General features: G+C 62.6%; 45 protein-coding genes (1 of these 45 only partly in view). 32 read left to right on the top strand and 13 right to left on the bottom strand.

Annotated elements, in window-relative coordinates; translation table 11 throughout:
• The 7 genes from ACP7BV_RS21665 to ACP7BV_RS21635 form a co-directional block, all read left to right on the top strand.
• Positions 1–1674, top strand: the 3' portion of a protein-coding gene (locus ACP7BV_RS21665) for a TonB-dependent receptor (protein ID WP_426106735.1). It extends 624 nt beyond the left edge of the window; the window shows 1674 of its 2298 coding nt (coding positions 625–2298); its start codon lies beyond the left edge, outside the window; the stop codon is at positions 1672–1674.
• Between the two features lie 105 nt (positions 1675–1779).
• Entirely contained in the window at positions 1780–2652 is an 873-nt protein-coding gene (locus ACP7BV_RS21660) for an alpha/beta fold hydrolase (RefSeq protein ID WP_426106734.1), read from the top strand.
• Between the two features lie 49 nt (positions 2653–2701).
• Positions 2702–3898, top strand: a complete 1197-nt coding sequence (locus ACP7BV_RS21655) for a substrate-binding domain-containing protein (protein ID WP_426106732.1) — start codon at positions 2702–2704, stop codon at positions 3896–3898.
• 16 nt (positions 3899–3914) lie between these two features.
• Positions 3915–4676 carry an ABC transporter ATP-binding protein gene (locus ACP7BV_RS21650; protein WP_426106731.1) on the top strand — a complete coding sequence of 254 codons (762 nt, stop codon included), beginning with the start codon at positions 3915–3917 and terminating at the stop codon, positions 4674–4676.
• Complete coding sequence (locus ACP7BV_RS21645; protein ID WP_426106730.1) at positions 4669–5394, top strand: ABC transporter ATP-binding protein; 726 nt, start codon at positions 4669–4671, stop codon at positions 5392–5394. The genes ACP7BV_RS21650 and ACP7BV_RS21645 overlap by 8 nt, the downstream gene beginning before the upstream one ends.
• 38 nt (positions 5395–5432) lie before the next feature.
• The gene (locus tag ACP7BV_RS21640) at positions 5433–6479 is read left to right on the top strand and encodes a branched-chain amino acid ABC transporter permease (RefSeq protein WP_426106728.1); all 1047 of its coding nucleotides are present in this window, start codon (positions 5433–5435) and stop codon (positions 6477–6479) included.
• A 12-nt stretch (positions 6480–6491) separates the two neighbouring features.
• A complete protein-coding gene (locus ACP7BV_RS21635) occupies positions 6492–7571 on the top strand; it encodes a branched-chain amino acid ABC transporter permease (protein ID WP_426106727.1) in 1080 nt (359 codons plus the stop codon).
• A gap of 191 nt (positions 7572–7762) precedes the next feature.
• Here the strand turns inward: ACP7BV_RS21635 and ppa are convergent, their stop codons facing one another.
• The 5 genes from ppa to hemC form a co-directional block, all read right to left on the bottom strand.
• Positions 7763–8302: an inorganic diphosphatase gene (gene ppa, locus ACP7BV_RS21630; RefSeq protein WP_426106725.1), complete on the bottom strand. Its 540-nt coding sequence runs from the start codon at positions 8300–8302 to the stop codon at positions 7763–7765.
• A 90-nt stretch (positions 8303–8392) separates the two neighbouring features.
• The gene (locus tag ACP7BV_RS21625; RefSeq protein WP_426106723.1) at positions 8393–9589 is read right to left on the bottom strand and encodes a heme biosynthesis protein HemY; all 1197 of its coding nucleotides are present in this window, start codon (positions 9587–9589) and stop codon (positions 8393–8395) included.
• Between the two features lie 3 nt (positions 9590–9592).
• On the bottom strand, positions 9593–10780 hold the full coding sequence (locus ACP7BV_RS21620) for a uroporphyrinogen-III C-methyltransferase (protein WP_426106721.1): 1188 nt from the start codon (positions 10778–10780) through the stop codon (positions 9593–9595).
• Positions 10777–11547 (bottom strand): uroporphyrinogen-III synthase, encoded by a 771-nt coding sequence (locus tag ACP7BV_RS21615; RefSeq protein WP_426106749.1) that lies wholly within the window; start codon positions 11545–11547, stop codon positions 10777–10779. Before ACP7BV_RS21615 ends, ACP7BV_RS21620 begins: the two co-directional genes overlap by 4 nt.
• Entirely contained in the window at positions 11540–12556 is a 1017-nt protein-coding gene (gene hemC, locus ACP7BV_RS21610; RefSeq protein WP_426106748.1) for a hydroxymethylbilane synthase, read from the bottom strand. Before hemC ends, ACP7BV_RS21615 begins: the two co-directional genes overlap by 8 nt.
• 220 nt (positions 12557–12776) lie before the next feature.
• Here hemC and ppc point away from each other — a divergent pair, with 220 nt between their 5' ends.
• The 3 genes from ppc (at position 12777) to ACP7BV_RS21595 (ending at position 17549) form a co-directional block, all read left to right on the top strand.
• Positions 12777–15587 (top strand): phosphoenolpyruvate carboxylase, encoded by a 2811-nt coding sequence (ppc, locus tag ACP7BV_RS21605; protein ID WP_426106720.1) that lies wholly within the window; start codon positions 12777–12779, stop codon positions 15585–15587.
• 260 nt (positions 15588–15847) lie between these two features.
• On the top strand, positions 15848–16258 hold the full coding sequence (locus tag ACP7BV_RS21600; protein WP_426106718.1) for a hypothetical protein: 411 nt from the start codon (positions 15848–15850) through the stop codon (positions 16256–16258).
• A gap of 157 nt (positions 16259–16415) precedes the next feature.
• A complete protein-coding gene (locus tag ACP7BV_RS21595) occupies positions 16416–17549 on the top strand; it encodes a diguanylate cyclase (protein ID WP_426106717.1) in 1134 nt (377 codons plus the stop codon).
• 42 nt (positions 17550–17591) lie between these two features.
• On the opposite strand, the gene rpoD is transcribed toward ACP7BV_RS21595, so the two are convergent.
• Positions 17592–20078: an RNA polymerase sigma factor RpoD gene (rpoD, locus tag ACP7BV_RS21590; protein ID WP_426106716.1), complete on the bottom strand. Its 2487-nt coding sequence runs from the start codon at positions 20076–20078 to the stop codon at positions 17592–17594.
• A gap of 529 nt (positions 20079–20607) precedes the next feature.
• Here rpoD and ACP7BV_RS21585 point away from each other — a divergent pair.
• The 4 genes from ACP7BV_RS21585 to ACP7BV_RS21570 all read left to right on the top strand — a co-directional run bounded on the left by ACP7BV_RS21585 (position 20608) and on the right by ACP7BV_RS21570 (position 23766).
• On the top strand, positions 20608–21099 hold the full coding sequence (locus ACP7BV_RS21585; RefSeq protein WP_426106714.1) for a ProQ/FINO family protein: 492 nt from the start codon (positions 20608–20610) through the stop codon (positions 21097–21099).
• A 10-nt stretch (positions 21100–21109) separates the two neighbouring features.
• Complete coding sequence (locus tag ACP7BV_RS21580; RefSeq protein WP_426106713.1) at positions 21110–21706, top strand: 3'-5' exonuclease; 597 nt, start codon at positions 21110–21112, stop codon at positions 21704–21706.
• Between the two features lie 96 nt (positions 21707–21802).
• Entirely contained in the window at positions 21803–22495 is a 693-nt protein-coding gene (locus ACP7BV_RS21575) for a c-type cytochrome (protein WP_426106712.1), read from the top strand.
• Positions 22492–23766, top strand: coding sequence for a cytochrome c (locus ACP7BV_RS21570; RefSeq protein WP_426106711.1), 1275 nt, complete (start codon positions 22492–22494; stop codon positions 23764–23766). Before ACP7BV_RS21575 ends, ACP7BV_RS21570 begins: the two co-directional genes overlap by 4 nt.
• 32 nt (positions 23767–23798) lie before the next feature.
• Here ACP7BV_RS21570 and ACP7BV_RS21565 read toward each other — a convergent pair whose 3' ends face one another.
• Both ACP7BV_RS21565 and ACP7BV_RS21560 read right to left on the bottom strand, forming a co-directional pair.
• Complete coding sequence (locus ACP7BV_RS21565) at positions 23799–24953, bottom strand: type IV pilus twitching motility protein PilT (RefSeq protein WP_426106710.1); 1155 nt, start codon at positions 24951–24953, stop codon at positions 23799–23801.
• Between the two features lie 153 nt (positions 24954–25106).
• Positions 25107–25751, bottom strand: coding sequence for an SAM-dependent methyltransferase (locus ACP7BV_RS21560; protein ID WP_426106709.1), 645 nt, complete (start codon positions 25749–25751; stop codon positions 25107–25109).
• Between the two features lie 122 nt (positions 25752–25873).
• On the opposite strand from ACP7BV_RS21560, the gene ACP7BV_RS21555 reads away from it, so the two are divergent.
• From ACP7BV_RS21555 to ACP7BV_RS21545, 3 genes are all read left to right on the top strand, one after another.
• Positions 25874–26452: a TetR/AcrR family transcriptional regulator gene (locus ACP7BV_RS21555; RefSeq protein ID WP_426106707.1), complete on the top strand. Its 579-nt coding sequence runs from the start codon at positions 25874–25876 to the stop codon at positions 26450–26452.
• 3 nt (positions 26453–26455) lie between these two features.
• A complete protein-coding gene (locus ACP7BV_RS21550) occupies positions 26456–27385 on the top strand; it encodes an alpha/beta fold hydrolase (RefSeq protein ID WP_426106706.1) in 930 nt (309 codons plus the stop codon).
• Positions 27386–27484: 99 nt separating this feature from the next.
• Positions 27485–28270 (top strand): head GIN domain-containing protein, encoded by a 786-nt coding sequence (locus tag ACP7BV_RS21545; RefSeq protein ID WP_426106705.1) that lies wholly within the window; start codon positions 27485–27487, stop codon positions 28268–28270.
• Between the two features lie 84 nt (positions 28271–28354).
• On the opposite strand, the gene ACP7BV_RS21540 is transcribed toward ACP7BV_RS21545, so the two are convergent.
• The 3 genes from ACP7BV_RS21540 to purU are packed head-to-tail and all read right to left on the bottom strand — an operon-like array spanning position 28355 to position 30285.
• Positions 28355–28813, bottom strand: a complete 459-nt coding sequence (locus tag ACP7BV_RS21540) for a copper chaperone PCu(A)C (RefSeq protein WP_426106704.1) — start codon at positions 28811–28813, stop codon at positions 28355–28357.
• A gap of 14 nt (positions 28814–28827) precedes the next feature.
• Positions 28828–29370 carry a YaeQ family protein gene (locus ACP7BV_RS21535; RefSeq protein WP_426106702.1) on the bottom strand — a complete coding sequence of 181 codons (543 nt, stop codon included), beginning with the start codon at positions 29368–29370 and terminating at the stop codon, positions 28828–28830.
• Positions 29371–29415: 45 nt separating this feature from the next.
• Positions 29416–30285: a formyltetrahydrofolate deformylase gene (gene purU, locus ACP7BV_RS21530; protein ID WP_426106701.1), complete on the bottom strand. Its 870-nt coding sequence runs from the start codon at positions 30283–30285 to the stop codon at positions 29416–29418.
• A gap of 143 nt (positions 30286–30428) precedes the next feature.
• Between purU and ACP7BV_RS21525 the strand changes: the two genes are divergently transcribed.
• The 7 genes from ACP7BV_RS21525 to ACP7BV_RS21495 all read left to right on the top strand — a co-directional run bounded on the left by ACP7BV_RS21525 (position 30429) and on the right by ACP7BV_RS21495 (position 36038).
• The gene (locus ACP7BV_RS21525) at positions 30429–31460 is read left to right on the top strand and encodes an NADP-dependent oxidoreductase (protein ID WP_426106699.1); all 1032 of its coding nucleotides are present in this window, start codon (positions 30429–30431) and stop codon (positions 31458–31460) included.
• A gap of 220 nt (positions 31461–31680) precedes the next feature.
• Positions 31681–32142: a phasin family protein gene (locus tag ACP7BV_RS21520; RefSeq protein WP_426106698.1), complete on the top strand. Its 462-nt coding sequence runs from the start codon at positions 31681–31683 to the stop codon at positions 32140–32142.
• A gap of 23 nt (positions 32143–32165) precedes the next feature.
• On the top strand, positions 32166–32720 hold the full coding sequence (locus ACP7BV_RS21515) for a hemerythrin domain-containing protein (protein WP_426106697.1): 555 nt from the start codon (positions 32166–32168) through the stop codon (positions 32718–32720).
• A 98-nt stretch (positions 32721–32818) separates the two neighbouring features.
• Complete coding sequence (locus ACP7BV_RS21510; protein ID WP_426106695.1) at positions 32819–33184, top strand: KGG domain-containing protein; 366 nt, start codon at positions 32819–32821, stop codon at positions 33182–33184.
• Between the two features lie 393 nt (positions 33185–33577).
• Positions 33578–34681: a suppressor of fused domain protein gene (locus tag ACP7BV_RS21505; RefSeq protein WP_426106694.1), complete on the top strand. Its 1104-nt coding sequence runs from the start codon at positions 33578–33580 to the stop codon at positions 34679–34681.
• Between the two features lie 106 nt (positions 34682–34787).
• Entirely contained in the window at positions 34788–35459 is a 672-nt protein-coding gene (locus ACP7BV_RS21500; RefSeq protein WP_426106693.1) for an ion channel, read from the top strand.
• Between the two features lie 72 nt (positions 35460–35531).
• Positions 35532–36038, top strand: a complete 507-nt coding sequence (locus tag ACP7BV_RS21495; RefSeq protein ID WP_426106691.1) for a YgjP-like metallopeptidase domain-containing protein — start codon at positions 35532–35534, stop codon at positions 36036–36038.
• 21 nt (positions 36039–36059) lie between these two features.
• Here the strand turns inward: ACP7BV_RS21495 and ACP7BV_RS21490 are convergent, their stop codons facing one another.
• Together ACP7BV_RS21490 and ACP7BV_RS21485 are read right to left on the bottom strand one after the other, a co-directional pair.
• Positions 36060–38057 carry an LTA synthase family protein gene (locus tag ACP7BV_RS21490; RefSeq protein ID WP_426106690.1) on the bottom strand — a complete coding sequence of 666 codons (1998 nt, stop codon included), beginning with the start codon at positions 38055–38057 and terminating at the stop codon, positions 36060–36062.
• 120 nt (positions 38058–38177) lie between these two features.
• On the bottom strand, positions 38178–39551 hold the full coding sequence (locus tag ACP7BV_RS21485) for a family 43 glycosylhydrolase (RefSeq protein WP_426106689.1): 1374 nt from the start codon (positions 39549–39551) through the stop codon (positions 38178–38180).
• Positions 39552–39875: 324 nt separating this feature from the next.
• Here ACP7BV_RS21485 and ACP7BV_RS21480 point away from each other — a divergent pair, with 324 nt between their 5' ends.
• The 8 genes from ACP7BV_RS21480 to ACP7BV_RS21445 form a co-directional block, all read left to right on the top strand.
• On the top strand, positions 39876–41144 hold the full coding sequence (locus tag ACP7BV_RS21480) for a hypothetical protein (RefSeq protein WP_426106688.1): 1269 nt from the start codon (positions 39876–39878) through the stop codon (positions 41142–41144).
• Between the two features lie 11 nt (positions 41145–41155).
• Positions 41156–41590, top strand: coding sequence for a phosphate ABC transporter substrate-binding protein (locus ACP7BV_RS21475; protein ID WP_426106686.1), 435 nt, complete (start codon positions 41156–41158; stop codon positions 41588–41590).
• Between the two features lie 16 nt (positions 41591–41606).
• Entirely contained in the window at positions 41607–44381 is a 2775-nt protein-coding gene (locus tag ACP7BV_RS21470; RefSeq protein ID WP_426106684.1) for a bifunctional diguanylate cyclase/phosphodiesterase, read from the top strand.
• The gene (locus ACP7BV_RS21465) at positions 44371–45468 is read left to right on the top strand and encodes a diguanylate cyclase (protein ID WP_426106682.1); all 1098 of its coding nucleotides are present in this window, start codon (positions 44371–44373) and stop codon (positions 45466–45468) included. The genes ACP7BV_RS21470 and ACP7BV_RS21465 overlap by 11 nt, the downstream gene beginning before the upstream one ends.
• Before the next feature lie 402 nt (positions 45469–45870).
• Positions 45871–48072, top strand: a complete 2202-nt coding sequence (locus ACP7BV_RS21460) for a type I secretion system permease/ATPase (protein ID WP_426106681.1) — start codon at positions 45871–45873, stop codon at positions 48070–48072.
• A gap of 8 nt (positions 48073–48080) precedes the next feature.
• Entirely contained in the window at positions 48081–49487 is a 1407-nt protein-coding gene (locus ACP7BV_RS21455) for an HlyD family type I secretion periplasmic adaptor subunit (protein WP_426106680.1), read from the top strand.
• 1 nt (position 49488) lies between these two features.
• Positions 49489–50127, top strand: coding sequence for a LuxR C-terminal-related transcriptional regulator (locus ACP7BV_RS21450; protein ID WP_426106678.1), 639 nt, complete (start codon positions 49489–49491; stop codon positions 50125–50127).
• A 110-nt stretch (positions 50128–50237) separates the two neighbouring features.
• On the top strand, positions 50238–57671 hold a 7434-nt coding region (locus tag ACP7BV_RS21445; RefSeq protein ID WP_426106677.1), incomplete at its 3' end, for a retention module-containing protein.

The raw sequence follows: 57671 nt of genomic DNA, 5'->3' as shown, positions 1-57671 counted from the left end.
ACCCGCATCGGCGGCACGTTCGGCAAGTTTGACCGCGGCGGCTACGGCACCAACCTGTTCAATGGCCAGCCCAATTACGACAAGGACCTCGCCGCGCTGCGCCTGTCGGCAGAATTTACGCCGACCCCGGAACTGTTCATCCGCCTCTCCGGCGACGCCACCGAAGACAATTCGCATCCACGCAATGGCCACCGCCTGACCGTCGGGCGCACCAGCGGCGCGCCTGTCCTCGAAAACGTGTACGACACGCGCGCCAATCTGAACCTGGCCCTGGGCCACGAACAAAAGGTCAAGGCCCACGGCGTGGCCGCCCTGATCGAATACCGCATGAGCGACAAGCTCACGCTCAAGTCCGTGACCGCTTCGCGCAAGGACAGCTCCTACGCGCCGATCGACTTTGATTCCTTGTCCGTCACCGACTTCCACGTGCCTGCGTACTACACCAACAAGCAGCTGAGCCAGGAATTCCAAGCCACCTACACCGGCGACAAAATCCAGGGCGTGGCCGGCGTGTACTACATCGACGCCAATGCGTTCAATCAGTTCGACACCATCGTGGCGGGCGCCTCGGTGTTCACCGTGGGCGACATCGACACCAAGGCCTGGGCGGTATTTGCCGACGGCAGCTACAACATCAGCGACGCGCTCAGCGTCTCGGTCGGCGGACGCTACACGGTCGACGAGCGCAAGGCAGGCATCCTGCGCAAGGCCTATGCCGGCATGAACGGCTCGCCTGAAATGGGCGGCCCTGCCAATCCCTTTTTCCTGGTCCAGACCGACCTGAATCACGGTGAACTGGTCCGCGAAGACAAGAAGTTCACGCCTAAAGTAGGCCTCGCTTACAAGGCCTCGCCAAACCAGAACGTGTATGGCAGCTATGCGCGCGGCTTCAAGGGCGGCGGGTTCGATCCGCGCGTGAACGTCACCGGCTCCAAGCTGAACGTCGCAACGGTCAAGCGCGGCTTCCTGCCGGAGACCATCGACACGGTCGAACTGGGCCTCAAGTCGCAGTACAACGGCGGTCGCATCCTGACCAACATCGCCCTGTTCAAGAGCAAGTACAAGGATGTGCAGATTCCAAGCTCGGTGGCGATCGACACCAACGGCGACGGCGTCGACGACAGCTTTGCCGGCATAACCACCAATGCTGGCAAGGCCGACATCAAAGGCATTGAACTGGAAGCGAGCGCGCGCCTGACCAACGCCTTCAGCGTGTCCGGCATGTACAGCCATATCGATGCCGAGTACACCGAGTTCCTCGCGCTGCGGCCAGTCAATGGCGTCAACAAGCTGGTCAACATCGCCGGCGAAAGGGTGTTCCAGAACACGCCGAAGAATTCGGCCAACCTGCGCGCCAACTATGACTTTCCGCTGTCGCTGGGCGGTAACGCCGGCAAGGTCAGCCTGATCGGCAGTGCATCGTACAAGGCCAAGACCTACCAGTTCGAGACCCCTTCGGCGCTGGACCAGGATGCCTACAAGATCTACGACGCCAGCATCGTGTGGACCAGCGCGAACAACAAGCTGCGCTACAGCGTGCACGGGAAAAACCTGAACGACACGCACTACAAGACCGGCGGCTATCTGTTCCCGACCCTGGGTGCCGAGGGTACCCTGACCGCGTTCTACGGCGCGCCGCGCACCTGGTCGGCGTCGATGGAATACCGCTTCTAAGCGTTCCACAGCCTCAAACCGCGGATCTCGCAAGCAGCACCCGCAACCGGCTCTTAGCGCCGGTTGGGGGATGCTGCGTCCTCATTCACCTCGACGATGCCCGCCGTGTCCACTTATACTGACCTCAGCTTCATGAGCACCGACGGCCTGTCGCTGTATGCACGCGACTACGCCTCGCACGGGGGCCAAGCCAGGCTGCCCGTCATCTGCATCCATGGCTTGACGCGCAATTCGTCGGACTTCGATGAGCTGGCGCCCTGGATCGCCGGCCTTGGACGGCGCGTGATCGCCGTCGATGTGCGCGGCCGCGGCAAGTCCGCGCGCGACCCAGATCCCAGCCACTACAACCCCGCCACCTACGCCGGCGACGTCATCAAGCTGGCGCACGACCTTGGCATCGCCCGCGCCGTCTTCGTGGGCACCTCGATGGGTGGCCTGATCACCATGACGCTGGCGTTGCGCCGCCTTCCCCTGATTGCCGCCGCCGTCCTGAACGACGTTGGCCCCATCATCTCCCCCAAGGGCTTGTCGCGCATTGCAGGCTACGCGGGCAAAGCGTGCGCGCCCGCCTCGTGGGACGAGGCCACCGATTACATCCGCGCCATCAACCTGCCCGCCTTTCCCGGCAATGACGACCAGGAATGGCAAAAATGGGCGCGCCGCGCGTTTGCCGAAAACGAGCAGGGCCAGCTGGTCCTGAGGTACGATCCGAATATCGCAGTCGCTCTGCAGACCGGCAAGCTGAAAAGCACTTCCTGGGCTGGCCGCGTCGCGTTCCGGCGCCTGGCGCACAATCGCCCGACGCTGCTGGTGCGCGGCGCCTTGTCCGACCTGATGGAAGAGAAAGAAGCCGGCTACATGCGCCGTGCGGCGCCCACCATGCTGTATGCCGAGGTGCCGGGCGTGGGCCACGCGCCAATGCTCACCGAGCCGCCGGCGCGCGAAGCAATACAACAATTTTTGTCGCAAGTAGATTAGACGCTCAGACGCGCATTTAGACGAACAATAAGCATTCAAGGAGACACGCATGAACAAGAGGACCACCCTAGCCGCAGCCATCCTGGCCGCCTTCGCCAGCACGCTGGCCGTTCCCGCCCTGGCCGCCGGACCGGACTTGAAAGTTGCCCTCATCGCCGGCAAGACCGGCGCACTGGAGGTGTACGCCAAGGAGACCGAAACGGGCTTCATGATGGGCCTTGAGTACCTCACCGGCGGCAAGATGGAAATCAATGGCCGCAAGCTCAAAGTCATCGTCAAGGACGACCAGAGCAAACCGGACCTTGCGCGCACGCTGCTGGCCGAAGCCTACGGCGACGACAAGGCCGACATCGCGGTGGGCACCACCTCGTCCGGCTCGGCCATTTCGATGCTGCCGGTGGCCCAGGAATACAAGAAAATCCTGATCGTCGAGCCGGCCGTGGCCGACGCCATCACCGGCGACAAGTGGAACCGCTACATCTTTCGCACCGCGCGCAGCTCGATGCAGGACGCCCTGGCCGCGTCCAGCACCCTGAAAAGCGGCAGCATCGCCTTTTTGGCGCAGGACTACGCCTTCGGCAAGGACGCGATCAAGGCCGCGCGCGAAGCGCTCGCTGCCACCGGCAGCAAGGCCACCATCGTGCACGAGGAATACGCGCCGGCCACCACCACCGACTTTACCGCGCAAGCCCAGCGCATCTTCAATGCACTCAAAGACAAGCCGCAGCCGCGCATCTTGCAAGTGATCTGGGCCGGAGCGCATCCGCTCAACAAGTTGGCCGACATGAAGCCTGAACGCTACGGCATCATCCTTTCGCCAGGCGGGAATATCCTGCCCGTGATGAAGACCTGGAAAAATTACGCCGGCACCCAGGGCACCATCTATTACTACTATGATTTCCCGAAAAACAAAATGAACGACTGGCTGGTGGCCGAGCACACCAAGCGCTTCAAGGCGCCGCCCGACATGTTCACCGCTGGCGGTTTTGTGGCGGCCAGCGCCGTCTACAACGCGCTGCTCAAGGCCAATTCGACCGATACCGAAAAGCTGATCACGACCATGGAAGGCATGGACTTCGAGACGCCCAAGGGAAAAATGACGTTCCGCAAACAGGACCACCAGGCGCTGCAGGCCATGTACCACTTCAAGTTCAAGAAGGACCAGAAAAACGAATGGGACTTGCTCGAACTGGTGCGCGAAATTCCGGCCAGCGAACTGCCGCTGCCGGTCAAGAACAAGCGCTAACGGGTCAGTCAGAGCAATGAGCCAACCTTCCCTGTCCACGCGCGAGCTGACCATCCGCTTTGGCGGCCATGTGGCGGTCAACCAGGTCAGCGCCGATTTTTACCCCGGCACGCTGACCGTCATCGTCGGCCCCAACGGCGCCGGCAAGACCACCTACTTCAACCTGATGTCGGGCCAGCTGCCGCCCAGTTCCGGCAAGGTGTTCTTGAATGGCGTCGACGTCACCAGCCAGGGCGCCGCCAAGCGCACCCGGGCCGGCATCGGCCGCGCCTTCCAGCTCACCAACCTGTTCCCGCACCTGACGGTGATGGAAAACGTGCGCCTGGCCGTGCAAAGCCGCGCCGGCATCGGCCTGAACCTGTTCTCGGTATGGTTTGGCCACACCGAACTGATTGAACGCGCCCAGCACTACCTCGAGCGCGTGTCGCTGGCCGATCGGCGCGACGCGCGCGTGGCGGCCCTGTCGCACGGCGACAAGCGCAAGCTTGAAGTGGCGATCCTGCTCGCGCTCGAACCGTCGATCATGATGTTCGACGAACCGACCGCCGGCATGAGCGTGGACGAAGTGCCGGTGGTGCTGGACCTGATCCACGCCGTCAAGGCCGAAGGCAACAAGACCATCCTGCTGGTCGAACACAAGATGGACGTGGTGCGCTCGCTGGCCGACCGCATCATCGTCCTGCACAACGGCACCCTGGTCGCGGACGGCAATCCGGCCGCAGTGATGGCCTCGGCCATCGTCCAGGAAGCCTACCTGGGAACACCTGAACATGCCTGAACCGATACTCCAATTGTCCGGCGTGCACACGCACATCGGCGAATACCATATTTTGCAGGGCGTCGACCTGGTCGTGCCGCGCGGCGGCCTGTCGGTCCTGCTGGGCCGCAACGGCGCCGGCAAGACCACCACGCTGCGCACCATCATGGGCTTGTGGAAGGCTAGCGCTGGCAGCGTCAAGTTCGACGGGCGCGAGATCTCCGCCTTGAGCACGCCCGACATCGCGCAGGCCGGCATCGCTTACGTGCCCGAATCGATGGCCGTGTTCTCGGACTTGACCGTGCGCGAGAACCTGCTGATGGCCGCCCGCAGCGGCCCGCTTGACGACGCACGCGTGGAATGGATCTTCGGGTTCTTCCCCGCCTTGAAAAAATTCTGGCATTACCCGGCCGGCAATCTGTCGGGCGGCCAGAAGCAGATGGTGGCGATCGCCCGCGCCATCGTCGAGCCGCGCAAGCTGATTCTGATCGACGAGCCGACCAAGGGCCTGGCGCCGGCCATCATCCAGAGCCTGATCGCCGCGTTTCGCGAACTGAAGGAAACCGACACCACCATCTTGCTGGTCGAGCAGAATTTCAGCTTCGTCAAGTCGCTCGGCGACACCGTATCGGTGATGGATGACGGGCGCGTTGTGCACGCCGGATCGATGCACGAACTGGCCGGCGACCAGAACCTGCAACAGCGCCTGCTCGGGCTCGCGCTCGACTCGCACCAATAAGCGTATATATAAAGCGTAGAAAGACCGATGCCGTGACCATGCAAACTCCCCCTACCGTCGCGCGCGTGCTGCCGCCCACCGCCGCGCCCGCCGACACCGTCCTGGCCGCCGCCCCGCGCGACATTGCGCCGTTGCTGCTGGTGCCGATCCTGATGCTCGCCATGCTGCCGCTGGTGGGCAGCCTGCCCACCTGGATCACGCTCACCGTCGCCGGCCTGGCGATGGGCATGATGATCTTTATCATAGCCAGCGGCCTGACGCTGGTGTTTGGCCTGATGGACGTGCTCAATTTCGGCCACGGCGCCTTTGTCTCGGTCGGCGCCTATGCCGCGACCATGGTCCTGATCCCGATGCACGGGTGGATGGAGGCCGACTCGCTGCTGATGAACCTGGGCGTGCTGGCACTGGCCATCACTGTTGCGATGGTGGTCACGGCGCTCTTGGGATGGGCCTTCGAGCGCATCATCATCGAGCCGGTGTACGGCCAGCACTTGAAGCAGATCCTGATCACCATGGGCGGCATGATCGTTGCCGAACAGTTGATCAACGTGATCTGGGGCGCCGAACAGATTCCGCTGCCCTTGCCCACCGCGCTGCGTGGCGCGATCGTGCTGGGCGACGCGGCCATCGAAAAATACCGGCTGGTGGCGGTCGTCGTCGGTCTGGTGGTGTTTGCCGTGATGTTCCTGGTCCTGAACCGCACCAAGATTGGCCTGTTGATCCGCGCCGGCGTCGAGAACCGCGAAATGGTCGAAGCGATGGGCTACCGCATCCGGCGCCTGTTCATCGCCGTGTTTGCAGCAGGTTCCGCGTTGGCTGGTCTGGGCGGCGTGATGTGGGGCCTGTACAAGGAGTCGCTCACGGCCTCGATGGGCGGCGAAATGATGGTGATGATTTTTGTGGTAATCATCATCGGCGGCCTGGGGTCGGTGGGCGGCTGCTTCATTGGCGCGATGCTGATGGCGCTGGTGGCCAACTATGCCGGTTTTTTGGCGCCCAAATTTGCGCTGGTGTCCAACATCGCGCTGATGATCACGATTTTGCTCTGGCGTCCCGCCGGCATGTATTCCAACCTGCGCCGCTAAGAAAGATCGACCATGTTCAACCGCATCCTCTCAGGCGACATGCCGCGCAGCCGTACCTTGTCGGCGGCATTGCTGCTCATTTTTTTTGGACTGGCGCTTGCGCCCTTCATTACCAGCGGCGCGCGGCCGTTAAGCACGGCGGCCACCATCTGCGTCTACATCGTGCTGGTGGCCTCGTATGACCTGCTGCTGGGGTACACCGGCATCGTCTCGTTCGCCCATACGATGTTTTTCGGGATCGGCGCCTATGGCGTCGGGCTGGGCTTGTCGAGCGTGGAACAGCCGACGTGGACGGCGGTGTTTGTTGGCCTGCTCGCGGCGCTGGCCCTGGTGCTGGTCCTGGCGCTGGTGGTGGGCCTGTTTGCGCTGCGAGTCAAGGCGATCTTTTACGCCATGATCACGCTGGCTGTCGCCTCTTCCTTTGCGGTGCTCGCCTCGCAGCTGTCGGACTTTACGGGCGGCGAAGACGGCAAGACTTTCAGCGTGCCGGACTTGCTCTCGCCAAGTTTTCAGCTGATGGAGGGCGACCTGTTCGGCCGTGCGCTCGACGGCAAGCTGATCACCTATTACATCGTGTTCATCGGCTGCCTGCTGCTGTTCCTGTTCTTGCTAAGGCTGGTCAATTCGCCGTTCGGTCGCGTGCTGCAGGCGATCCGCGAAAATGAATTCCGGGCCGAGGCGCTGGGGTACAACACGGTGCTGTACCGGATCTGGGCCAACTGCCTGGCGGCGATCGTGGCGGCGCTGGCCGGGGCGCTGTTTGCGCTGTGGCTGCGCTATGTGGGGCCCAAGCCGATGCTGGGCTTTGAAGTGATGACCGATATTTTGCTGATCGTGGTCATTGGCGGGATGGGGACCATGTATGGCGCGGTGATCGGGGCGACGCTGTTCATCATCGCGCAAAATTACCTGAAGTCATTGATGGCCGAGGGCTCCAGTGCGCTGGAGGCCATTCCCATGCTGGCGCAGGCGTTTCATCCAGACCGCTGGATGCTGTGGCTGGGGGTGTTGTTTGTGCTGTCGATTTACTTCTTCCCGCTCGGGATTGTGGGCAAGCTGCGGATGCTCAAGAGCGCCAGCCGCAAGCGCTAGCGCCACCCCACACATCGTCCTCGCGAACGCGGGGCCCCATGGAACGGTGGAGCTGAGCAACCGTTCCATGGGTCCCCGGGCGCGAGGACGATGTAGTGGTACTGCGATGTGGTGGTGCCGCGGATAGAAATAGTTCAAAAAAAAGCTGGGCGCGCGAGCGGCCAGCTTTTTTTATCACGGCGCGTCGAAACTTACGCCGCTTCAGCCTTGTTGAAAGCCGCGACGCCATTCACGATTTCGGCCTTCGCCTCGTCCGGACCATACCAGCCGTCGATCTTGACCCATTTGCCCGGCTCCAGATCCTTGTAATGCTCAAAGAAATGCTGGATCCGCTGCAGGTGCAGGTCGTTGATGTCTTCCGGCTTTTGCCAGTGCTTGTAGATCGGCAGGATCTTGTCGACCGGGACCGCGAGAATCTTGGCGTCGCCGCCCGCTTCGTCTTCCATCTTCAAAATACCGATCACGCGGCAACGCACCACCACGCCAGGAATCAGCGGAAACGGGGTAATCACCAGTACGTCGCACGGGTCGCCATCGTCCGACAGCGTGTTCGGCACGTAGCCGTAGTTGCACGGATAGTGCATCGCCGTTGCCATGAAGCGGTCGACAAAAATCGCACCCGACTCTTTGTCCACTTCATACTTGATCGGATCGGCATTCATCGGAATTTCAATGATGACGTTGAAATCGTTTGGCACGTCGCGGCCGGATGAGACTTTATTCAAACTCATGGGTTGTCCTTGGATGCTAGATTGACAGATGGCGTGATTATAACGAATTTTCGTGAAAAATTGGTGCGCCGCAGCAACGCGGCCACCCGTTTACAGGATGCTGGCCAGCGCGCACTGGCGGAAGTGGGCATTCGCCTCCTCCTGCTGCCCCAGCGCTTCATGCATCTGCGCCAGCTTCAGATGCGCCTCGCGCACCATGCGCGGCTCGGTCGCGTCCGACAAGGCTTGCTCCAGGTAACGCTGGGCCTTGCCCCACAGTTTTTGTTTCAAGCATAAGGAACCGAGCGTCAATGCCAGTTCAGCGTCATTCGGGCGCTGGCGGATCCAGGTTTCGCAATGTTCAATCTGGGCCAGCAGCGAGGCCGAACCGGCCGCTCCGGCCGCATCACGGTAGGCCCGCACCACGCGGTCGTCCCATTCGGCGCGCAAGGCTTCTTCGGCGGTGGCGCGCGCTTCCTCGTGCAGACCGCGCGCATTCAGCGCGGCGGCGGCGCGCGCGGCGATGTAGGGTTTCACGCGGTCGGCCGTGGGCACGGTCGACCAGACGCGCTGGATCGATTCGGCGTCATGTGCGCCGTCCGACAGCATCGCCTCGTACGCCAGTTCGCGCAGGCGCGACGAGAGCGCCGGATGCAGCGCCTTGTGCTTGTCGAGCGAGCGCACCAGGCGCAGCACTTCGGGCCAGTTCTTGGCCTGCTGGTGCGCCTTCATCGACCATTGCAGCGCATGGATATGGCGCTGGCCGCTGGCGTTCAGTTCGGCCACCGCGTCAAGCGCCGCTTCCGGCTGATGGTCGTCCACCAGCAATTCGGTGGTGGTCATCAGGCGCGCCGTTTTGAGCGACGTGTCGTTGACCACCCCGGCCAGCCAGTTGTCGCGCCGGCTCGACTGGCGCATGCGGTGCGCGGCGCGCGCGCCGATCAGCGCGGCCAAGCCCGCGTTTTCGGGCAATTCCCGCGCCCGCATGGCCGCTTTTTCGGCATGCCCGAAGCGCCCTTCGAACAGCGCCTTCAAGGCGTCGCGCAAGCCCTTGTTGCCGTCGCGTTCGCGCTTGCGCTGGCGGTACGCGGCCACCTTGGTCGGCATGGCAAGCGTGGCGCGCACGGCGCGCAGCACGTAATAGAGCAGCATGAACAGCGCCGCCGTCAGCACCACGAACAAGTTGAGCGACATGTCGATCCGGTGCGGCGGATAAAACAGCACCACGTTGCCAGGATTGTATTCGGCCGTCACCGCCAGCGAGATCGCAGCGGCCATCAAGACCACCAACCAGATGAGTACACGCATGGCTTAGGGCTTCGACTTGTAGTTGCGGACAGCGTTCAGGCTGTCGGCCAGCGACGGCATATCGATCGCCACGTTGTTGGCCTCCGCCTGGCGCAGCATTGCCTGGGCCGACTGCGGGGCTGCGGCGCGCATGTCAAAATACCTGGTCAGCGCATCCTGGGCGGCCGCCATGTCGGTGCGAAAAGCCGCTTCATTGCGCGACATGAGCGCCAGGCGCGCGTTCAGCAAGCGCAGCTTGAGGTTTTCGCGCAGGAAGTAAGCTTGCTCGGGCGAGACCATCAGCGCTTCCGGATGATCCACCTTGCGCACCCTGATCAGCTGGCGCATTTCGGTCCACATTTCGTGCGTCCACGCCTGCCAGGTAGCTTGGGCGCGGCCAAAATACGTGTCGGTCGGCGCCGCCGCGACGGCCGGCGCAATCTCCTTGCCTTGCTTGTCGAATTTTTTCGGCTTGACGGCGGGCGCCGGCAAGGCCGGCTTTGCGTCCGACAGCATCGGCAGCGTGTCGACCTGCGCGATGACGGTGTCGATGCGCAGCGCCACGCCGATCAGGTCGAGCGAAGGGAGCGCCTTGAGCTTGTCGGTATCCTTGGCGATCGCGCGCCGGATCGTGATGAATTGCGGCTTGTCGGAACGGGCCAGCGAGCGGTCGGCGTTTTGCAGCGCGATCAAGGCGCCTTGCACGTTGCCGGCCAACTGCAGCTGCTGGCTCGCGGTCGAAAGCACCTGTTCGATTTCGGCCAGGGCCCAGTCGTCGCGGCTTTTCGACAGGTCCTGATACAGCTGTTCGAGCGCCAGTTGCTGGCTTTGCGCCTCGACCTGGCGGTTTTCCAGCAGCGTGACCTTGGCCTGCAAATCCTTGGCCAGTTCCTGCACCGAGCGTACCGTGGCCGCCGTTTCGGCATTCGCCACTTCGCCCTTTTGCAAGCTCTTGGCCATGTCCAGGCGCAGCCGCTGGAATTTGCTCTGGGTCGACCAGGCCAGCGCGGCGAGCAGGATGGCGAGCACGATCACCGTCATTTTCAGCGGGCTTTGCAAAATCTGGGACACCGTCAGTCCAACCTGGCCCGGCGGCGCAGGTGCGGCAGATGCAGCAGGCGCGGATAAACTTGGCGCCGCAGCGGCGAGACCGGCGGCATGGTCAGCGCCGCGCTCTGCGTCTGAGTGAGGTAAGGTAGGCAAATCGTTCATGGTCGTGATTGTAACGCGGCAAGCACACGTTCGTCGCCTGATCCACAGAGCGTAATGCGGGTCAGCCCCAGCATGGCGGCCGTTTCGGCAATCCGGGCGTGCGGAATGATCAAGTTCTGCTGTTGCATTTTTGACACAGCTAGCGGCGAGTCCAGCTCCCCGACCAGCGCCAGCAAGCCGCGCAGGGCTTCCGAGCTGGTGATGATCCAGTCATGCGGGCGCTCGAGCAAGTGCAGCAGGCGCGCGCGCAAGGGCGCGGTCAGCTGCGGCACGCTGCGGCGGTAGGCGGCCACGGTGGTGACGACGGCGCCGGCAGCGCGCAAGCCGTCGGCCATCAGCTCGCGCCCGCTCTCGCCGCGCACGATCAGCACCTGCCGACCCTTGAGCGCGGCCAGGTCGAGCGAGTGCAGCAGGTTTTCAGAGTCGCTGCGGGCCGGGTCGAGCGGGCTGACAATGGTGGCGTTGGCGTCGGTGAGGCCATGGCGCGCCAACGCGGCGCGGCTGCCCTCCCCCAGCACCGCCAGCGTCACCTGGGGCGGCCAATGGTCGATGTGGGCAAAGGCGGCGTCGATCGCGTTGGGCGAGACGAAGGCGACCATTGCATAGCGCGCCAGATCGGCCAGCGTGGCGACTAGCGTGGACTGGTCGGCCAGCGGAAAAATCTCCAGCAGCGGCAGCACTTCCACTTCGCGCCCCAATGCGGCCACCTGCTGCGCCAGCGCGTCGGCCTGCGCGCGCGGGCGGGTGATGACGACGGGATCAGGCATCGGCAGCATCGGCAGCATCGGCAGCATCGGCCTCGGCCTTGCACTGGGCCAGGATCGCATTCGCATCCTGGTCGGCCAACAGCTTCGATACTTGCTCGCCCAGGTATTCGGGCAGATTGGCCGGGCCGCTGCCTTCCGCGCTGGCCATCCGCGTGCCGTCGGGCGTGGCGACCATGGCGCGCAAACGCATGGTGTCGCCGTCGATGGTGGCAAAGGCGGCCAGCGGAATCTGGCAGCTGCCGCCGAACACCTTGGACACCTTGCGCTCGGCGGCCACCGCCTGCGCCGTGGCTAGGTGGTTCAGGGGCGCGAGCAGCGCGCGCAAGTCGATGCCGTCGCTGCGCTCAAGCGCGATTTCAATGGCCATGGCGCCCTGGCCGGCGGCCGGCAAACTGTCATGCGGGTCGAGCAGCGTGCGGATGCGCTCGGGCAGGCCCAGGCGCTTGAGGCCGGCGGCGGCGAGGATAATGGCCGCGTAGTCGCCGCGGTCGAGCTTGGCCAGGCGCGTGTCCAGGTTGCCGCGCAGCGGCTTGATCACTAGCTTGGGAAAGCGCACCGCGATCAGCGCCTGGCGGCGCAGGCTGCTGGTGCCGACAATGGCGCCGTCGGGCAGCTCGGCCAGGCTGGCGTAGTCGTTCGAGACGAATGCGTCGCGCGGATCTTCGCGTTCCAGCACGGCGGCCAGGGCAAAGCCGTCGGGCAGGTCCATCGGCACATCCTTGAGCGAATGGACCGCCAGGTCGGCGCGTCCTTCGGCCATCGCCACTTCGAGTTCCTTGACGAACAAGCCCTTGCCGCCCACCTTGGACAGGGCGCGGTCGAGGATCTGGTCACCCCGGGTTGTCATGCCGAGGATCTCAATTGTGCACTGAGGATATAATAGTGCTAAACGATCGCGCACATGCTCCGCCTGCCACATGGCAAGGCGGCTCTCGCGCGAGGCGATGACGAGCTTGGCGGGGTGAGCAGGGGTTGGGTGCGCTGTAGCGCGCTCCTGCGCAACGGGCATGCCCTGCGAGGCAGGCTTGCCTTGCTCGTTATCGTCGGGCTGCTGCGGTGGGATACCACTAGTTTCAGTTGCTTTCAAAACGGATTCTTTCACTGTCGTTAAACCGTAACTGCGGAAGCGATCGTTACCGGCGCCTGCATAAGATCACAAATTTTATCATGCGCCCCCTTTGCAGAACCTGGCCATAAGCCTTTGCACCAACATTTCACTCTGGTCCAACATGGTAAATCAAGCTGCTGCCCAAGAAACATCCCCGGTCCTGGACAAGGACGCCCCGCTCAAAGAAGATATCCGCCTGCTCGGGCGCCTGCTCGGCGACGTGCTGCGCGACCAGGAAGGTGAAGATGTCTTCAATGTCGTCGAAACGATCCGCCAGACCGCGGTGCGGTTCAGGCGCGAGTCCGACGCCCAGGCTGGCGAAGAGCTGACAGCGCTGCTGCACAAGCTCACGCGCAACCAGACCATTTCGGTAGTGCGCGCGTTCTCGTATTTTTCGCACCTGGCCAACATCGCCGAAGACCAGCACCACATCCGCCGCCGCCGCGCCCACCTGCTGGCAGGCTCCAAGCCGCAACAGGGCAGCGTCAGCTTCGCGCTCTCCAAACTCAAGCAGGCGGGCGTGAGCGGCGACACCGTGCGCACTTTCTTTGCCGATGCCCTGATCGCCCCGGTTCTGACGGCCCACCCGACCGAAGTGCAGCGCAAGTCCATTCTCGACGCCGAGCATGACATCGCGCGCCTGCTGGCCGAACGCGACCTGCCGCTCACTCCCAAGGAACGGGTGGCCAACACCGCGCTGCTGCACGCGCGCGTGTCCACGCTGTGGCAAACGCGCATGCTGCGCTACTCGAAGCTGACGGTGGCCGACGAAATCGACAACGCCCTGTCGTACTATCGCATTACGTTCCTGCGCGAGCTGCCCGGCCTGTATGACGACATCGAAGAAGAAATCGGCGCCCACTATCCGGGCGAAGCGACCAGCCTGGGCGACGCCGCCTATGTCCAGATGGGCAGCTGGATCGGCGGCGACCGTGACGGCAACCCCAACGTGAATGCCGGAACCATGAAGCACGCGCTGGTGCGCCAGGCCACGACGATCCTCGATTTTTACCTGGAAGAAGTGCACGCGCTGGGCGCCGAGCTGTCGATTTCGACCTTGATGGTCGGCGCCAGCCCTGCCCTGCAGGCGCTGGCCGACGCCTCGCCCGACCATTCGCCGCACCGAAGCGACGAGCCGTACCGGCGCGCCCTGATCGGCATTTATGCGCGCCTGGCCGCCACCACGCGCATGCTGGGCGCAACCAACATCTTGCGCAAGGAAGTGGGCAACGCCGCGCCCTATGCACAGGCCTCCGAGTTTTCGGCCGACCTGACAGTGCTGGCCGATTCGCTCGCCGCCAACCATGGCGCGCTGCTGGTCAAGCCGCGCCTGTCGACGATGCAGCGCGCGGCCGGCATTTTCGGCTTTCACTTAGCCTCGCTCGACATGCGCCAGACTTCCGACGTGCACGAGCGCGTTCTGGCCGAGCTGTTTGCCAGCGCCGGCGTGGAAGCGGACTACGGCAAGCTGTCCGAGGCCGACAAAGTCACGCTGCTCTTGGCCGAACTGGCGCAGCCACGCCTGCTGTATTCGCCATATGCCGAGTACAGCGACGAAGCCGATTCCGAACTCGCCATTTTGAGCTCCGCGCGCGAAATCCGCGACCGCTACGGCGCGCGCGCGATCCGCAACTACATCATCTCACACACCGAAGAAGTGTCCGACCTGCTGGAAGTGCTGCTGCTGCAAAAAGAGACGGGCCTGCTGCGCACCAAGTCGAATGACCTCGACGCGATGGTCATTCCACTGTTCGAAACCATCCCCGACCTGCAGCGCGCGGCCGGCATCATGGCCGAATGGATGGCGATTCCGCTGGTGAAGGAACTGATCGCCAAACAGGGGCAGCTGCAGGAAGTCATGCTGGGCTACTCGGACTCGAACAAGGACGGCGGCTTTTTAACGTCGAATTGGGAGCTGTACAAGGCCGAGATCCACCTGGTGAAAGTGTTCAAGGATGCGGGCGTGAAGATCCGCCTGTTCCATGGCCGCGGCGGCACCGTGGGCCGCGGCGGAGGACCGAGCTACGAGGCGATCCTGGCGCAGCCGCCGGGCACCGTCAACGGGCAGATCCGCCTGACCGAGCAGGGCGAAATCATCGCGTCCAAATTTTCGAATGCCGAGATCGGGCGCCGCAACCTCGAGCTGCTGGTCGCCGCCACGCTCGAAGCGTCGCTCACGCCGCTCGCCGGCGAAGGCAAAAAAGCCGAGCGCCTGGCCGGCTTCGAGGCCATCATGGCCGACCTGTCCGAGCGCGCCTACAAGGCCTATCGCAATCTGGTGTACGAGACGCCCGGCTTTACCGACTACTTTTTCTCGGCCACGCCGATTGCCGAAATCGCCGAACTCAATCTCGGTTCGCGTCCGGCGTCGCGCAAGTCGACCAAGCGCATCGAAGACTTGCGCGCCATTCCCTGGGGCTTTTCGTGGGGCCAGTGCCGTTTGCTGCTGCCGGGCTGGTACGGCTTTGGTTCGGCCATCAACGCGTGGCTGGAAGAAGGCGACCGCGAACAAAAAATCGCAACGCTGCAAGCCATGTTCAAGGGATGGCCATTCTTTGCCACGCTGCTGTCGAACATGGACATGGTGCTGGCCAAGACCGATCTGGCCATCGCTTCGCGCTACGCGGAACTGGTGGCCGATGTGGCGCTGCGCGAGCGTATTTTCAAGCGCATCGCGGCCGAGCACGGGAACACGCTCACCTGCCTGGAAACGATCACCGGCGCGCATGAGCGGCTGGCGGGTAATCCGCTGTTGGCGCGCTCCATCCAGAACCGGTTTGCCTATCTCGACCCGCTGAACCACCTGCAAGTTGAGCTGATTCACCGGCACCGCGCCGTGGCCGGAGACCCGGCGCAGATCGACGAGCGCGTCCATCGCGGCATTCATTTGTCGATCAATGGCGTGGCGGCGGGCTTGCGCAATACCGGTTAGACGTATGCATCGGAAATGTCTATTGTTGAAACAATTGGAGAGACTTCCCAACTTTTTTCTATGTAAAATGGACCTCGGATAGTAAACAGGGTGCGATACCCTCGCACCCCTCTCCTGACTAGCCTGTTGGCGCACCCGAAGCAATTTGGGTGCGCATTTTTTTGCCCCGACCGTTCTTCAGTCCAAGGAAATCCATGTCCGCATCCGCTCTCAGCGCAAAGGTCTTTGCCCTCTAGCTGTTCGTCCTCGGCGCGGGCCTGATGATGGCGCCCAACGTCTTGCTGTCAGTGTTTCGGATTGCGCCGACCACCGAGGTATGGATCCATGTCGTCGGTCTGATCGCGTTCATGCTGGGCGTGTATGCATGGGTACTGGCCACGCACGAAAGCAAGGCGTTTTTCGAAGCGTCGGTGTATGCGCGCGCGATCGTGTGCATGGCCTTCATTGTCTTCGCAGTCCTGCAACTGGGCCCACCGATCATTGTCCTGTTCGGCGTGGCAGATCTGCTGGGCGCCATTTGGACTTACTTCGCCCTGAAAGCCGACGCGCAGCCAGTACGACGCCTTACGGCGCCCAACCCTGACGACAATACTGCAAGCAAACCTCAACCGGGGTCAGTTCCCCCATCCCAACACGAGCTCGTCCGAACCACATTTTTTATTTCTTGGTGAATTCTGATCTGCCCGCTAAAACAGCCTTGCGGCAACCTTCGTTTGTAACGTCGACCATCCATTCTGATCAGGCCATACAGTGCAACAATCCACACTCGCAAGTCTTCCGAGTCCTGTGGCTTGTGCGGATAGCACTGCGGCGCGTCCGCATTGGGCCGTGTACACGAATTATCGCTTGCGGACCGCCTCCTTTGCGTTTTCTTTCGTGGCCCTTGGCATGCATGTGTGGGGCAAGGGGTATGGTGAGGTCGCCTGGGCCATGCTGGCACTCCAATTTCTGATCTACCCCCACCTGATGTTCCTGCGTTCCCGCCACGCCAACAATACGCAACAGGCCGAAATTAACAACCTGCTCATCGACACTGTGCTGATGTCGATCTGGACTTCATTTCTGCAATTTCCCGTGATGATTGCACTCATGCTGTGGAATGCCACATCGATCAATCTCACCTTCACCTGCGGGCTCGTCGGCATATCGATCGCACTGTTGGCGGTTGCAACCGGCATTGCGATGTCCTTTCTCGCCTTTGGCAGTCACTTTTCGCCGGCGACGGGGTCGCCCGTTGATCTGTTGTGCTGGGTCGGCATGTCATGCTATCTCCTTGCCATTGGTAACGCGGGCTACAGTCGCAATCTGCAATTGCGCACCACGCGAGAGCGTTTGCGCAGGGGCGAACAGACGCTGCATACCGCCAACGAGACGCTGAAGTGGCAACTTGAGGAAATCCGGGAACGGCAGGCAGAGTTGAAAGAGCAAGCCATTCGCGACCCGCTGACAGGTCTTTACAACCGGCGCTACCTGGAAACGATCTTGACGCGAGAGTTAGCGCGTTGCGATCGCGAGGGGGAAAAGTTGACGCTGATGATGATCGACGTCGACTATTTCAAGCGAGTCAACGACACTTATGGCCATCAGGGAGGCGACGAAGGCTTGAAGAAACTGGCGGCATTGTTATTGGAAAGCGTGCGCGCGACCGATGTGGCCTGCCGTTTTGGCGGTGAGGAATTCCTGGTGTTGCTGCCGGACATGCCCCTGGACATTGGCGCAGCGCGCGCCGATCAGTGGCACGCCGCATTCGCCGCGATCGCCATTCCTTTCGGTGGCGTAAGCATACAGGCAACGTTGTCCATCGGTATCGCCACCTACCCCGAGCATGGCGCCTCGCCGAACGACTTGATCGGGTGCGCGGACGTGGCGCTGTACCGTGCAAAAACAAGTGGCCGCAATCGCGTCGTGCCATTCGAGCACGATGCGCCATGCGCCATGCGCCATGCGCCATGCGGCCAATAACGATACAACGCGCTGGATAGGCCGCCGGGGTCGAGATGTTGCTTAGTGGTTGTGCAGGAAACTCTTGAGCTTGTCCGAACGCGATGGCTGGCGCAGCTTGCTCATCGCTTTCGCTTCGATCTGGCGAATCCGCTCGCGCGTGACGTCGAACTGCTTGCCCACTTCTTCCAGCGTGTGGTCGTTCGACATTTCTACGCCGTAACGCATGCGCAGCACTTTCGCTTCGCGCGGGGTCAGCGAATCGAGCACTTCCTTGATCACATTGCGCATCGAGGCGTGCAGCGCGGCATCCAGTGGCGCCAGCGTCGTGTTGTCTTCGATGAAGTCGCCCAGTTGCGAATCGCCATCTTCACCCATCGGCGTTTCCATCGAGATCGGCTCTTTGGCGATCTTCATGATTTCACGCACTTTGTTTTCCGGCATTTCCATCTTCAGCGCCAAGGTCGCCAAATCCGGCTCGCTGCCCGTTTCCTGCATGATCTGGCGCGAAATGCGGTTCATCTTGTTGATCGTCTCGATCATGTGCACCGGCACCCGGATGGTGCGCGCCATGTCGGCGATCGAACGCGTGATCGCCTGGCGGATCCACCACGTGGCGTAGGTCGAGAACTTGTAGCCGCGGCGATACTCAAACTTGTCAACCGCCTTGAGCAAACCAATGTTGCCTTCCTGGATCAGGTCCAGGAACTGCAAGCCGCGGTTGATGTATTTTTTCGCAATCGAAATTACCAGGCGCAAGTTAGCCACCGTCATTTCGCGCTTGGCGTGGCGCGCGCGCTTTTCGCCGGCAGCCATCTGCTTGTTAATCTTGCGCAGGTCAGCCAGCGGCAAGGCGACGCGCGCCTGCAGGTCGATCATTCGCTGTTGCAATTCCTTGACGGCCGGGACATTACGGGCCAACACGGTGCTGTATGCATAGGCGCAGTCTACTTCGCGGTCGACCCATCCCAGGTCCGTCTCGCTGCCCGGGAACACCTTGATGAAGTGGGCGCGCGGCATGCCGCAGCGGTCCACGCAAATGGCCAGCACGGCTTTTTCAATGTGGCGCACTTCGTCCATCTGGCCACGCAGCGTGTCGCACAACTTCTCCACGACCTTGGCCGTGAAGCGAATGCCCAGCAGTTCGTTGGAGATGACTTCCTGCGCCTTGACGTACTTGGCCGAACCATAACCTTCCTTGGTGAAGGCGGCAGCCATCTTGTCGAATTCCGATTCGATCAAGGCGAACTTTTCCAGCGCGCCTTTCTTGAGCTGGTTCAGCTGCTCGGCCGAAAAGCCCGCCGCGCCGCCGTTGGCGTCGCCGTCTTCTTCTTCGTGCTCTTCTTCGTCTTCCTCGTCGTCGTCGGAGGCGGCCACGTGCGGCGCCGGCGCCTGCGGCGTGGCCGATTCGTTCAGGTCGACGAAACCGTCGACCACTTCGTCCACTTTAATCGTGTCGGCGGCAATCTTGTGCGACAGCGCGATGATTTCGGCGATCGTCGTCGGGCAGGCGGAAATGGCCTGGACCATGTCCTTCAGGCCGCCTTCGATGCGCTTGGCAATTTCAATTTCGCCTTCGCGCGTGAGCAGCGCCACGGCGCCCATCTCGCGCATGTACATGCGCACCGGATCGGTGGTGCGGCCAAAATCGGAGTCGACCGTCGACAGCGCGGTGGCCGCGGCAGCTTCTACTTCATCGTCGCTGGTGGCAGTCGCTACCGTGTCGGTCAGCAGCATCATTTCAGCGTCAGGGGCGCGCTCGTAGACGGCGATGCCCATGTCGTTGAAGGTGGCAATGATGCCTTCGACCGCTTCTGGATCGATAATGTTTTCCGGCAGCTGGTCGTTGATTTCGGCATACGTCAGGTAACCGCGCTCTTTACCCATGTTGATCAGGTTTTTGATCTGGGTACGGCGCCGCTCCATGTCGGCTTCGGTTGCTTTCGGGTCGGCTGCGAGCACGACGCCGCCCTTGGCCTTGCGTTCCTTGGCCTTGGACACAGCTTTCAGTTCGGCACGCTCGACCGCGTTCAGGGCCGCGACTTCATCGTTTTCAGGCGTGAATTCGCTCGGCTTGCGCCCGCGCCGGCCCGGCACCTTGACCGACGGCAGCAGGTAGCCGGACGTATCGATCGACGCCAGCGTGGCCGCATCGGTAGTCTGGCTGACCGACTGGCCGGCAGTCTGGATCACGGTCGGCTCGACGTCGAGCAGTTTTTTGACGGCCCGCGCTTTGGGCGCAAGCTTGACCACCGGCTCGGAAGCCTCGGCCACGGATTCGTCGCGCACGGCGAGCCGGGAACGCTTGCGCACAACAACGGGCACCGCAACTTCTTCGTTTGCTGCTATATTGCCAATGTGCGTGGCAAGTTCGGGCGCATCGACATCGACTGCAGCGAGCAAGGAGCGCTTCTTGACGACCGTGACCTTCGCTGCCGCTTCCGTTTCAACAAAATAGGAAGTCGCCGTTTTCGGCACGGCCAGCGGGGCCGCGCTTTTGCGCGGTGCTTTGGTGGCGGTGAGCGTCAGGGTTTTGGCTTTGGTCGTCATTAAAACTCCAGTCAATAATTCACCCGGGTCCCGCGTGCGGACCCGATTGAACGGTGTTCAGGGTGGCCCGATGATAATGGGCCAGGGAAGCCTGCTTTTTAAAGCAAGCCCGTTGCGCAGGGCGCGGCAGACCGCGCCAATTCCTGCTCCACCCCTCGCTAGGGGCGGTGGTGGCCATGGCGGCCGCAGGGCCAGACAGAACGAAAAAAAGCCCGCTAGCTAAAACGGGCTTGAATCTATTACTTCGAAGAAGAAATAGAGGAGACAAGCCCATTATGCACTAACGCAAGATATCGCGATAATTGATATAAACAATACCAGATATAACGAACGCTTATAACTTGCGGGAGCTGGATTGCTCTCTTTCATCTAGCTGACACCTCTGCGCTGCCTCAATCCGTGCGCAAGGCAAGAGGCGGATCATACACCATTTTGGCGCTCGCGGCTCATCACGCCGGACCGCCTCAATGAATAAAATCCCCGCACTTGCGAATGTGCCCATGCTATCCTTCCGGTTCCAGCTCTTACAATGAAGTCAATGAATACAACTAGTCTAGTCGCCGAGTCGGCCGACACTGCGGCCCCGGCCACTCCGGCTGCGGCCACCCCGGCAGCAAGCGCCGTTCCTAGCGCGCGCACCCTGCTCAAACAGTTCCAGCAACAGTTCCCTGCCTTCCGCGATTGCCTGCCGCTGGCGATCGGCATCGACAAACAGATACTGGCGCGCATGCCAGATCTCGATCGCAAGACCATGCGTACGGCGCTCGGCATCCATACCGGTTCGCTGCGTTATCTGCGCGCCATGGAAAAAGCCACGATCCGTTTCGATCTCGATGGCGTCGCCGGCGCCGAAGTGACCGACGTGCACCGCGCCCACGCCAAAGAAACCTTGCAGCAGCGTTTCAAAAAAGAAGCGGATCGCAAGAAGGCCGAGCGCGACGCCGCCCAGCTGGCCGAGGCCGACCGCCTGCGCCAGGAAAAGCTGTTGCAGCTGGCCTCTAAATTTTCGCGCAACGGCTAATTCCCCGTTCATGACGCCGGATTCCGACGCATTGCTGCCGCCTTACGACGGCATCAAGATGGCTGACGTGCGCCTGGTGAAAACCGAGCGCGACGCAGCCGAGGCGCTTGCGGCGCTGTCGGCCATGGATGTGATCGGATTCGATACCGAGAGCAAACCGACTTTCCTCAAGGGGGAAGCATCGACCGGGCCGCACCTGGTGCAGTTGGCCACCGACGAGGCGGCCTACCTGTTCCAAATCGGCGCCGCCCCGGCGCTGGAAGTGCTCAAGGCGGTGCTTGAGTCGCGGGCGATTTTGAAGGTGGGCTTTGGCCTGCAGGATGATCTCAAGCGACTGCGTGCCAAGCTGGGCATTGACGCTTGCAACGTGCTCGATCTGTCGACTGCGCTGCGCAAGGGGGAACGCAATACGCTCGGGGCCAAGACGGCGGTGGCAAGGTTTTTCGGGCAAAAACTGCAAAAGTCCAAGAAGATCACGACCACCAACTGGGCCTTGCCGCGCTTGTCAGAAAAACAGCTCTTGTATGCAGCCGATGATGCTCACGTGGCGTTGAAGATTTACCGGCGCTGGCGGACCGATCAAGCTGCGGCGAACGCCCATTCATAAGCGCATCGCACGCGCGCCTTTTTTTGCGACGGCCGCATTCACAATGACGATATGGGCCGGTCAGCGCGCTTTGCCGTTGCATGCGACAATTCGTCCATGCCAAATCCTCTCCGTCTGACCCTGCTGGCCGCCTGTTTCTTCGCAGCTCCGGCCTTTGCCGACCGCCCCGCCGTCCTGCCCGACACCATGGCCCAACGCTTGGTCGCCTGCACATCCTGCCACGCGAAAAAAGACGTCAACGACCAGTATTTCCCGCGCATATCCGGCAAGCCGGCCGGCTACCTGTACAACCAGCTGACCAACTTTCGCGACGGCCGCCGCCAGTTTCCCCTGATGACCTATATGGTCGGCCACATGTCCGACGAGTACCTGCACGAAATCGCCGCCCACTTCGCCGCCGAACACCTGCCCTCGCCGCCATCCCAGCCGACCGGCGCCAGCGCCGCCGTTCTTGAACGGGGGCGCGTGCTGGTGATGCTGGGCGATCCCGCCATCAAGGTGCCGGCCTGCATTGCCTGCCACGGCCAGCAATTGACCGGCGTAACGCCCAGCATTCCTGGCCTGCTCGGGCTGCCGCGCGATTACGTCAACGCCCAGCTCGGCGCCTGGCGCAGCAAGACGCGCCGCGCCCACGCACCCGATTGCATGGGCGAGATTGCCAACCGCCTGACGCTGCCGGACGTGGCTGCCCTGTCAAGCTGGCTCGGCCTGCAGCCGGTGCCGCCCGAGGCGCGTCCGGCCAGCGCCGTTGCCCGCCCCTTGCCCCTCGATTGCGGGAGCGCGCCGTGAAAAAAACACTCCTAACCGCGCTCGCCGTCATCGCCGCCCTGGCGCTGCTGGCCATCATCATCGCCTGGCCGCGCGCCCACATGGTTGCGTCCAGCTCGCCGGCCGCCCATGCGCCCACCCCGGCCAATATTGCGCGCGGGGCTTACCTGGCCAAGGCTGGCGACTGCATGGCCTGCCACACGGTACGCGGCGGCGTGCCTTACGCCGGCGGGCGCGCCATCGCAACACCGTTCGGCCGCCTGCTCGCGCCCAACATCACGTCGGACCGCGACACGGGCATCGGCGCCTGGACGCCGGACGACTTCTGGAACGCGCTGCACAACGGCAAGTCGCGCGATGGCAGACTGCTGTATCCGGCCTTTCCGTACACGAGCTACACCAAGGTGACGCGCGACGACGCGGACGCCCTGTATGCCTACCTGCAGAGCGTGCCCGCATACAAGGCGCCCAGCGCGCCGCATGAATTGCGTTTCCCCTACAACCAGCAAGTCATGCTGGCCGCCTGGCGCTTGCTGTATTTCAAGCCCGAGCTCTACGTGGCAAGCGCAACCCGCAGCGCGCAGTGGAATCGCGGCGCTTACCTGGTCGAGGGCCTGGGACACTGCGTGGCGTGCCACAGCAGCCGCAATCAGCTAGGCGCCAGCCAAGGCGGCCTGTCCGGCGGCATGATCCAGACGCTGGGCTGGTACGCCCCGTCGCTGACCTCCAACGCGGAAGCCGGCCTTGGCGACTGGCAAGTGCCGCACATCGTCGCGCTGCTCCAGACTGGCGTCTCGCCACGCGCCACCGTATTTGGTCCCATGGCCGAGGTGGTCGAGAAAAGTTTGCAGCATTTGTCGGCGCAAGATGCAACCGCCATGGCCGTGTACTTGAAAGCTTTGCCCGCCGAGCCTGCGCCGCAGCTGGCAATGCCCAAGGGACCGAGCGTCGACAAGGTCATGCGGCAGGGCAAGGAACTGTATGAGAACAATTGCGTCAATTGTCATGGCGCCGACGGCAAAGGTTTGCCGCCGCACTATCCGCCGCTGGCGGGCAACCGTGCCTTGACGATGGCCGAGTCGGTCAATCCGATCCGGATTGTGCTCAACGGCGGCTTTGCGCCCGGTACGCGGGGCAATCCGCGCCCGTACGGCATGCCTCCGTTCAGCCACACTATGAGCGACCAGGAAGTCGCTTCAGTCGTGTCCTACCTGCGCGCAGCGTGGGGCAACCGGGCGCCGCCGGTGACGGCATCCGAAGTCAACAAGTACCGCGAAGTACCTCTGGACTAGCCGCCAGACTAGCCGCTGGACTAGCCACGCCTCTACGCAGCGCCCAGCACGGCGCTGTAGCAGGCGTCGGCAAAACCGATCCGGTCGGTCGTTGCGTTGCGCGCGTCTTCCATGCTGATTTTTTTATCGCGCAGTAAATGGACTAGCGCCGCATTCATCGAGTGGCAGCCGGCATTGAATTTTCCCGTGCCGCCATCCATCAGCGCGCGCACTTCCGCCAGCCGGCCCGATTCGATGATCCGCGTCACTTCCGGGTTCGACGTCAGGCACTCGGTGGCAAGATAGTAGCGCTCGCCTTCCATCGACGGCAGCAGCGCCTGGCACAGCACGCCGCGCAGGGCGCTGGCCAAGGCCTGCGATTGCGCTGCCGAATTACCCAGCAGGCGCAGCATTTTTTGCAAACCCAGCTCGGTCGAGCGGGCGTGCAGCGAGGCCAGCACCAGCGGTCCCGACTCGGCCAGCGCCAGCGCTTCCTGCGCCGTTTGCGCGTCGCGGATTTCACCGATGACGATCACGTCCGGCCGCTCGCGCAAGGCGTCGAGCGCGCCGCTGTAGTAACTGTCGACGTCGCCATCGCGCCCCACTTCGCGCTGGGTGATGATGCAATGGCGCTGGGGAATCAGGGTTTCCACCGGGTCTTCAATGGTGATGATGTGGCCCGAGCGCGTCTTGTTGATCTGGTCGAGCATGGAGGCGATCGTGGTCGATTTTCCTTGGCAAGTGTCGCCGATGATCAGCACCAGGCCGCTGGTGAGCTTGGCAAAATCCTGCTCGGCCGCACGCAAGCCGAGACTGGAAAGCGCCAGCGGTTCCTTGGGGAAACGGCGCACCACGCAGCCGAGCCGCTTTTTACCCTGGAACGTAAAACAGTTGGCGCGGATGCGCGCGGTGTGCAGGTCAATCGAGCGGTCAAAGGCGCGGTCGGCGATGCGTTCCGACCAGTCCGGCTCGATGACCTCAAAGAACTCTTCCAGCTCTTCCTTGGTGATCGGCGAATCGCTGACCGCAACCAGGCCCTTGGGCTGGCGCAGCATCAGCGGACTGTTCTGGTGAATGATGATGTCGCTGAAAATCAGCTTGGAATTTAACAGATGCAAAATCTGTTCGACCAGCGTGCCGAACACGGGATGGTCTTCATTCTCGATGTAGGTCAGCGTACGAATTTGCGAGGACTGGTGGTTTTCCATCTGGCGGCGTCTCTTTAATCGGCAACAAAATTGTGCGACCAATTATACGGCGAGTCGGCAAACGGCAACGGGAAATATTGCAGTACGGATACACTCAATGAGGCATAAAAACAGCACCTTCAGTTTTGCATCCAGCGCCGCTGCGCGCGTTTTTTAACGCGTCCTGTGACCCCGCTGAAACCCCGTCTTCAAATCGGTCGACACTTTGACGCCGCCAGCATGGACGAACACTTCATCAGGCGGCTCATCGCCGGCCAGCGCGCCCGATACCACGGCCAGCCCCTCGCCCTTGCGCACCAGCGCGTCGCAGCGCTCATACACATTGCCGCAGCCGGTCTCGGCGATCAAAGCCTGCACGATTGGCACTTTCCAGGCATCCACGCCGGCCGCCTGGAATTCGCAGATCACATAACCCTCCTTGCCGCCATACTGCTCCACCAGCAAGCCGGGCAAGCCATCGGCCTCGGCATTGATCAGCTTGATGATCTCGTCGGGCCGGGCTTTTTTCGCCGCCGCCGCGCTGTTGGCCAGCGCCGCCTTCACCAGCCGCTTCATCAGCGCATGGTCGACCGGCTGGCCCTCGTCGAACGTCCATACCCGCGCCCGGATCTGCGACTTGGAATTGTATGCCGCCCGCGCCAAGAATTTTTGCGCCGATGTTTGCACGATGGCCGTGCCGCCCGGCTTCATTTTTTCATTCGGCTTGCCATCGACTTTTTCAACCGCCGAAGCGTAAATCCACGGCTCGCCGGCGAGCAAGCTTTTTTCCTTGCCCTGTTTGATAGTGATGATCAGCATAAGAATCAGTAAAATTTATTTGAAGCGCACATGATACCGCCTCCGGCAGGTTCTAGAGGACATCCTCTAGCCTGATGCGGTTTTTGTTGCCATTAGACCGATCGGTCTATAGCATCCATTGCATGACATCCCTAGCCGCCCGCACCCGCCTGATCAACGCCATGACGGCCGCCCTGCAAAAGCGCGGGCTGCACGGCAGCGGCCTGACCGAACTGCTGGCCGCCGCCGGCGCGTCCAAGGGCGTGCTGTATCACCACTTCCCGGGTGGCAAAACAGAATTGGCCGTCGCGGCCGTCAATGCCACCGTCATCCGCCTGTGCAAGATGCTTGACGAACGCATGGCCGGCAATGACCCGGCCGCCGCCCTGATGGCGTGGATCGATACCGCCCAGAATCGCCTTGCCGCCAGTGGCTACGAAAACGGTTGTCCGTTGGCCACCATCGCCCTAGAAACCACCGCCGCCGACGTCGAGATTCGCGCCGCGCTGGGCGCCGGTTTTTCGATGATCCGCGTGCGCATGGCGGACGCACTGCTGCGCGCCGGCTACGCGAGCGCCTCCGCCAATGCCCTTGCCGCCTTGCTGCTGGCAGCCTATGAAGGCGGTCTGCTGCAGGCGCGCGCGGCCGGCACCCCCGAACCCATGAACCTGGTCGGCGAAGCGCTGCTTTCGCTGTTGACCCTGCACCGCCCACCGGAGTAACGCATGCCCGAATTTCAAGCCAAGAGTCAAGTTGAGAGTCAAACCAAGCGCCAAGTCACGAGCGTCGCGCTGACCTTGACCACCGCCGACGGCTACCCGATTGCCGCCACCCGCTACCCCGCCCACGGAACAGCGCGCGCCCACCTGGTGATGGCCGGCGCCACCGGCGTGCCCCAGGGCTTCTACCGCCGCTTCGCCGAATTTGCCAGCAGCCAAGGTTACAGCGTGATGACGCTCGACTATCGCGGCATCGGGCGCTCGCGTCCGGCCAGCCTGAAGGGGTTTCGCATGGACTACCTGGACTGGGGCCGCCAAGACCTGGCCGCCGCCGTCGACGCCATGAGCACGCCCGACTTGCCGCTGTATGTGGTGGGCCATTCGTATGGCGGCCACGCGTTTGGCTTGCTGCCCAACCATGACAAGGTTGCCGCCCTGTACACCTTTGCCACCGGCGCCGGCTGGCATGGCTGGATGCCCCCGCTCGAACGCCTGCGCGTGCTGCTGATGTGGCGCGTGATCGGCCCGCTGATCGTGCGCCTCAAGGGCTACCTGGCGTGGAACTGGCTGGGCATGGGCGAAGACTTGCCGATCGACGTCTACCGCCAATGGAAGCACTGGTGCACCTTTCCGCACTACTTTTTCCAGGACCCTAAAATGGCGCACCTGAAGGCCGGTTTCGCCAGCGTGCGCAGCCCCATCATGGCGTGCAACGCCCTCGACGACCTGTGGGCGCGGCCCACCTCGCGCGACGCTTTCATGGCCGGCTACAGCAACGTGGCGGTGCAGGCGACCGACGTTGACCCGGCCAGCGCGGGCATGGGGCCAATCGGGCACATGGGCTACTTCAAGCAGAACTGCCTGCCCTTGTGGCAAGGCGCGCTGGACTGGTTCGAGCAGCACCGCGCTGCGAGCGCCGCCCCCCTGTCGCGCTAAATTGCATTCTGTCTGGCGCGCCCGGCAGTTTGTCGCAAACGACAAGCGTGCCGGCCCGCTCTTTCTTATGATGGCTCCAGACCACTACAAGGAGCCACCATGAAACACCAGTTCAACCTCACCTCCCGCCTGCGCCAGCTTGCCTTGGCCGCCGCCGTTGTTGCCTGCGCGGTCCCGCTGACGATGGCCATGGCCGGCCCGATGGACTGGATCGGCGGCGCCAAGGTCCAAGGCAGCGGAAAGGTCGTCAAACAGACGCGGGCACTGGCCCACTTCACCGGCGTCAATCTGAATGTCCCAGGCGACATGGAACTTCGCCTCGGCAACACCGAGAGCATCACCATCGAGACCGACGACAACCTGCTGCCGCTCATTGAAAGCGTGATTGAGGATGGCGTGCTGCGCATCCGGCCGGTCAAGCGCAACACCAACTTGCACGCGCGCACCTTGCATATCGTGGTGTACGCCAAGAATATCGACCGGCTGGCCCTGTCGGGTTCGGGCTCCATCGATTCGGACGCGCTCAAGGGCAACAAGCTGCAGTTCGACATTGGCGGCTCCGGTTCCATCAACGTCAAGGGGATGGAGGCTGAAGCGGTCGCCATTAGCGTGGGCGGCAGTGGCGACTTGAAGAGCGGCGCGGGCAAGGCCAACACACTGTCGGTGTCGATTGGCGGCTCGGGTGACGTGGATGTGGGCAAAGTCCAGGTGGGCGACGCGAGCGTCAGCGTGGCCGGTTCGGGCGAAGCGACGGTGTGGGCCAACCGGGGCTTGAGCGTGACGATCGCCGGCTCGGGCGACGTCAATTACTACGGCGACCCGAAGGTCAGCACGTCGGTGGTGGGATCAGGCGACATCACCCGCATGGGCAGCTCGCCCAGGTAAGCCGATCGCCACGGACTGTAGGTCGGAAAAGGGCGAAGCCCTTTTCCGACCTACCAAAGCCTACGAAAGCTAACTCTATGGCCGCTAGTGCACCGCTTGCGGACTGACAAACGTCATCGGCTTGACCGGTACCTTGACCGTCACGCTGTCGCCCTTGCCATCCTTGCCTCGCACCAGCAAGGTCAGTTCGATCGCCTCGCCCGCCTTCAACTGGCGCTTCAATCCGGTCAGCATGATGTGATACCCGCCCGACGCCAGATTGACCACCTTCCCCGCCGGCAAATCAATCCCGTCAACCGCCCCCATCTTCATCATGGACCCGGTCATTTCCATTTTGTGCAGCTCGACCGTGGCCGCAACCGGTGAGCGCACGCCCACCAAGCGCACCGCCGTTGCCGACTGCACATGCATGAACGCGCCTGTGCTGGCCTGGGCTGGGACGGTGGCACGTACCCAAGGCGCGGTCACGCTTACTTGCGCTTGTGCCTGGGCCGCGCCAGAAAGCAAGCTCAGCAGAAAAGTGGCGGCAAACAGTTTGTTCATGATCAAATTATAGCTCAGCGCTCGGCCTTGAAATCTTCGCGTTCGATCAGCACCGTCGAGACGCTGTCGGTCAGGTAAATCTGTCCATCCTGTATCGTGCACTGCAGCTGCATGTTGCGGCTGGCCAGCGCCGTCAGCTGCGCGCTGGCCTCGGCCGGGATGTTAATCACCGACAGTTGCTTGGCCCGCTCAAGCTTGTTGGCAATTTGCTTGTACCAGATGTGGCTCGTTGCGCTGTAGCTATAGACCACCACCCGCTCGCTGCGTCCGGCCGCCTTCATCAGACGTTTTTCGTCCGGCTGGCCGACCTCGATCCACAACTGGATCGCCCCGGTCAAATCCTTTTGCCACAAATCCGGCTCTTCGGTGTCGAACAAGCCTTTGGTGAACGTCAGCGACTCGCTCGCATGAATGGCAAACGCCAGCAGGCGGATCATCATGCGTTCATCGGTTTCCGAGGGGTGGCGCGCCAGCGTCAGGAGATGTTCCTGGTAGTAGTTGCGGTCCATGTCCGCAATCTGCAGTTCTGCCTTGTAAATTGTTGCTTTGAGAGCCATCGATGCCAGTGCCTTTATTTACTTTAGTGACTTGAATTACGTTGATTACTTGAAGACGACCGTCTTGTCGCCGTTTTGCAAAATGCGGTGTTCCACAAACCATTTGACGGCGCGCGCCAGCACCACGCACTCGACGTCGCGCCCGATGGCGCTGAGCGTGTCCGCATCCATCGCATGATCGACCCGCTCTACATCTTGCTCGATGATCGGTCCTTCATCCAGGTCGCCGGTGACGAAGTGGGCTGTCGCGCCGATCAGCTTGACCCCGCGGTGATGCGCCTGCGCATACGGTTTCGCGCCTTTAAAGCTGGGCAAAAATGAGTGGTGGATATTGATCGCCTTGCCGCGCATCGCCTCGCACAGGTTGGGCGACAAGATCTGCATGTAGCGCGCCAGCACCACCAGGTCAATTTGATGGGTAGCCATCAAGTCCAGCACGCGCGCTTCCTGGGCCAGCTTGGTGGCTGCGTGCGCCCCTGCGGCCAGCGGCAAATGGTGAAACGGAATATTGTAGCTAGCCGCCAGCTGGTAAAAATCCATGTGGTTCGACACGATCGCCGGAATCTCGACCGGCAGCAGGCCGCTCTTGTAGCGAAACAGCAAGTCGTTCAGGCAATGGCCGATTTTCGACACCATCAGCATCACGCGCGGCTTGGCGCGGGCGTCGTGCAACTGTCCGTGCATACCCATCTGCGTGCATAGCGCCGCGTACTGCTCGCGCAGCACGGTGTCGCCCACGGCCCCGTCTTCCAGCGCAAAATGCACGCGCATGAAAAACAGCTTCGACTCGGCATCGCCAAATTGCGCCGAGTCGATAATATTGCAGCCATGCTCGGCCAAAAAGCCTGTTACGCGGTGCACGATGCCGCGTTGATCCAGGCAGGACAGGGTCAGAATATATTCCGGATGGGTCATAGTTAACTAGGTGTCGAAGCAAGAAGATTGTGACCCTTGTATTGTCGCACGGGCCGCCCGAAAACGAATCAGCATAAAAAAGCACGAGCGTTCCAATTTCCGGTATAGTAGTCAGATTGCCCCCATACATAAAGGACTTCGCCATGTCGATTACCGCCCTGAAAAACCAGCAATTCCGCCTCGCCGCCCGCCCGGTTGGCCTGCCCAAGCGCAGCGACTGGGAACAGACGACCGAAGACGTGCGCGAAATTGCCGACGGCGAGATCGTCGTCAAGGCGCTGTATCTGTCGCTCGACCCGGCCATGCGCGGCTGGATGAATGAAGGCAAGTCCTACATCCGCCCGGTCGCCATTGGCGAGACCATGCGCGCCGGCGGCGTGGGCGTGGTAGTGGCGTCCAAAAGCGACAAGTTCGCTGTCGGCGATGTCGTTTCCGGCGGTATCGGCGTCCAGCAATACTGGGTTGGCGCGGCGGCCGACAAGACCGCCGGCTTTTTCAAAATCGACCCGCGCATGGCCCCGCTCACCACTTGGCTTAACACGCTCGGCATGCCCGGCATGACCGGTTACTTCGGCCTGATCGAATCGGGCTTGCCGAAAGCGGGCGAGACGGTCGTGGTGTCGGGCGCGGCGGGCGCAGTCGGCATGACGGTCGGGCAAGTGGCCAAGCATCTAGGCTGCCGCGTGGTCGGCATTGCCGGCGGCAAGGAAAAATGCGACTTCGTCGTCAATGAACTGGGCTTTGACGCCTGCATCGACTACAAGGGCGGCGACGTCAAGGATGGCTTGAAGGAACACTGCCCGAAAGGCGTGGACGTGTATTTCGACAATGTCGGGGGCGAGATCCTCGACGCCGTGCTCACCCGCATCAACCTGAAAGCGCGCATCGTCATCTGCGGCGCAATTTCCCAGTACAACAACACCAGCGCCGTCAAGGGCCCGGCAAATTATCTGTCGCTGCTGGTGAACCGCGCGCGTATGGAAGGCATCGTCGTGTTCGACTACGCCGACCGTTACCACACCGGCGTGGCGGCGATGGCCAAGTGGATGCAGGAAGGCACCTTCAAGAGCAAGGAAGATGTCGTCGACGGCCTTGAAAATTTCCCTGAAGCGTTGTTGATGCTATTTGAAGGCAAGAACTTCGGCAAGCTGTGCCTGAAGGTGGCCAACGCGTAAATCGTGAACATGGTGTAGCTGCCCGCCAAACAGCGGCAGCACGTTCGGCACACATCGTCCTCGCGCACGCGGCGCGCGATGTGTGTACTTGACCGAATCCGCGTCGGCCCCAACTTTACGGAACTCGGCACTTCAATCAAAGTCTACCTCTTGCTTATTCGAAGCACGCTCACCATTGCTGCGATGGTGTCCTTTCATTCGTCTTACATTGAGGTAGCCAATGCCAAGTTATCCCCCACATTCCCCCATGCGATCGGGCATCGAAGCCCAGGTCAGCTTCATGACCGAACTAACGCGCCGCAGCTACGATTCGGTCCGCAAGCTGAGCGAACTTAATCTGCATTTTGCCCAGCAGCTGTTGCAAGATGGCGTCGCGGCCACGCGCCAGGTGCTGGCCTGCTCCGACCCGCTGCAAATGGCGGCCACCATCGCCAACGCAAGCCAGCCCGCCGCCCAGCATTTGCGCAGCTATCAGCAGCAACTGATCGGCATGTTCACGGGCGCCCAGCTCGACCTGCTGCGCGAGGCTGAAACAATGGTGCCGCAGGCCGGCAGCTACAGCGCCGCGCTGGCGCAGGTCATGGCGGGCGAGCAACTCGCCGGCGACGATGCGCTCACCAACCCCTCGCGCGCCAACGGCACCTCGGCCGACAGTAGCGGCGCCGTGCACCATGTGCACTGATCCTCACTCACAGGAAGAGCACCATGTCCAACCAGGATAAGCCAAAAAACAATGCCGCCACCGATGCGCTTGAACTGCTGAAAGCCGATCACGACAAGGTAAAAAGCCTGTTCCGCGAATTTGAAAGCTTGAAAGGCAACGACGACGAGGACGAACGCAAGTCCGAACTGGTCGACGAAATCTGTTACGAACTGACGGTTCATTCCATGCTCGAAGAAGAAATCTTTTACCCGGTGCTGCGCTCGGCCATTGATGACGACGACATGATGGATGAAGCCGACGTCGAACATGCCGGCGCGCGCGAACTGATCAGCCAGCTCGAAGTCATGTATCCGGGCGACGATCACTTCGACGCCACGGTGACGGTGCTGGGCGAAGAAATCGCGCAGCATATCGACAAGGAAGAAAGCGACATGTTCGAGGCGGCCCGTTCCGCCGGCATCGATCTCGACGACCTCGGCGAGCAGCTCGCCGCCCGCAAGGAAGAACTCGACGAAGACCTGTCCTCGCCGCCCAGCTCGGTTGATGCGATGGAGCCGCGCAATGGCTCGCGGCGGGCGCCGCGCGCACCCAACTAAGGACAAGGCTGGAACTAATCATTTTGGGCGGGTCTCTAACTTCCGAGCGCGGCACTCAGGCGCTTTGATCCGATACCCGCCTACCCAAGGAGATCGACATGGCGACAAGCAAAGATAGTGGAAGCAAGAGCGGCAGCTCTGGCGGCAACGCGCAAAAGAGCAGCAGCGGCAACGGCGGCCCGGCAAAACGGGGCTTCGCCGCAATGGATGAAAACCAGCAGCGCGAAATCGCCAGCAAAGGCGGCCAGGCTGCGCATCAAAAAGGAACCGCACACGAATTCGATTCCGAAGAAGCGCGCCGGGCCGGCCAAAAAGGCGGCGAGGCGGTCAGCCGCAACCGGGAACACATGGCCGACATCGGCCGCAAGGGTGGGGAAAGCCGCCAGTCAGCCGCGCGCAACAACAAGGAAGGCGCCCCCGCCGCCAAACCGGGCTCGCGCCAGGGAGGCAAGAGCGGCGAGTAAGCCGCAGGCAAGCACCTAGCGGCAGGCAGCAGGCAGCAGGCAGCAGTCAGCAGTCAGCAACCAGCAACCAGCAACCAGCAACCAGCAACCAGCAATCATCAAGCAGCAGTCTCAGCCGCAAGCACCAATGTGAGCCTCAACACCGGGCTGGCGCCGTTAACGGCGCCAGCCCGTTTGTATGTGTTCATCTTGGCCGCACAGTTAGAAAAAGCATATCGCTTCCCTGCGATGGCGTGATCAGTCGGGCCACGTTTTGCACGCCGGTATGGCAATCAGCCAAGCGGAACGCAAAACAAGCGCCACCGCCCCCCGCATTCAGTCTATCCTCATGTTAATATTTCCGCCCAACGATCCCGGAGCATGCGCAGGCATCATCTCCTTTGGAAAAACCCCATGAATTCGCCGGACAAGAATGCCGCCTTGCACGCTCCCGACCCGACGACCACGTCCGTCGATGCGCCCGGTCGCGACGCCATCGCGCGCACCCTGGACGCCCTGTACGACGGACGCCAGCCGCGCACCTACGAAAACCCCAATCCGTGGAGCCGCGGCGGCGACGATCCGCTGGACGCCATCAGCGTCTGGCAACGGGCCGCACCGGTGCCCCACTGGCACTACGTGAGCTATGGCTTGTCCGACCTGTACGCAAAAAAATCAGGCAGCGCCGCCAGCGGCTACGGCTTTGAATTGACGCTGCGCGTAGCCTTCGAAGGCAGCGCCGGCGAGCCGCCGCTGTGGCCCATGCACCTGCTGCAAAGCCTGGCGCGCTACGTCTACCGCAGCGGTCACGGTTTCCACGACGGCCACCGGATGAGCATCAACGGCCCCATGTCGCTCGGTTCGCCAACTGCGCTGTGCTCGATGGCCTTTACCTTCGACCCGGAATTGCCAGCCATCGCCACGCCCAACGGCAGCGTCGCCTTCCTGCAAGTGGTGGGCCTCACGCTCGACGAGGAAGCCGTCGCCCACAAATGGGATACGCGCAAGCTGCTCGACACCTTATTGCCTTTCATGCCGCTATGGACAACCGACCTGCAGCGTCTTTCCTTGCTCGGCAAGCCGGGCGTGCTGATCACCGCGACCGAGGGCATCCGCCGCGATGGCTCGTCAAGCAGCGCGGCCTACACCGATCTGCTCGATCTGCACGAGCAAAAGCGCTGGCTGCGCAAGGCACTGGTGCGGGTAACGCTGGGCGCGCGCCAGATCGAGCAACTGGCTGAATTTATTCCCTTGCGCCTGCCTTTTGGCAAGACGTTCGAACTCACCGGCCCGCGCGGCCGGCTGCGCTTTGAACTGGGCAAGAAAAACAATTGGCGCCTCGGCCGCGACCGCGTGCTGCACCTGCAGGTGAGCGCCCAGACGGTCCAGGAATTGGCCACCCTGCTCCATCCCCGCGAAGGGGTGTACAAACTGCCGTCGTTCCAGCACATTCTGTGGGACGTGAAGCCGACCACGATTCGCAATGCCGAGGGCGGCATCGTCGACGTGATCGGCTAGCAGTTTTGCCGGAACGGTTTACAGGAATCAAGCGAGCCGGACACCAGGCTGGCCAAGGACAGTCCGCCAGGCTGCCAGCCAAGTCATTGAACCTGACAAGAACAAGATGACGCTTTTTCCGCTCTTCCAGCATACCCGGCGCCACCCGTCCGCCATCCTGCTGATGGTGCAACTGATGGGCATGCTGCTGTACCCCTTTATCGAGAGCACCCGCGCCGGGCTGGTGGTATTCAATGTATTCGGCGTTGTCGTGCTCGGCTTTACCGTGACCATGGTGCGCCGCACGCCCGGCCAGACCTGGTTCAGCGCGACCGTGGCGCTGGCGATCATCGCCTTGCTGGTACTCGAAACCTGGTTCGGCATGGGCATCTTGCTGCCCTGGTCGTCCGCATTGGAAGCGCTCTTCTATTTCCACGCCGCGTACAGCTTGATTTCCTACATGATGGAAGACTACCAGGCGACGACCGACGAACTGTTCGCCGCCGGCGCCACGTTCACGCTGATCGCGTGGGGTTTCACGCATGTCTTTATCGTGATGCAAACGCTGCAGCCGGGCACTTTTGCTGCCGCCGTCAATGCCGCCGATGCGCGCACCTGGAGCGAACTCAATTACCTCAGCTTCGCGCTGCTGTCCTCCACCGGCATTGGCGACGTGATTCCGCTCACCCCGCACGCACGCGCCGTGGCCAGTGTGGAAATGTTCTGCGGCCTGCTCTACCTGGCCGGCGTCGTCTCGCGCCTGATCGGCCTGACCATGCAGGCGCGCCCCGGCAAGTAAATCGCACACAAGATCGGGACAGCATCGAATCGACACCGGGGTCAGACCACTTTTGCGTGTTAAAGTGCGAGAATGCAAGTGCTCAAATATCTCAGCGCGTATTCGGACCAGACGCGCGCGCAAGTGTCCAAGCTCATCAAAGAGGACAAGCTGGCCGACGTATTGCGCCAGCGTTATTCGTCCGCCCACGCGATTCGCACCGACAAGGGGCTTTACGACTACGTCCAGGATTTGAAATCGGAATTCCTGCGCAACGCCGATCCGATTAACAAGGTAGCGTACGACAACAAAATCCATGTGATCCAGCACGCGCTCGGCCTGCACACGTCCATTTCGCGCGTCCAGGGAGGCAAGCTCAAGGCCAAACATGAAATCCGCGTCGCGACCATGTTCAAGGATGTGCCGCTGGAATTTTTGCGGATGATCGCCGTCCACGAGCTGGCGCACGTCAAGGAAAAGCAGCACGACAAGCCATTCTACAAGCTGTGCTGCTACATGGAACCGAATTACCACCAGTACGAATTCGACCTGCGCCTCTACCTTACCCAGCTCGAGCTGTCGCCCGAGCGCCTGTGGTAAGCCGCCTGCCTGTAGCGCGCCCTATTTGGCCAGCTTGTAACGCTGCTCGCGATACAGCAGCGACGGCAGGATGACGTGCGCCATGGCCTTGTCGACCTGCGCCGCGCTCGGCTTTTCTTGCCCCAGCGTCAGCTCGCCCTTGGCCGAATCATACTGCCCCAGCAACGGCGCCTGGCTGGGCCGCAAGATGGTGGCAGTGCTGCCCTCCAGCCACGCGAAATAATTATCGAACTGCAGCATCGCGCGGCCCGGCGCCTCGCTCTCGCGCGCCAGGTCGCGCCCGATCATCGGGTGCGCGCTCGACACGCCCATCAGCGACAGCAGCGTCGGCCCGAGGTCGATTTGGCTGGCGATGGTCTTGATGGTTTTCGGCTGGATGTCCGCCCCCATGATCAAGCCGGGTATGTGGAATTTGTTGATCGGCACCAGGCTGTTGCCGTACACCCGGTTGTCATGGTCGGCAACGATCAGGAACACGGTGTCTTTCCAATAATCCTGCTTCTTGGCTTCGCTGATGAATTTGCCAAGGGCGTAATCGGCGTATTTGACGGCATTGTTGACGGTCTGTTTGGCCGGGTCATGCAGCGTGATTTTACCGTCGGGAAACTCAAACGGTTCATGGTTCGATGAGCTGAAAATCAGGCTGAAAAAAGGCTTGTTCTCGGAATGCAATTGCTTGAGGCGCTCGAGCGACTTGTTGAACAAGTCCTCGTCGCACGCGCCCCAGGCGCCTTCAAACGTCATCTTCATGTCGCGCCGGTCGACGATCTTTTGAAAACCGTTACCTGTGAAAAAGCCGCGCATATTGTCGAAGTGCGCCTCGCCGCCATACACGAATTCGGTGTGGTAGCCCTGCTTGCCCAAGCCCAGCGCCAGCGTGTAAAAATTTTGCTGCGCGAGCGAAAGCTTGACCACGCTGCGCGCCGGGGTTGGCGCGTAGCCCGACACCACCGCTTCGATGCCGCGCACCGAGCGCGTGCCGGTCGCATACAGCTGCTCGAACCACCAGCCTTCCTGGCGCAGTTTTTCCAGTTCCGGCGTCACCGGCACGCCGCCCAGCGAAGCGACAAAGGTCGCGCCCAGGCTTTCCTCGAGCACAATCACCAAATTTAACGGCTTGTCGCGCTTGACCGCCGCCTGCTGGAAGTGCAAGGTGGGCAGCTCGGCCGAGTCAAAACGGTAGTCGGCGAGCCACGGCGCGGCCTTCACCTGCTGGAATACTTTTTCGCGCGGGAAGGCGCCGTAGATTTCGGACGAATGGGCTTCCTTGCGCATCGACGCGAACGCGTCCAGCACCGACCAGCCCGAATTGATGATCAGCGAATTGACCAGCGCGTCGCCGCTAAGCGCAAACAGCGCCGGATTGGCCGGCCGGTGGCCCGTCGTCGAGCGCACCTGCACCAGCACCAGCAGCACGACCAAGGGCCACGTGAGCAGCAGTTTCTTGCTCGACCAGGTGACAGCCTGGTCGGACGCGTGTTTCAGCAAGCGGTAACTGCCCAGTCCAAGCAGCACTGTAAATACCACGCCGCCGACCAGAGCAATCCGAAAGCCGTTCCACAGCGTGGCGAGCACTTCCTTTGGATAGGACAGGTATTCGATGAACAGCCGGTTCGGGCGCACATCGAACTGCATGATGAACTGGGGCGACGAGAGCTCCATGAACACCACGAAAATGAAGGCCACCGTGGCCCACACGGCACTGAAGATCTTCCAGAAGCGCGCCGAAAACCGGTGCGCGAGCAGGGGCGCGAGCAGCACCGGCACCACGATCAGGTAGCCAAGCAGGATCAGGTCGGCGCGCACGCCCTGCACCAGCATCTGGCCCACGATGCCGGCCGCCTTGACGCGCTCCCACTGCCAGGCAATGAGCGCCACGCGCGCCACTGACAATACGGCCAGTCCGAGCAGTACCATCTGCAGCAGCACCGCGTACGGCCCCGCCCAGCGGGTGAGGCGTGCCAGGCGGCTGGCGCCCGGCGGTGCGGTCGATGCGGTGGGTGCGGCGCGTTCAGTCATGGCGTAATACCGGGTTCGTTAAATGGTGTGCCCGGGATTTTACCTGCCTATTCGAAATCCACCATGACTTTGTCGATTTTCTCATGGGGGAACCCGGGCCGCAACCCGGGCCGCCGTCCCTTAACGCCGCTGCATGCTCCACTGCTGGTTGACAGCGTTCGAGAGCGGGTACTGGATGATCGGTGCATTCTCGTCCAGGCTCTTGCCTTTCACGTCAAGCACCATGCCGCTTAGCTGATTGGCCAGCGTTACCGAACCGGCCGCCGGACTGGCAAAGCGCCATTGCTGCCCGGCCCCGCCCCAGTAGTCCCACTGCGCGATATTGGTCCCGGCCATGGTCGAATTGCCGTAGTTGTCCAGGCTGCGCAGGCTGGCCGCGTTGATGATGCTGTAGTCGCCGTCGCCATGCCCCATCACGTACCACGACTGGTGTTTGGCGCCCGTATCGCCCGCTTGCACCACCAGCGCGCCATTCGCCGCTGCCGCCCCGGCCACCGTCAAGGCCTTGCCCGACAGGCGCGACTTGATCGCATAGGTGCCGTCGCTGATGCCCCCGCAGCCGGCAAAGCTGGAAAAATTGCGCGTCAATACGGGCCAGCCGTCGGCATCGTAACTCATTTTATGGAACTGCAGCTTGGCGTTGCCGCCGTCATTGGTGTCGTAATAGTGGGTCGAGACGAACTGGCAGCCATCCTGCTTGAGCACGCCCACGTGCCCCGGGCCCTTGAAGTTGGCATCGATATTGGCCAGCACCGTGCGCGTGCCCGAATACGGGCCCGTCACGCTGGTGGCGCGCTGCACCTGCACGTAGTAGGTGCTGTCGGCGCCCTTGCAGCAGGCGCCGCGGTTGACGAACAGGTAGTAATAGGCGCCGTTGCGCGTGATGTAGGGCGCCTCGTAGTCGCGCGTGGCGCCACCGCCCAGCAGGTGGGTGACGCTGCCGGCCAGCTTGCCGGTGGCCTGGTTGATTTGCGCCACGCCGATCCCGCCCGAAAACGAGCCGTAGCTCATGTAGACCTTGCCGTCATGGTCGCGCATCAGGGCCGGGTCGATCGCGTTGATCTCGCTGCTGCCGCCATACGACTCGACCACGATGCCCAGGTCTTGCCAGGACGGGTTTTTCAGCGATGCCGACCGCGCCACCCCGATCGCCGACGACGACGTGCCAAAGGTCGAGACCGAATAATACAAATACCAGTAACCGTTCATATGCACCACGTCGGGCGCCCAGAACGAGCCGCTAAAGTTGGGAATCTTGTTCTTGATCCATGCCGGATACGTGCTGAACACGGGCGCCGGCCCTGCGCTCCAGGTCACCATGTCCTTCGACGTCGAGTACCAGATACCGGTGCCGGTGGTGAAGTTGAACCAGGTGTCGCCGTCGCGGGTGACGGTGCCGGGATCGTGCGCATTTTGCAGCCCGGCCAGGTTGACGGCCGGCGCGCGCGCGGCGCACAGGATCAGGCATAGCGCTGCCATTAGATGTTTCAACATATGTCTCCAATATTATTGTGGTTTTTTGTGGTTTTTGTGATGTCGTCGTCCTACAGCTGGTGCTGCAAATCTAGCTTAGGAGCAAGTCAATACGGTTGCCAATGAATTTTTTGTGCGGAGCGATAACAAAAATGATATCGGCGAACCATGCCAAATGTTGCAATTGCGCACGAAATATTTCACTAACAACTATTTCTATCGAATACCTGTCGACAATCAACATCCCGCTGTATAAAGTTAACCCGTGCCTTTCATTTCTAAGAGGCAACAGTTGCTCGCGTTTTGCGCGGCGCGTTGCAAGCAAGGCACGACATTGGACCCATCATGCAAAACCCGACCAAACCATCTCTCCCCCTGAATGCCCCTGCATTGCACGCCATCGCCTTGGCCGCCCTGCTGCTGGCCGGCAGCGGCGCGCACGCGGCCGACGACGTTTATCCGGCCTTGAGCTTTAGCGGCTTCGGCAGCCTGGGCGTGGTCCACTCCGACTACGACCAGGCCGACTTCACCTCGAATATCCTGAAAGGCGATGGCGCCGGCGGTAGCCATAACTGGGCGGCCAATCTGGACTCGCGCCTGGGCGGGCAGTTGGGCGTCAAGTTCGACAAACAATGGTCGGCCGTGGTGCAACTCGGCGTCGAACAGCGCTACGACTCGAGCTACCGGCCCCAGGTCGAATGGGCCAACGTCAAGTACCAGGCCACGCCCGACCTGGCGCTGCGCGTGGGCCGCATCGCGCTGCCGATTTTCCTGGCCGCCGACTACCGCAAAATCGGCTATGCCTATCCATGGGCGCGCACGCCCAATGAAGTCTACGGCGGCGTCCCGATCACCAACAGCGACGGCGCCGATATCGCCTACCGCTGGCAGGCGGGCCGCGTCAAGCACACCACGCAAGCCTTTTTTGGCAGGACCGACGTCTACCTGACCAAAACCACCAATGTCAAAGCGCGCCACCTGGCCGGTATTACCCACACTGCTGAATGGGGTCCGGCCACGGTCCGCGTCTCCGCCTTTACGACGGTGCTGGACCTCAACATCGTGCGCGAACTGTTCGATGGCTTTCGCAAGTTCGGTCCTGCAGGCGCCACCATCGCCGACAAGTACGACGTCGTCGACAAGCGTACCTCCGGCTTTGCGGTAGGCCTCAACTACGACCCGGGCAAGTGGTTCCTGATGGCCGAGGCCGGACGCATAAGCACACCTGCATTCTTGGGCGATACCCTCGGTATGTATGCCAGCGCCGGTTACCGCAGCGGCAACTTCACGCCCTATCTGTCGTATTCGCAGAACCGGGTCCTGAGCCAGCTCAGCGACCCTGGCCTGCTGCTGGCAGGTTTGCCCCCGCCTTATGCCTACGCCGCCGCCCAGCTCAACGGCAATCTGAACGTGCTGCTCACCTCCATCTCCAGCCAAACCAACCTGGCAGCCGGCGTGCGTTGGGATTTCCGACCCGACATGGCGCTCAAGCTGCAGTACGAACACCTGACACCGCGCGACGGCACCCGCGGCACGCTGATCAACACGCTGCCGGGGTTTGTATCGGGCCGCTCCGTCAACGTCACGAGCGCCGTGCTCGACTTCGTGTTTTGAAGGGGCCGACCATGCACCCCTTCTTATTACGCTTGTTCGGCGCCGGCCTGCTGGGCGCCCTTCTCGCGCATGGCGTCGCCGCCAGCGAACTGGTCGTCATCGTATCGTCGAAAAGCCCCGTCACCTCGCTGCGCCAGGACCAGGTGGCCGATATTTTCCTTGGCCAAATCGCGACGTTCCCCGGCGGAGCCGAGGCCGTGGCGCTCGACCAGAGCATCGGTTCGCCCGAACGGGACGAGTTCTACAGCAAGGTCGCGGACAAGACGCGCCCGCTGGTGAAGGCTTACTGGACCAAGATGATTTTCACCGGGCGCGGCCAGCCGCCGAAGGAACTCAGCGGCAGCGCCGCCGTGCGCAAGATGGTGGCCGACAATCCGGCGCTGATCGGCTACATCGACAAGGCCGCGCTCGATCCGAGCGTCAAGACCGTGCTGCTGGTACGCTGATGCGCAAGGCTTCGCCATGACTGGCGCTTCGACCCCGCCGCCGGTGGCCACGCCGGCCGTGCCGGCAGCACCGGCGCCACCGGCCAAGCCGGCGCGCCTGACGCGCTGGCTCGGCCACGGCATGGAAACCCACATCTCGCTGCCGCTGTTTGCCGCCATCCTGCTGATCGTCATCTGGGTTACGACCGCGCATTTCATCGGCATCGAGCGCATCGGCGCGCAGCTGGCGGCGCGCAACTCCAGCCGCGAGCTGCTCGACACCTACGAGGCGCAAGTCCAGCGCAACCTGGGCAGCATCGACCAGACGCTCAAGGTGCTCAAGTATGCAGTCGAACTGAAGGGCTTTGCCGGCGCCCTGCCTGCCCTCGACCAGCAAGGCCTGCTGCCGTCCGGCCTGGTGTTCGTGGTCAGCATCGCCGACCGCAATGGCATGATCGTGGCCAGCAATCCGGAGGCCACTTTCATCGATGTCGCCGGCCAGTCCTATTTTGCGTATCACCGCGACACCGACAGCGACATGCCGTTCGTGAGCCAGACGCTGCGCGACGCGGCCAATCCGGAGTGGCACCTGCATTTCACGCGCCGCTTGAACGACAGCAACGGTAAGTTTGCCGGCGTGGCAATCGTCGAAGTCGATCCGGCGTACTTCACCAGCGGCTACGAGCGCTCGCGCCAGGGCGACCTGGGCGCGCTCGGCCTGTATGGCCTTGACGGCGTGTTTCGCGCCCTGCGCATCGGCGACAAGGTGCTGTGGGGCCAGCGCGCCTCCGACGCCACCGACAGCGCCAAGGGCGAACCGGTGCTCAATTCCTGGGACGGGCTGCGCCGCTACACCAGCGCGCGCCGCCTGCACGGCTTTCCGCTGGTGGCGCTGGTGGGCCTGGCCGAGCACGAGCAGATGGCGCCGTTCGAGCAGCAGCGCCGCAATTACCTGTTGGCCGCCGGCAGCGGCAGCGCGCTGCTGGTGCTGATCGTCACGCTGGTGGGCCTGTGGTCCTACCAGCTCACGCGCACGCGGCGGCGCATCCGGCGCGCCCAGGAAACCTACGCGGCCGCGTCCGAAGCCAGCCTGGACGCATTTTTCGTCATGCGCAGCGTGAGCGACCCACACGGGGCGATTATCGACTTCGTGATCGAGGCAACCAACACGCGCGCCGAAAAACTGGCCCGCATGAGCAAGAAGGACCTGCGCGGCAAGAGCTTGTCGGCGGTGCTGCCGGCGTATAGCAGCAATGGCATTTTCGAGGACCTGGTCAAGGTCACGCTGGTGGGCGGCGTGCACGAAGCCGAATGGCAGGCCGGCGCCGCGCCGCAGCGCGAACAGTGGCTGCACCGCCAGGTGGTGGCGGTCGAAGGCGGCGTGGTGGCGATCGTGCGCGACATCACCGAGCGCAAGCTGACCGAACAGCGCATCCGCCACATCGCCCACCACGACGACCTGACCGGTCTGCCCAACCGCAGCCTGATCCGCGACCGCCTGGACCAGGCCATCCTGCACGCCCAGCGCCGCGAGCGCAGCGTGGCCGTGGCCTTTATCGATCTCGATGGCTTCAAGCTGATCAACGACGGGCTGGGGCACAACGCCGGCGACGAATTGCTTAAAGTAGTCGGCAAGCGCATGCAGGAGTGCCTGCGCCGCGAAGATACCCTGGGGCGCTTTGGCGGCGACGAATTCGTCATCATCTTGGCCGACCAGTCGGACAACCCGGCCGCGCTGGCGCCTATTCTGGAAAAAGTCCGGCAGGCGGTGCACGAACCGGTGCTGCTGGGCGGCCAGGAAGTGCAGGTCAGTTGCAGCATGGGCGTGGTCATGTATCCGCGCGACGGGGGCGACCCGAACACCCTCATGATGAACGCGGACGCCGCCATGTACCGCGCCAAGGACATGGGCAAAAACCTGTTTCAGTTCTACACCCGCGAAATGAACGCCAGCGTGGAACAGAAGCTGGTGCTGCTCGAAGGCTTGCGCTGCGCGCTCGAGGAAGGCCAGTTCCACTTGCTCTACCAGCCGAAAGTCGACCTGCGCACCGGCTTGATCATCGGCGTCGAGTCGCTGATCCGGTGGCAGCATCCCGAACAAGGCATCATTTCGCCGCTGCGCTTTATCGGCCTGGCCGAGGAGAGCGGCCTGATCGTGCCGATCGGCGACTGGGTGCTGCAGACCGCGTGCCGCCAGAACCGCGCCTGGCAGCTGGCCGGCCTGGCCCCGATCACGATCTCGGTGAATGTCTCGCCCCGCCAGTTCGAAGAAAAGCGGCTGGTCGAGCGCGTGGCGCAGGCGCTCGCCGACAGCGGCTTGGCGCCGGCCGACCTGGAGCTGGAAGTGACGGAAAGCTTGATCATGCGCGACCTGGCGCAATCGGTGGGCAAGATGCGCGAACTTGAAGCGATGGGCATTTCGCTGTCGATCGACGACTTCGGCACTGGTTACTCGAGCCTGTCGGCGCTCAAATCGTTCCCGATCACGCGCCTGAAAATCGACAAATCGTTTGTCAGCGAACTGGCCGAGAACCTGGACGACCAGGCCATCGCGATGGCCGTCATCTCGCTGGGACACAAACTCAATTTGCGCGTGATCGCCGAAGGCGTCGAGACCGAACAACAGTGTAATTTTTTGCGCGACAACGACTGCGACGAGATGCAGGGCTATCTGTTCAGCATGCCGGTCCCGGCCAGCAAGATCCATTCGCTGCTCGAGGAGCAGTCGCGCATGCTGGCCGAACTGGACAGCGTAGGTGGCGTGGCCAGCATAGAGAGCGCCGTGTGCGCAGAAGGCATTCATGCTGCATAAAACCGCCCTGTTCCTGTTCGGCGCGGACCCTAAACTGCGCCGCCTGCTCCTGTACTGGGCCGGCGCGGCGGCGCTGTACCTGCTCTCGGTCGTGGTGCTATACCACCAGGTGTCGGCCGGTACCGTCTCGGCCGAAGGCGCCAGGAACCTGAGCTGCTTTGCGATTGCCGGTGCCCTGGTTTTTCTGGTGCTGGTGCGCTTTAGCGTCGCGCTGGGCATCGCCCCGTACCGGCTGGCGGTGCTGCAGGCGCTGTTTGCTTTTGTGTGCAATATCGGCGCGTATGCCTTGCTGGGCGAAGTGCGCGGCGCCTCGCTGATGATCATGCTGGTGGTGATGGTGTTTTGCACCTTCTCGCTGCGTCCGCGCGCCACGCTCGGCCTGTGCGGCGCGGCCATCGGCATGCTCGGCCTGTCGATGGCGGTGCTGTCGTCGCGCGCCCCGCTCGTTTTCACGCCGCGCGTGGAGCTGATGCACTTTTTGCTGGCGTCGTGCTGCCTGTTTGCCGTCACGCTGCTGACCGGCGCCATGAGCCGCCTGCGCGCCAGCCTGAAGGCGCAAAAATCGGAGCTGCAGGTGGCCCTGGGCCAGATCCGCACGCTGGCCACGGTCGACGAGCTGACCAGCCTGGCCAACCGGCGCTACATGAACGAGGTGCTAGCCGACCAGGAACGGCGCGCCCCCGTACCCGACGCAGCGCTGTGCATCGCGCTGCTCGACATCGACTTTTTCAAGAACGTCAACGACCGCTTCGGCCACGACGGCGGCGACAGCGTCCTGCGCACCTTTGCCGCGGCGGCGCGCGCCGAACTGCGCGTGGGCGACCTGCTGGCGCGCTGGGGCGGCGAAGAATTTCTGCTGATGCTGCCCGATACCAGCGTGACCGAAGCGCTGCCGGTATTGAAAAGGATGGCCGAGCGGGTGCGCGCGGTCGACGTGCCGGGCGTGGACATGGAGCGCGACCTGACGTTTTCGGCCGGCCTGGTCGAGCGCGGCGACGACGAGCCCTTTGCCGAGACCATCAGCCGCGCCGACCGCGCCATGTACGCGGCCAAGGGTTCGGGGCGCGACCGGGTCGTCAGCGCTTAGGCGCGCGGCGCTTCGCGCATGGCGCGCCCGCCGGCCGACTCTGGCGGTCGCAATAGTTAGTTGCCTGCTTACAACAAATTCGGGCTAAACTGCTGCAATGCGAACAAGATGCCCATGTCTGGCCCCCGCCGATTCCTGTAGAATGAACCACGAATTTACACAATGTAATTATCCGATTGCAAGCAACATCGCGCAGACCCTGCCTTCGTCTGTACCCGGACAGTGCGCGCCTCGCGCGCCATTGAAAAAAAAGCAAACCCCCAAGAAATCGGGGTGCATCGCACCACTTACCACGCCATTGTTAATTGGAGTATTGTTCAAGATAACTTTGCCGCATGCAACGCATTGTTTCGATGAACCGGTCCTGCCGCACGCGGCACAGGACGACTTGGCGCTGACGCTATGACCAGACTGAATTTACCGGCGGAACTCGCTTCGAGCCCGCCTCCCCCCAGCAGCGAACCCGACCTTGGCATTCGCGAAGACTTGCTGCACCCCGATCCGCTGCTCGACTGCCTGGTCGAGCTGACCCGCATCCACGGCCGTCCCAGCACCCGCGCCGCGCTTTCGGCCGGGTTGCCGCTGGCCGAGCAAGGCTTGACGCCGTCGCTGTTTGCACGCGCCGCCGCCCACGCCGGCTTTTCGGCCAAGGTGGTGCGCCGTACGCTGGCCAAGGTTGACCAGGCGCTGCTGCCGGTGATCCTGCTTTTGCACGACAATCAGGCCGGCGTGCTGCTGGGCTGGAACGAAGCGGGCGAAGCCCAGCTGCTGCTGCCCGACGCCGGCCAGGGCGCCGCCTACCTGTCGCGCGACGACCTGCAGGCGCGCTACACCGGCATCGCCATTTTTTCGCGCCCCCATTTCCGCTTCGACCAGCGCACCCCGCCGCTGGTCGCGGTCCCGCAACGTCACTGGTTCTGGGGCACCATCCTCGAGCAGCGCCCGATCTTCAAGGATATTCTGGCCTCGGCCCTGTTGATCAACCTGCTCGGCCTGGCCATGCCGCTGTTTACGATGAACGTGTACGACCGCGTGGTGCCCAACTTCGCCGTCGAAACGCTGTGGGTGTTCAGCGGCGGGATCGTGATCGTGCTGCTGATGGATTACATGGTGCGCCTGCTGCGCGGTCACTTCGTCGACCTGGCCAGTTCGCGCATCGACATCAAGCTCTCGAGCATGATCATGGAACGCGTGCTGGGCATGCGCATGGCGCACCGGCCGGCCTCGGTGGGCGCTTTTGCCGCCAACCTGCGCTCGTTCGAGACGGTGCGCGACTTCATCGCCTCGGCTACCGTCACCACCTTGATCGACCTGCCCTTCGCGCTGCTGTTTTTGATCGTGCTGGCCTGGATCTCGTGGCCGCTGGTGTTCATTCCGCTGCTGGGCATTATCATCGTCATCATCTACAGCTACCTGGTGCAGTACAAGATGCGCGAACTGTCCGAAACCACCTTTCGCGCCGCCGCGCTGCGCAACGCCACCATGATCGAGTCGCTCACCGCGCTCGAAACGATCAAGGCGCACGGCGCCGAAAGCCAGATGCAGGCGCGCTGGGAAAAGTCGACCGCGTTCCTGGCGCGCGTGTCGGCCGAACTGAAGCTGCTCTCGTCGTCGAGCATGAACGCGGCCGCCACGCTGGCCCAGCTGGTCAATGTGTGCGTGGTGGTGGCCGGGGTCTACCTGATCCACGAAAAAATGATGTCGATGGGCGGCCTGATCGCCTCGACCATGCTGGCCGGGCGCGCCATGGCGCCGCTGGGCCAGATGGTGGGATTGCTGCTGCAGTTCGAAGGGGCCAAAAATTCGCTCAAGGCGCTGGAAAACGTGATGGCCACGCCGAGCGAGCGCAGCGACGAGAGCGCCTTCATTCACCGTCCTGAAATTCGCGGCGAAATCGAATTCAAGGATGTCCACTTCAGCTATCCGGACCGCCCCGAAGAAGCGCTGCGCGGGGTCTCGTTTCGCATCAAGCCGGGCGAGCGCGTGGTGATCATCGGGCGCATCGGCTCGGGCAAGTCGACGCTGCAAAAACTCATGCTCGGCCTGTACGCGCCGACCAAGGGCGCCGTCGCCCTCGACGGGGTCGACCTGCGCCAGCTCGACCCGGCCGATTTGCGCCGCTCGGTCGGCTACGTGGAGCAGGATTGCCTGCTGTTTTACGGTTCGCTGCGCGAAAACATCACCATCCGCGCCCCCTACGCGGACGACCGCGCCGTGGTGGCGGCGGCCGAACTGGCGGGCCTGACCGAGTACATCAACCGCCATCCGGAAGGCTTCGACATGCTGGTGCGCGAGCGCGGCGAATCGCTCTCGGGCGGCCAGCGCCAGAGCGTGGCAATCGCGCGCGCGGTGCTGCTCGACCCGCCCGTGCTGCTGCTGGACGAACCGACCAGCGCCATGGACCACCCGTCCGAAGCCCAGTTCAAGGAACGCATGCGCCGCTATGCCCAGCACAAGACCATGATCATCGTGACCCACCGCTCCAGCCTGATGGAGCTGGCCGACCGCATCATCGTCATGGATGAAGGCAAGGTGGTGGCCGACGGGCCCCGCGACAAGGTCATGCACGCGCTGCAGACCGGCCAGGTCGGGCGGGCCGCATGACAGGGCGCTTGACAAAAACCGGCGGCGCCGTGCTGCGCGCGATGGAGGCGTTCCGGGTGCGCTTCGACCAGGGTACGGGCCACTGGCTTAACCGCTGGAAGGACAGCACCACCTTGAGCGGCGAGTCGGACTTCATGAAGGACGCCGACAGCATCATCATCGGCCAGGAACCGCTGCGCGCGCGCGTGCTGATGTATTCGCTGGCCGGCGTCATCGTGCTCGGCATCGTCTGGTCGGCGCTGGTGCAGGTCGATGAAATCACCCGCGGCGACGCCAAGGTCATCCCCGCGCGCCAGCTGCAGGTGCTGCAAAGCCTGGACGGGGGCATCGTCTCGCAGATCCTGGTCAAGGAAGGCGACATGGTCACCGAAGGCCAGATCCTGCTGCAGGTGGACTCGACCCGGTTCGAGTCCACCGTGCGCGAGAACCGCTCGCAGTACCTGTCGCTGCTGGCCAAGGCGGCGCGCCTGCGCGCGCTGGGCGAAAACAAGCCCTTCGTGCCGCCGCCCGAAGCGGTGGCGGGCGACCCGCGCACGGTGGACGAAGAGCGGCGCCTGTACGAAACGGCGACCTCCGAACTGCAGACCCAGCTGACGATCGCGCGCCAGCAGCTGGCCCAGCGCTCGCAGGAACTCAATGAAGCGACCACGAAAAAGCGCCAGGCGGCCCAGTCGTACGAGTCGACCGCGCGCGAGCTGGCCGTGACCAAGCCCCTGCTCGCCTCGGGCGCCGTCTCGGAAGTGGAGCTGCTGCGCCTGCAGCGCGACGTCGACCGCTTCAAGGCCGAAGGCGAGATTGCCGGTTCGCAGATCGCGCGCGTGCAGGCCGGCATCTCGGAGTCGACCCGCAAGGTGCAGGAGGTCGAACTGACTTACCGTAATACGGCCAGCAAGGAGTATTCGGAGACCATGGCGCGCCTCAATTCGCTGCTCCAGAGCGGCACCGGCCTGGCCGACCGGGTCAAGCAGTCGGCGCTGCGCTCGCCCGTGAAAGGCACCATCAAGCGATTGCTGGTCAACACCGTGGGCGGCGTGGTTCAGCCGGGGCGCGACGTGGTCGAAATCGTGCCGCTCGAAGGGCGCCTGCTGCTCGAAGCGAAAGTGGCGCCGCGCGACATCGCGTTTTTAAAACCCGGCCAGCGCGCCATCGTCAAGTTCACGGCCTATGATTTTTCGGTGTACGGCGGCCTCAATGCAAGTCTCGAGCATATCGGCGCCGACTCCGTGACGGACGACCGTGGCAATGTGTTTTACACCGTGCGCGTAGCAACCGACCAGGCCACGCTGGCGGGCAACCTGCCGATCATCCCGGGCATGGTGGCAGAAGTTGACATCATCACCGGCAAGAAGACGATCCTGTCTTACCTGCTCAAACCGGTCTTGCGCGCCAAATCGGCCGCCATGACCGAACGCTGACATGAGGACCGACCATTTGGCATTGACCGATCACCTGTTCATTTCCCCCAGCGGGATCATGCTGCCCGCCTGGCGGGAAGCCTTCAGCGGCGCGCGCGCCATTGCCATCGACCAGTTGGACCGCGCTCCCGCCGCGTCTGCGGTGCTCTGGCTGCGTCTCGATGGCAGCTTCGAGCTGGCGGCCATGGTCGGCGCCGTGCACCAGCGCTGCGGCCTTCTCCCGGTGGTCATCCTGAGCGACACCCCGAACGACGCCGAAGCGCTGGCCGCGCTGTCGGCGCAGGCGCGCGGCTACTGCAACAGCCACGCCGGCGCGCCGCTGCTGGCCAAGGTGGCCTCGGTCGTCACGCAGGGCGGCTTGTGGATCGGCGAGACGCTGATGCACCGGATCCTGTCGGTCCAGCACCTGATCCAGGTCCCCGCAGCGGCCGCCCGCCCCGACTGGCGCGAGCGCCTCACGCCGCGCGAAGCGCAAGTGGCCGAACTGGCCGGCGCCGGCATGCGCTACAAGGAAGTGGCGCGCGAACTGGCAATCACAGAGCGCACCGTCAAGGCCCACATGGGCGCGATCCTGGAAAAACTCGACCTGCGCGACCGGCTGCAACTGGCTCTGCTCGTGGGAGAGCGCCAGCCATCGTAGTTTATTGCAATTTCCATACGTTTGTTGCCGTACTGTACTTCAGGACAATGCCGATAGGCAACCCCGACTGCTATAGTTGAAGCATCTACTCATCCGTATGGAGCACTACAATGGCGATCACAGGCAACCTCATCGGTAAAGTTACCCTTCTCGCGGGTAACGCCACGGCCCGCTCCCCCGACGGCGCGGTGCGCGCGCTGCACCTGGGCGACCCGGTGTATGAAGGCGACGTGATCGTCACCGCGCAGGGAGGCAAAGTCGAAATTGCCTTCGATTCGGGCCGCAACTACCTGATCGGCGCCAATGAAACCGTCACGCTCGACGGCCAGGTGTTTGCGCCGGGCGAGACCGAGACGCGCGACGCCGCCCTGATGCCGGCCAACGGCGAGCTGGGTGACGTGACGCAGGCGCTGTTGACCGGCAATGGCAGCCTCGACGGCTTGATCGAGGAACCCGCGGCCGGCCTTGCCGCCGGCGGCGGCGACGACAACGGCAGTAGTTTTGTCGAACTGCTGCGCATCAGCGAGTCGACCACGCCGCTCGAGAGCGCCACCACCAGCGCAGCGGATGCCACCCGGCCCGAGTTTCTGGCGCTGGGCGCGGCCACCGAAAGCGCACCTGCGGGCACGATCAGCGTCGAGCTGCCGGGCACGATTGCGCCCGGCAGCGGCGCCCTCGCCGTTCCCATTACGGGCAGCACCAGCGCCGCAGCAGGCAGCAGCGTCACCCTGCTGGTGCAAGACAGCGACCCCGCCACGCCAGATGTGCGCGTGACGGCCATTGTCAACGCCGACGGCACGTTTGGCGCCAGTGCCGACCTGTCGTCCATGGGCCGCGGCAGCGTGACCGTCACCGCCACCGCCGCCGACGCCAACGGCAACCTGGTGAGCGCCAGCAGCAGCGCCGTCAAACTCAATGCGCAGCCGGGCGCCGCCGCCGACGCCATTGGCGCGCTGGAAGACACGCCGCTGACGATCGCCCAAGCCACCCTGCTCGGCAACGACGCCGACGCCGACGGCGACGCGCTGACCATCACCAGCGTCCAGGGCGCCCTCAACGGCAGCGTGGCCCTCGTGGGCGGCGGCGTGGTGTTTACGCCTGCGGCCAATTACAACGGCCCCGCCTCGTTCACCTACACCGTCAGCGACGGCCAGGGCGGCAGCGCCACCGCTACCGTCAACCTGAACGTCGGCGCGGTCAATGACCCGGCCGTCATCACCCCGGGCAGTGTGACGCTGACCGAAACCAACGCGCCTTTGAGCGCCGCCGGGACGCTCGCGATCACCGACATCGACAGCCCCGCCACCTTTGTTCCGGCCACGCTGGCCGGCGCCTACGGCAGCCTGGCGATCAATGCGACCGGCGCCTGGTCGTATACCGCCAGCGGCGCCCACAATGAGTTTGCCGCCGGGACCACCTACAGCGACACCTTCACCGTGAGCGCCAGCGACGGCGCGACCGGCACCGTCACCGTCAACATCGTGGGCACCAACGACGCGGCCATCATCACCGCCGCCGCGGCCAACCTGACCGAGAGCGACGTCGTGCTGACGGCATCTGGCAGCATGGCGATCAGCGACGCCGACAGCGCCGCCACGTTTGTGCCAGGCACCGTGCCCGGCACCTACGGCAGCCTGGCGATCGACGCTGCGGGCAACTGGAATTACACCGCCAGTTCGGCCCACAACGAGTTTGCCTTTGGTGCCACCTACAGCGACAGCTTCACCGTCACCAGCGCCGACGGCACCGCCAGCACCGTCACCATCAATATCGCGGGGACCAACGACGCTGCCGTCATCGGCAATGCGAGCGTCAGCCTGACCGAGAACGGCGCGCTGCTGACCAGCGCCGGTACGCTGAGCATCGCTGACGTCGACAGCCCGGCCGTTTTTGTCCCCGCCACCATTGCGGGCACCTACGGCAGCATCGCACTGCAGTCCGACGGCCAGTGGACTTACACGGCCAGCTCGGCGCACCCCGAATTTGCCGCCGGCGCCACCTACAGCGACGTCTTTGCCGTCACCAGCGCCGATGGCACGACCGGCACCATCACGGTCAATATCAGCGGTGCCAACAACGCGGCCGTGATCAGCGGCGCCAGCGCCAGCTTGACCGAGACCGACGCCGTGCTCACCACGTCCGGCACGCTCGCCATCAGCGACGTCGACAGCCCCGCCACCTTTGTGCCCGGCACACTCCAGGGCAGCCATGGCAGCATCACGCTGCAGGCAGATGGACAGTGGGTCTACACCGCCAGCTCGGCGCATGACGGCTTTGCCGGCGGCGCGACCTACAGCGACAGCTTCACCGTCACCAGCACCGACGGCACGACGGCGGCCATCAGCATCAGCATCCAGGGAACCAACGACGCCGCCGTGATCAGCGCGGGGACGGCCACCCTGACCGAAAATGGCGCCGTGCTCACCACCGGCGGCGTCTTGGGCATCGCCGACGTCGACAGCCCGGCGAGCTTTGCGCCGGCCACCATCGCAGGCACCTACGGCAGCGTCACGCTGCAGGCCAGCGGCCAGTGGTCTTACAGCGCCAATTCGGCGCATCCGGAGTTTGCCGCAGGCGCCACCTACACCGACACCTTTGCCGTTGCCAGCAGCGACGGCACGGCCAGCACGATCACCGTCAGCATCCTGGGCACCAACGACGCGGCAGTGATTGGCGCCGCGACGGTCGGCCTGGAGGAGACCAATGCCATCCTCACGTCGTCCGGCGCCTTGAGCATCACCGATGTCGACAGCCAGGCCACCTTCGTGACCGGCACCTTCACCGGCACATACGGCAGCCTTGCGCTGCAGGCCAGTGGCCAGTGGGTGTACACCGCCAGCTCCGCGCACAACGAATTTGCCGGCGGCGCAGTGTACAGCGACGTCTTTACGGTCGCAAGCACCGACGGCACCACCAGCACCGTGACGGTCAATATCTTGGGCACCAACGATGCTGCCGTCATCAGCACCGCGAGCGTCACGCTGATTGAAAGCAGCAGCGTGCTCACCACCAGCGGCGTGCTGACCATGTCCGACGTCGACAATGCGGTGCTCTTTGTCGCTGCCACGCTGCCAGGCACGTACGGCAGCTTGTCGATCGCCGAGAACGGCGCCTGGACTTACACCGCCAGCTCCATTCACGATGAATTCGCCGGCGGCACGACCTACACCGACACGTTCACCGTGAACAGCGCCGACGGCACCGCCAGCACGATCACCGTCAACATCCTCGGCTCGAACGGCAACGCCGTCATCAGTACGGCCAGCGTGGACCTGTTTGAAACAAACGAGCCGATCACGACGTCGGGCGTATTGACCATCAGCGATGCAGACAGCCCTGCGTCGTTCACGGCCGAGACCATCATCGGCAACTACGGCAGCGTGAACATTGCCGCCGACGGCGCCTGGACCTTTACCGCCAATTCGGCCCACGACAGCTTTGTCGGTGGCGCCACTTACACGGACGTTTTCGTCGTCACCAGCGAAGACGGTACGCCGAGCACGATTACGGTCAACATCGCGGGCACCAACGACGCTGCGGTGATTGGCGCGGCTGTGGTCAACCTGGAAGAGAGCAACCTGGCGCTGACGGCGAGCGGCGCGCTGTCGATCACGGATGCCGACAATCCCGCCACCTTTGCCCCCGGCACCGTCACTGGCACCTACGGCAGTATCGCATTGCAGGAAAACGGCCAGTGGACCTATACCGCAAACTCGCCGCACAATGAATTTTTGGACGGTACGACCTATACCGATATATTCAACGTCAAGAGTTCTGACGGCACGTCCGCGACGATCACCGTCAATATTTTGGGGACGAACGACGCAGCAGTACTCAGCACCGCGGTGGTACCGCTGACCGAGTCGGACGTGGTCCTGACCGCATCGGGCACGCTGACCGTCACCGATATCGACAGCGCTGCAAGCTATGTCGAGGGCACCTTCACAGGCACCCACGGTACAGTCGTACTGCAGACCAACGGCCAATGGACGTACGAGGCAAATTCCGCGCACAACGAGTTTGTCGATGGCACCACTTACGCCGACGTTTTCAATGTCAAAAGCACTGACGGCACGGTGACGACGATTACCGTCAATATCCTGGGCACCAACGACGCTGCTGTGCTGAGCACCGCCGTGGTGCCGCTGACAGAATCTGACGCCCTCCTGACAGCATCGGGCACGCTGACCGTTACCGATATCGACAGCTCCGCAAGCTATGTCGGAGGGACCTTTACCGGTACTCACGGTACGGTGGTGCTGCAGACCAACGGTCAGTGGACCTACGAGGCTAATTCGGCACACAACGAATTTGTCGATGGCACCACTTACACCGATGTTTTCAACGTCAAGAGTACGGATGGGACGGCGACGACGATTACCGTCAACATCCTGGGCACCAACGATGCTGCGGTGTTGAGCACGGCGGTGATACCACTGACCGAATCCGACGTCATCTTGACCGCATCCGGCACGCTGGCCGTTACCGATATCGACAGCTCCGCAAGCTATGTCGGCGGCACCTTCACCGGCACCCACGGCACTGTGGTGCTGCAGACCACCGGTCAATGGACCTACGAAGCGAATTCGGCACACAACGAATTTGTCGATGGCACCACTTACACCGATGTGTTCAACGTCAAGAGCACCGACGGCACGGTGACCACGATTACCGTCAATATCTTGGGCACCAACGATGCCGCAGTGCTGAGCACCGCGGTGATACCACTCACCGAATCTGATGTCGTCCTGACCGCATCGGGCACCTTGGCCGTTACCGATAACGACAGTTCCGCAAGTTATGTCGGGGGCACCTTCACCGGTACTCACGGCACTGTGGTGCTGCAGGCCAACGGCCAGTGGACCTACGAGGCAAATTCGGCTCACAACGAGTTTGTCGATGGGACTACTTACACCGATGTCTTCAATGTCAAGAGCGCTGACGGCACGGCGACCACGATCACCGTCAACATCCTGGGCACGAATGACGCAGCAGTACTGAGCACCGCGGTGGTACCGCTCAACGAGTCGGACGTCATCCTGACCGCATCGGGCACGCTGAGCGTTACTGATATCGACAGCTCGGCCAGTTATGTCGGAGGTACCTTCACCGGTACTCACGGCAGCGTGGTGCTGCAGACTAACGGCCAGTGGACCTACGAAGCGAATTCGGTACACAACGAGTTTGTCGACGGGACTACTTACACCGATGTCTTTAATGTCAAGAGCACGGATGGGACGGCGACGACGATTACCGTCAACATTTTGGGCACGAATGACGCAGCAGTACTCAGCGCCGCAACAGTCCCGCTGACCGAATCCGACGTCATCCTGACCGCATCCGGCATGCTGACCGTTACCGATATCGACAGCTCTGCAAGTTATGTCGGAGGCACCTTCAGCGGCACTCACGGTACGGTGGTACTTCAGACCAACGGTCAATGGACCTACGAAGCGAATTCGGCACACAACGAGTTTGTCGACGGTACCACCTACACCGATATCTTCAACGTCAAGAGCGCTGACGGTACGGCTACCACGATTACCGTCAACATCCTGGGCACGAACGATGCCGCAGTGCTGAGTACTGCGGTGGTACCGCTGACCGAGTCGGACGTCATCCTGACCGCGTCCGGCACCCTGACCGTCACCGATATCGATAACGCCGCAAGCTATGTCGGGGGTACCTTTACCGGCACCCACGGTACAGTCGTGTTGCAGACTAACGGCCAGTGGACCTACGAGGCTAATTCGCCACACAACGAGTTCGTCGACGGAACTACTTACACCGATGTCTTCAACGTCAAGAGCACGGATGGGACGGCGACGACGATCACCGTCAACATCTTAGGCACTAACGACGCAGCAGTACTCAGCGCCGCGACAGTTCCGCTGACCGAATCCGACGTCATCCTGACCGCATCCGGCACGCTGACCGTTACCGATAACGACAGTTCCGAAAGTTATGTCGGGGGGACCTTCACCGGTACTCACGGCACGGTGGTGCTGCAGACCAATGGCCAGTGGACCTACGAGGCAAATTCGGCACACAACGAGTTTATCGACGGCACCACTTATACCGATGTTTTCAACGTCAAAAGCACTGACGGCACGGCGACGACGATTACCGTCAACATCCTCGGCACGAACGATGCCGCAGTGCTGAGTACTGCGGTGGTACCGCTGACCGAGTCGGACGTCATCCTGACCGCATCGGGCATGCTGACCGTTACCGATATCGACAGTTCCGCAAGTTATGTCGGGGGCACCTTCACCGGTACTCACGGCACTGTGGTGCTGCAGACAAACGGCCAGTGGACCTACGAGGCAAATTCAGTACACAACGAGTTTGTCGACGGCACCATTTACACCGATGTCTTCAACGTCAAGAGCGCTGACGGCTCGGCAACGACGATTACCGTTAATATCTTGGGCACCAACGATGCCGCAGTGCTGAGCACCGCCGTGGTACCACTGACAGAATCGGACGCCATCCTGACCGCATCGGGGACCCTGACAGTTACCGATATCGACAGCTCCGCCAGTTATGTCGGGGGCACATTCACCGGTACTCACGGCACCGTGGTGCTGCAGACCAACGGCCAGTGGACCTACGAGGCAAATTCGGCTCACAACGAGTTTGTCGATGGGACTACTTACACCGATGTCTTCAATGTCAAGAGCACGGATGGGACGACGACGACAATTACCGTCAACATTTTGGGCACGAATGACGCAGCAGTACTCAGCGCCGCAACCGTCCCGCTGACCGAATCCGACGTCATTCTGACCGCGTCCGGCACCCTGGCCGTCACCGATATCGATAACGCCGCAAGCTATGTCGGGGGTACCTTTACCGGCACCCACGGTACAGTCGTGCTGCAGACCAACGGTCAGTGGACCTACGAGGCAAATTCAATACACAACGAGTTTGTCGACGGCACCACTTACACCGATGTTTTCAACGTCAAGAGCGCTGACGGTACGGCTACCACGATTACCGTCAACATCCTGGGCACGAATGACGCAGCAGTACTGAGCACCGCGGTGGTACCGCTGACCGAGTCGGACGTCATCCTGACCGCATCGGGCACGCTGAGCGTTACTGATATCGACAGCTCGGCCAGTTATGTCGGAGGTACCTTCACCGGTACTCACGGCACGGTGGTGCTGCAGACAAACGGCCAATGGACCTACGAGGCAAATTCAGTACACAACGAATTTGTCGACGGTACCACTTACACCGATGTGTTCAACGTCAAGAGCGCTGACGGCTCGGCAACGACGATTACCGTTAATATCTTGGGCACCAACGATGCCGCGGTGCTGAGCACCGCCGTGGTACCACTGACAGAATCGGACGCCATCCTGACCGCATCGGGGACCCTGACAGTTACCGATATCGACAGCGCAGCAAGCTATGTCGGAGGTACATTCACCGGCACTCACGGTACGGTGGTACTTCAGACCAACGGTCAATGGACCTACGAAGCGAATTCGGCACACAACGAGTTTGTCGATGGGACTACTTACACCGATGTCTTC

This window comes from Massilia sp. TSP1-1-2, from assembly GCF_049896185.1.
Lineage (GTDB): Bacteria > Pseudomonadota > Gammaproteobacteria > Burkholderiales > Burkholderiaceae_D > Telluria_A.
The sequence above is the reverse complement of the archived record's forward strand: the minus strand, read 5'-3'. Positions and strand labels throughout refer to the sequence as shown.

Bases quoted from the DNA above. Each gene is read 5' to 3' on its own strand.
- ACP7BV_RS21655 (WP_426106732.1), top strand. From the start codon at position 2,702: ATGAACAAGAGGACCACCCTAGCCGCAGCCATCCTGGCCGCCTTCGCC.
- ACP7BV_RS21650 (WP_426106731.1), top strand. From the start codon at position 3,915: ATGAGCCAACCTTCCCTGTCCACGCGCGAGCTGACCATCCGCTTTGGC.
- ACP7BV_RS21645 (WP_426106730.1), top strand. From the start codon at position 4,669: ATGCCTGAACCGATACTCCAATTGTCCGGCGTGCACACGCACATCGGC.
- ACP7BV_RS21640 (WP_426106728.1), top strand. From the start codon at position 5,433: ATGCAAACTCCCCCTACCGTCGCGCGCGTGCTGCCGCCCACCGCCGCG.
- ACP7BV_RS21635 (WP_426106727.1), top strand. From the start codon at position 6,492: ATGTTCAACCGCATCCTCTCAGGCGACATGCCGCGCAGCCGTACCTTG.
- ppa (WP_426106725.1), bottom strand. From the start codon at position 8,302: ATGAGTTTGAATAAAGTCTCATCCGGCCGCGACGTGCCAAACGATTTC.
- ACP7BV_RS21625 (WP_426106723.1), bottom strand. From the start codon at position 9,589: ATGCGTGTACTCATCTGGTTGGTGGTCTTGATGGCCGCTGCGATCTCG.
- ACP7BV_RS21620 (WP_426106721.1), bottom strand. From the start codon at position 10,780: ATGAACGATTTGCCTACCTTACCTCACTCAGACGCAGAGCGCGGCGCT.
- ACP7BV_RS21615 (WP_426106749.1), bottom strand. From the start codon at position 11,547: ATGCCTGATCCCGTCGTCATCACCCGCCCGCGCGCGCAGGCCGACGCG.
- hemC (WP_426106748.1), bottom strand. From the start codon at position 12,556: ATGCCCGTTGCGCAGGAGCGCGCTACAGCGCACCCAACCCCTGCTCAC.
- ppc (WP_426106720.1), top strand. From the start codon at position 12,777: ATGGTAAATCAAGCTGCTGCCCAAGAAACATCCCCGGTCCTGGACAAG.
- ACP7BV_RS21600 (WP_426106718.1), top strand. From the start codon at position 15,848: ATGATGGCGCCCAACGTCTTGCTGTCAGTGTTTCGGATTGCGCCGACC.
- rpoD (WP_426106716.1), bottom strand. From the start codon at position 20,078: ATGACGACCAAAGCCAAAACCCTGACGCTCACCGCCACCAAAGCACCG.
- ACP7BV_RS21585 (WP_426106714.1), top strand. From the start codon at position 20,608: ATGAAGTCAATGAATACAACTAGTCTAGTCGCCGAGTCGGCCGACACT.
- ACP7BV_RS21580 (WP_426106713.1), top strand. From the start codon at position 21,110: ATGACGCCGGATTCCGACGCATTGCTGCCGCCTTACGACGGCATCAAG.
- ACP7BV_RS21575 (WP_426106712.1), top strand. From the start codon at position 21,803: ATGCCAAATCCTCTCCGTCTGACCCTGCTGGCCGCCTGTTTCTTCGCA.
- ACP7BV_RS21565 (WP_426106710.1), bottom strand. From the start codon at position 24,953: ATGGAAAACCACCAGTCCTCGCAAATTCGTACGCTGACCTACATCGAG.
- ACP7BV_RS21560 (WP_426106709.1), bottom strand. From the start codon at position 25,751: ATGCTGATCATCACTATCAAACAGGGCAAGGAAAAAAGCTTGCTCGCC.
- ACP7BV_RS21555 (WP_426106707.1), top strand. From the start codon at position 25,874: ATGACATCCCTAGCCGCCCGCACCCGCCTGATCAACGCCATGACGGCC.
- ACP7BV_RS21550 (WP_426106706.1), top strand. From the start codon at position 26,456: ATGCCCGAATTTCAAGCCAAGAGTCAAGTTGAGAGTCAAACCAAGCGC.
- ACP7BV_RS21545 (WP_426106705.1), top strand. From the start codon at position 27,485: ATGAAACACCAGTTCAACCTCACCTCCCGCCTGCGCCAGCTTGCCTTG.
- ACP7BV_RS21540 (WP_426106704.1), bottom strand. From the start codon at position 28,813: ATGAACAAACTGTTTGCCGCCACTTTTCTGCTGAGCTTGCTTTCTGGC.
- ACP7BV_RS21535 (WP_426106702.1), bottom strand. From the start codon at position 29,370: ATGGCTCTCAAAGCAACAATTTACAAGGCAGAACTGCAGATTGCGGAC.
- purU (WP_426106701.1), bottom strand. From the start codon at position 30,285: ATGACCCATCCGGAATATATTCTGACCCTGTCCTGCCTGGATCAACGC.
- ACP7BV_RS21525 (WP_426106699.1), top strand. From the start codon at position 30,429: ATGTCGATTACCGCCCTGAAAAACCAGCAATTCCGCCTCGCCGCCCGC.
- ACP7BV_RS21520 (WP_426106698.1), top strand. From the start codon at position 31,681: ATGCCAAGTTATCCCCCACATTCCCCCATGCGATCGGGCATCGAAGCC.
- ACP7BV_RS21515 (WP_426106697.1), top strand. From the start codon at position 32,166: ATGTCCAACCAGGATAAGCCAAAAAACAATGCCGCCACCGATGCGCTT.
- ACP7BV_RS21510 (WP_426106695.1), top strand. From the start codon at position 32,819: ATGGCGACAAGCAAAGATAGTGGAAGCAAGAGCGGCAGCTCTGGCGGC.
- ACP7BV_RS21505 (WP_426106694.1), top strand. From the start codon at position 33,578: ATGAATTCGCCGGACAAGAATGCCGCCTTGCACGCTCCCGACCCGACG.
- ACP7BV_RS21500 (WP_426106693.1), top strand. From the start codon at position 34,788: ATGACGCTTTTTCCGCTCTTCCAGCATACCCGGCGCCACCCGTCCGCC.
- ACP7BV_RS21495 (WP_426106691.1), top strand. From the start codon at position 35,532: ATGCAAGTGCTCAAATATCTCAGCGCGTATTCGGACCAGACGCGCGCG.
- ACP7BV_RS21490 (WP_426106690.1), bottom strand. From the start codon at position 38,057: ATGACTGAACGCGCCGCACCCACCGCATCGACCGCACCGCCGGGCGCC.
- ACP7BV_RS21485 (WP_426106689.1), bottom strand. From the start codon at position 39,551: ATGTTGAAACATCTAATGGCAGCGCTATGCCTGATCCTGTGCGCCGCG.
- ACP7BV_RS21480 (WP_426106688.1), top strand. From the start codon at position 39,876: ATGCAAAACCCGACCAAACCATCTCTCCCCCTGAATGCCCCTGCATTG.
- ACP7BV_RS21475 (WP_426106686.1), top strand. From the start codon at position 41,156: ATGCACCCCTTCTTATTACGCTTGTTCGGCGCCGGCCTGCTGGGCGCC.
- ACP7BV_RS21470 (WP_426106684.1), top strand. From the start codon at position 41,607: ATGACTGGCGCTTCGACCCCGCCGCCGGTGGCCACGCCGGCCGTGCCG.
- ACP7BV_RS21465 (WP_426106682.1), top strand. From the start codon at position 44,371: ATGCTGCATAAAACCGCCCTGTTCCTGTTCGGCGCGGACCCTAAACTG.
- ACP7BV_RS21460 (WP_426106681.1), top strand. From the start codon at position 45,871: ATGACCAGACTGAATTTACCGGCGGAACTCGCTTCGAGCCCGCCTCCC.
- ACP7BV_RS21450 (WP_426106678.1), top strand. From the start codon at position 49,489: ATGAGGACCGACCATTTGGCATTGACCGATCACCTGTTCATTTCCCCC.